The following is a 47045-nucleotide window of genomic DNA, read 5'->3' on the forward strand; positions in this document are numbered from 1 at the left end:
CTTGCTGCTGCGCGTACGGTTAAAATCTGCGCAAAGGAATCAGAGCGACCTACAGCAACTGCCGCAGTGACACCAATCGATCAGACAACCGTCAATGTCACCGCGTCAGATTCACCCCGGCCCGGGGACTAAACTGTTACAAAAGGGTCAAGCAAATCAAAAGGGTCAGGCCTCTTTGATTACGCATCGGAGTGCGTTAGAATGACGAGATTACCGACCTTGGGAGAACTCGTTTATGCCAAGACCACCACGAGCCGACGAAGCTGGTGGGCTGTATCATGCTTTGAACCGCGGCAACTTGCGTGCGGAAGTCTTTCATAAGGAAGAAGACTACGCGGCTTTCGAACGGATTCTGTTTGAAGCGTTGCAGATCCATCAGGTGGAACTTTTTAGTTACCAGTTGATGCCTAATCACTATCATGTGGTACTGCGTCCGCTGGTTGATGGCGAGATGAGCCGCTTTATGGGATGGGTCGGAGGGACGCATACGATGCGTTATCACGCCCACTATCACACCAGTGGAATGGGGCATGTTTACCAGCAGCGATACAAGAGCTTTCCGATTCAAGACGACGAGCACTTCTTGGTCGTGTGCCGGTACGTTGAGCGTAATGCGTTAAGGGCTGGTTTTGTTAAACGCGCCGAGCAATGGCGGTGGGGATCGTTGTGGCGCTGGCTTCGCAAACCAGAGCCAAATCCACCACTTCTTTCGTCCTGGCCGATGGCGAGACTGCCGGGCTGGGTCAAACGCGTCAATTCTCCTCTATCTGAAGCGGAACTAGCGGCAGTTCGCTTGTCTGCACAGCGGGGCAAACCACTGGGTGATGATGGATGGGTAGAATCGATTGCTCGTCGACTGAACCTCGAATCAACGATGCGTCCACGAGGACGGAAACGCGTGCGTTTCCCAGACCAAGAAAATAACAAAGAGGGCTAGTCCATTTGGTCATTCCCCTTGGTCGTTTAAACTGCTTGATACGATTGATTTTGACGACGATTGCCCCCAGCAAGAAGACGCTTCGGGTGGTGGCAACGGTCCTTGCCGAGCAGAGGATTGGGTCGAGCGGAGTTGCAAATGACCAGCGATTCGATCGATCACTCGACCGGGAGGTCGCCCAAGAAAAAGGTTACGAATCGAGGCTGTCCAAAATTCGCCAAAAATGACGGAGGCCTTTCTATTGCCGCGAAAATTCTTTGATGGGTACCTCGCTCTTGGGAAACGGATCATGGTATTTGGATAATCCACGATCTCCATACGTCTTCGCCAGTGCAATGAACAGTAAGTGATCTCTCACGAGCCCATTGGTCGACTGCCGATTTCACCTCGAAGTTTCCTGAGGGCAGTATGCCGTCCAAGTAATCGTGCCCCGCCAAGATTCCGCCCGGTCGAACCTTTTTGGACCAGATCTCTAAATGGTCCCAAACCGCTTGAAAGTAGTGCTGTTCGTCGATGTAAACTAAGCACAGGGATCTATCTGCATAATGGCTGGCAGCGTCGGCAGGGACTTCGCGACGGATATGGCAACGACTTGCAAAGCCACCCAGCCGTCGTCGAGTTTCATTATAAGCGTGATCGATCTTCCACTGCGGAAAGTTATTCTTATCGACGTGCAGCGGGTCATCGAGGCGGCACACCCAGGCGTCTATGCAGTCGAGCCGTCGGCACCGCCATCGGCGTAACAACGTCTCGGCAAAGTGGCCGTACTGATCGCCAATCACGACACCGTGGTCCAATAACCAAGCATCGTTTAGCCAATTTCCTAATTGATCACGTTCCGATATGACAGGCGGAGGAAATTCCCACTTTGGGTTGTTTACTGCTATGTTCGACCGCTGTGCTCCGTTGATTGTTAGCTTGCCACCTGCAGCGGTTCTCTCAGCCGGACAGGGATCGGGCAGCAATTTGTATAGATACTCTATCAGTACCGGACCAAACGCATCGTCGTCAAAGTTGAGAAAGGTCTTCTCGCGACACGCCGATTCCACATGCTCTTTTGTCGGCTGCTCTCCGTGGAACCCGACATATCGCCCTTCATCGCCACGATGGACCAGACCCATCCTGTCATGAAGAAAAGCATGGTTGAGCACCGCGGTTGGCCCCAACATCCCATACCACCGATCTTCGGTAATGAAATCACGAAAATCTTTAAAAGCATTTTGGATCCAATGCTTCCGATAATAGGTTGGCGTGTGCGTCTCGAAGTTGTAGGTCGGATAGCCAAGACGAACCAATAGGTCAAAAGTGCGCCACAAGGATTCTGCCCACAGTCCGGTTCCCCTATTTTTTACGTTTCTTAAGTCGTCAATGTATCTGGTTGACCGTGCTGATTCTGGGCTGAGTTCGTCCAAACAAATGAAATCGTCACAAAGCCATATATATTCATCATCAAGATCGGGGATCTGCGAAGAGGCCTCTAGCATGATGAAAAAGTTCGTCAGGGGCGTCCGATAGGGGCCGAGTTCGGCCATCGCCTCATGAGGGACATGCTCGGCAAATGTTTGGTTCTCGGCAAGAAAGCCGGGCCGATCGCCGAAAATCCAGATCTTGTTCAGCCAAGGCGCGTGCGCAGCCAGACTGCGGAGGGAAAATCGAAGTTCCAGGTCGTCGTGTTCGCTGTGACGATAAAAATAAAGTGCATCCACATGCAGCCCTCCAGGAAATTCCCGAACGATGTCGACGATCGGAAGCGAAGTTCAAGAACATTGGTGCTATCTTAACGAACCACAGACTCTATCACGACACGGCGATGTCCCGAGTATCGCTGATTTACAAGTTGTCCGTCGGCTTCCGTCAAGCTTCGCTAAAGAACGAAGATTTGCGTGGTTTGCGATGCGTAGGATTAACAGTCGTCTGTTGAGCTCGTGGGATTAGTGAGTTTGGGGACTCTAGCGTCCGCCCACGCGGTCAGTTCGGGCGTCTGGGACACGATCGACTACACATTGCTACTGATGCGGACGCACACCGCGTCGTGGACGTGGGTGGCGTCACGGGCGGCGTGCCTATTGCGATTGGTCATCGGCTCAAGGTCTGGTGCACTGCGTAGTTTCTGTCCGTGAACCTGACGCCGCCGTCGCCGCACATACCCGGTAGCCCATTGGACATCCAGCTACCTAATAACACGACGGCGGCGTCAGATCCACGCCCCACCTCGCAGCATCCGGTGGCTTAAGGTGCTGCATCAATGGGGTAAGCGGGCGTATCTACCGGCCAGCGTACCGGCTGCACATTGCATTGCAACGCACTGTGTCAGAGCCCGCACACTACCGCAACTAGCACCCGCGCCAACTCGCGTTTACGCTGTTGGGCTACAGGTTCGACGGGCCGGGGTGGGGTTGTGCTCCGTGATTCACGAGCCCAAAGATGACCGTAAAAACACAACCTCGTTCTGGTGCGTATTGGTCGGGATCGGGGCATACCGCTAGCCGGGTCAGTACATTCGTTTGATACACCGGCAGACCGGGCTAGCGTTTAGCTGTTGCAAGGTGCCCTAAAATGGACTGTCCACCGGGTCTCCTCCCTGCCTCCCCTTCACTACTAAGACTTCCACCACATCAGCAGATCACCAAACATCGCGATCAACCGCATACCACTACCAAATAGGTACGCCCTGCCATCTGACGGCGGCGGTGCGGGTGATGGAGTCGGCGTTGGCGGTTGCTTGTCGCACATATTGGGACGTCGTCCTCTTCCCTTTCCGTTCCTGCGCTTACTCATTTTCCACCTCCATTGATTCGGCGATGGCCTGCTCAATGCTAGCAATGACGTCTTCAGCTGCTTCCCGTACTTTTTCCTCGGCAGCCTTGGCGGCAGCAATCAGGTCGGGGATGTATGCACACAACTTGACCCGGGTGTTAGCGTCATACTTATCCAGCGTCTTGTATATGTACTTGTATTCTGCTTCTGGATTCTGGCTGTATTCGTTACATACCTGGATCTCGTTCTCATGGAACGTTAGATAGTAAGTATCACAGTAAATGGGGCATTCCTCATTTTGCAAAATGCAGTCAACGCTTACCATCGTTTCTGGCTCGCGTGCCCCCGGCAATTTTTTCAAATGCTTGGTGGCTGCTGCGATGGACTCGTCCAAGCGGGTCAGGACACTAATGGTATCGCTTGAAACACGACGCCCTTTTTGGGCGTTGGCATTCGCGGCAATCGCATCAGTTTTAGTGGCAATCACCTTGGTCTGAGTCTTTACAAGCTTGACCTGGGCTGTCCTGATGATATCCAAAACCGCAAGCGGCGCATCTTTGATAGTTCCGTCGTTTTTAAGCCACGTGTCCACCTGTTTTTGAGCGTGGGTAGTTAGCGTGGTTGCTTCGACAACGGCCTTCAATTCGTCTTGAAAGCTATCGTGACTTAGGGGGTTCCCATCAAATAATTTTCTGATCTGACGGGCCAATTCGTGGGGTAGGGACGTATCGTCCCCATCCGGTTTTTTCGGCATGTTTGCCACCAGGGTAAATAGGTATCGCGGTTAGGCTTCCTACAGAACACGTCGCTGCCAATCTTCAATACCTCGCACCGGTTAGGGCTGCGGGAAATCGGTTTGGTGGCCGTGGCCCGTTCGTTGCAGGCAGTAGGTTCCAACCTAAATATTCCAGTCTTTCCGCCAAAGTCAAGAAGTTTTTTTCGGATTGTAGGTTTTAGGCGGTCTGTCTGACGCGTGCTCGCCCTGGACCGATTTCACACCGACGACGGCCCCAAACGCAAAACGGTCCGCTCAGGTGCCGTCTTGACGTCCTGGCGGGCCGTCGTCGGTGACGGTGGCGGGGGTGTTTTTAATTGGCGGCCATCATTGCCTCGTCATAGACCCGCGCGACGTGCCATGCGTTGCGTAAACCAAACCGGGACTCACGCGGGCAGGGGGTTTTTATTCGCAGCATGCACTTCAGCAATCATCTCCTCGGTGACCCCGGCGGCTAACCCGTGCCGGGCAATGATCACACCGGGAAGGTAGGGGCTGGTCTCGGCTATGCTGACGCCCGTTAGGGCTGCGGGGTCGATGGCGGGTATCTCCGCTGCAGAGGCTGGAGCATTTACGGTTGGCTCACCGCCTTAGTGGAGGAACGGATTGCTCGTTGCTAATTGTCGATGCCAACACACGCTACGCGAAGCAAGCCTTCGCCGGCATCGTGCTGGTCAGCGACAACGAAAGCTGGATCACCTCGGGACGCCGATTCGCTTACGGCCAAAACGGTTCAACCGGAGTGATGACGCAATTGGAGAATTTCAAGAAGACCCAGCGTGGACTCGGCATTGTCGATCCAAAGCTAGTCTGCATCGACATCCAACCCTACGGAGCCAGCCAGGCACCCGAGCGAGATGACATCCTAAACATCGGCGGCTTCAGTGACGCCGTGTTCAACGTCGTCTCATCGTTCCTAGAAAACGACGCATCCCGCTTCGTCCGCGAAGTCGAATCCGTCGAACTGTAAGTCGAATCCGTCGAACTGTAAGTCGAATCCGTCGAACTGTAAGTCGAAAAACGAACAAAACCGAAACGCCCGCGGCGGAGAAATCCTCCGCAGGCGTTTTTTGCTTGGTTTCCGTCAGGTTCGGTCCAAACATGTTACGGAATAAGTAGTCGCGGTGACAGTGAGTGGGGGCCGAATCCGGGTGTGCTAAACTCCAGGACAGCCGTGCCGCCAAAGCTACTTGCGTTGTGGTAGTAGTGATGGTGCTTCCCGAGGCCATCGAGCGCAAAGCGATAGGCCAACTGGTGTGGTAGGTCAGCATACCCTTTCCCAAGCAAGTCGGCTGTCGGAAGCCAATCGTAGAGGTAACGGCATTCATCAAACGGGATCACGTCTAAGTACATTTCCTTTGTCTTCGCCGTGTACCGCCAACGGCGGGTCTGAGCGACGTTGTAGTGCATCGGATAGGCAACTTGATTCAGGAGCAGCTCAAAGCCTGTGTGCCGAGATACGGGATCGCAAAAATTGAACATCTTGCCGTAGCGTGTGAATCCTTTGAGAGCCTTCTTGAAGCCCTCCTTGTCAAAGCGGTCGTAGTCGCGAAGCAGTTCGATTACTTCTATCGCGTTTTCGACAGTATCCGCGTTAAAGCCACGGCCCGCGCTTTGCTGCTTCCATACCGACGCCCACTCTTGCCGCCATTCTTGAGCGTGTCCGCGTCGCCCATTCAAGAGCTGAAGCGTCCAGAACAACGGGTTGTTGTTCGGTTCCTCCAATCCTGGCATGGGATGATCAAGGTCGTCCTCAATTTCGTCGTCAAGGCCTGCAACTACGCTGTCCAACGATGCTTCCTTGAAGATGCTTAGTGCGGATCGAAAATCAGGGGAATTTCGGCCAGCAAAGAACTTCTCAAAGAATCCGCCACTGCAAAACCGATTCCAAGGAATGATTGAAACCGCAAGGTCGAAAATCTGTCGCGTGATATACTGACTGTAATACGAATCGAGATTCTGCTCGACCATATCTGAGAATGTTGTCTCCTCATCATCGTCTTGCTTGTCAAAGGCAAGTCCCTCCTGTGTCAATAACCGGATGTTCTCTGCTTCGGCCTCGCCGTCCCACTCAAGCCACGCCTTCGGATACAAATATGCGCTCACCAGAAACTTGAACCGTTGTCGAAGTTCGTGGTCGTCGGCGTCAGGAGCAGAAAAGTTTGTGATCAGAACTCCAGGCGAATTCAGGCGATGGTGTCTAAAAAGCGTTGACAATGTTTGCAGGGTTTTCTGGCCGTTGCTCGGTAGCGGCGCGCAAGCATCGAAATAGACGATGTCGAATTGCCTTGGAACGTCCTCAAAGAATTGTTCAATCTTCCCTTTTTGCACTTTCAAGTATGGAAAGCCGCTATTACGGACGGTCGAAATCGCTTCTTGGTAATGCCGGTTCTCTAACTCGAACGCCCAAATGTTTTGTGGTTGTACTCCGAGCCCTGTTAGTGTCTCAAGGTCACTTGTAGGATCTGGACCGCACAAATAGCAGACAGACAGATCACTCGCAGTCTTTCGCCCATTGACGGATCGGTGGAGTCGCGTCCAGCTCTCGATGGTATTGTCGTCGAGTTGTGATGCTAATGCCCTGTCGTGCCTATTCTCGCAGCGTAATAGCACCTCGCGAACCGCGGAGACATAGTTTTCAGGAACACAGCAGGCTTCATCCCTTCGTTGCGTCAACAAATCTACCGCATGAGACAGCGAAAGCCTTCGTGCCGTATTCTTGGTTGGTTGATCATAATTTGTCATCACTGCTCACACGATGAATTCACTTGAAATGTACGCCGCTCGCATCGGCCTGTAGTCCAGCATCAGCGAAATGACGAGAAACGGGACGCTTCGGTTCACTCCAATTCGCGGAGTGACAAATCTGAATTAGGCAACTGGCTTTGAGAGGATGTTCTCTAGCTGCTTCGTAGTTGCAACCACACTGATGTCCCTGTGGGGATCGGCTTTGTTGACAACGCTCTTGGCTCTATTCGCAAGATTCACAAGCCTTCGGTCATGCGACATGAATACATTCATCCGTGCCAGCATCACTGCATGATCACAATCGAAAGTAAGTCCCGCCGTTGGTACTTCACCCTGCCTAAGGCACATTTCTATTTCGCTGATTGCAACCAGGGATGGGATCCGCGAAATGAGAAGCATGTTTTGGCCAAAACGCTTGATCAATATTGCAAGTGCCATACTTACTACTTCTAAGTTTCCAACGCACTGATCGTCATCGTCTGGTCCAGGGAAGGGGACTGCGTTCGGCCCCGAGACTCGCATTATATCGGACCATTGATTCTTAATCTGAACAATGTCGAACGTCAGAAGCAATCGCCAAGGATCAGAGAATACGATCGATAAACATTGTCCCAGCTCAGCAGCGCCATACGACAATGCGATCATTTCTTTGTTCTTTTCAAGTCGTGTACGTTGAGTCTTATCCAAAGCACAACCTTCGTTGATGTTGGCTTCTATTTCCGTGTTAATTTGTTGGATCGACATCGCGTCGACATCAGCAAACACATCACTCGAAGTCACACGGAAGTTTTTCGCGCAATCAATTACATCTTGCAAGAAACTTACTGGTGCTCTGCAAAAACGAGAATGCAACAGCCTGCTCGTCAATTTTGTTCTCTGCAACTCCTCCAAACTCTCGGGCCGATCAAACATTCGATAGCCAGCAAGTATGCCGAGCACGCCCGTAAACAATTCTTGATTGTGCTTTTGCTCAAGATCAAAATATTCTTCTGTCTTAATCGATCCGGGCGCTATCCGTGCAAGAGCAGTCATGAAGTCCTTAACGACGATGAACTCGAAGCTCGGAGCCATTCTCTGTGCTCCAATCATTTCCAATGCATTCCTTGCTAGTTTTATTCGCAAATCTAGCTTTGGAGTGTCGATTATTTTTCCGCTGTCGTCGTAGTCAGCGCAGAGAAATGTCTCAAGAACCTGAGTTGGGCAAGTCCAAATTTCAGCTCGTCCATCATCAACAGCCGATTTGAGCAATTTACCTGCGCCGATCTCGTACCAAGGAGAATCACCCTGGACAAGGCTGCTGTGAACGCACTGATCCAAATACACTTTTCGTGTCATATATCTACCGAAGTCAGAGGTCGAAGAGTAACACAGGTCGTTCAAGGCTCTGTGATAGCGTTTTTTCTCAACTAATTCCGATTGCTTGCAAGTACGCCGCGGACTGGATGCGATCCAACAAGTGTTGCTGCAACACTTCTCGTTCTACCCAACGTGGCATAAGTGGTTGAAACTTAGTTAGACGGTAATTGGGAATGGCAGCGGTGATCGAGGTGTGGAGGGCTTCGTTTGACCAGAAGTCGTCGGTGGAGATCTGGGCGATCGCTTCGCCTAGCCACGCTGATGTTGGACTGCCGCCTCGGATCTTGATGGCGTAGTTGTCGGGGGTGAACGTCCAGGTTGGCTCTAGGAACGCCAGGGCGTAGCGAAGGGTCGAATTGATCCGGCCTCCCGCGAACGTCCACCAGCGAAGCTCGTGGGTGTCTCCATCGATGCCTCCACGCTTCGGCGTGAGGAAGCCACCTAGATTGCGACGCTCCTCGTGCAACACTTCACGTGATTCAGTTTCGAGATACGGATAGTCTTCGGTTGACGTGAGGACTTGCAGGACTTGTTGGCACAGATCGTAGCCGAGGAATTGTGGCAAGAAGCCGCCCCAAGAGGGTTGTCGTCCCATCGAGGTCGGGATGACGAAGATCCGGCGATCGTCATGGTTGATTTGGTGGACTGCCCACGCTCGCCCGCCAAGCAAAAAGCTGCTGACGTCTTCGACGAGTCGGTCGACGAAGTCTTGGGTGAGAGATCCAACAGGCTGTCCGGCGAGCGTCATCACGGCATAAGTTCTTGGTGTCGAGAATACCGCGAAGAGCTCCATAAAGTTACGACGTCCGAATCGTCGCTCGGCAGTCGGGCCGAGCGAGAGAAGGCCGCTGGAGAGGATCATCGAGCCGTCTTGGATCATCCAGGCGATAAGGCGGTCGAACTCTTCGCGATGGATGCCGCAGAAATTCGGCAATCGGGACAAGTGTTCCCATGCCTGCTCGGGACGCAGACCGCCGGTCGAAAGCGACATCGCGAGCAACTGGTGGATCAAAACCGGCCAACAACGGTCGTTCACTTCGATGCTTTCCACCCAGCCAGTTTTCGCAAGCTCAATGATCGCGATCGCTTGCAGAACGCCTTCGCTTGTCTCGCAATAGAACGTTGTATTAGCGGGCGTGTCGCCCCGGCGTCCTGTACGTCCCATCCGCTGCATGAAGGAGCTGACCGTGTCCGGTGCCTCGGATTGCAAAACGTAGTCTAAGTCGCCGACGTCGATGCCAAGTTCCAACGTCGAAGTACAGACGATGCAGGCGTCGCTGCCGCTATGGAACTGTTCTTCGGCGAATTGACGTTCTTCCCTGGAGACAGCACTGTGGTGCACGAAGACCTCTGTACCTTCACGTCGCATCTGTTCGGCGACCGCTTCGGACGTCGCACGCGATTGGCAGAAGAATAGGCTCTTGGAACCGCGAGCCTTCCGCGACGCTTCGTTTGCGATTGAAGCCAATCCATCGCGGTGGAAGATTTGCAACTGGCGTCTTGATGCCTTCTTGGGCGGATCCACAACGACGCCTTCTCGCTGTGAACTGCCCTTGAGCCATGTGAGGATCGCCTCGGGGTTACCGACTGTCGCACTGAGCCCGATGCGTTGCAAATCGTGTTTGGAGTGAATTGCGATTCGCTCGATCACGCTCATCAGGTGAGCGCCCCGATCGCTTCCGGCAATGGCGTGGATTTCGTCGATGATGACATAACGCAGTTCGCGAAAAAGAGTCTCTTCATCGACGCTCTGCGACACCAGCATCACTTCCAACGACTCGGGAGTCGTCATCAGCAACTCGGCCGGCTCTTTCTTGAACTTGTTGCGTTCGTTCGTCGGCGTATCACCGTGCCAGACGAAGCGGCGCAGGCCGACCATTTCGGTATACTGGTCCAAGCGATGGGACTGGTTGTTTAGCAGCGCCTTGATCGGAGCGATATAGATGGCGCCAACGCCATCGACCGGATCGTTGACCAGTCCCGATAGTGTTGGAAAGATCGAGGCCTCAGTCTTGCCGCCCGCCGTGGGAGCAAGCACAACCGCGTTCTTGCCAGCAAGGATCGCCTCGCCAGCCAGCTCTTGAACTGGTCGCAGGCTCGTGAATCCGAGACGTGAAACAATAGCCTCTTGCAAACGAGGGGCGAACTGAGAAAAGACGCTCACCAAATATCCTCAGCAACAGGCGGTTCGCCATTATCCTCGCCATTATCCTCTCCATCGCCCTGTGTGAGCGTTTTTCCACTGAGCGCCAATTGTTCTTCGGACGTCAGATCTTGCGGCTCGAATCCGTACTCCGTCATCGGATCGTAGTCCTCGTTCTCATCCACCAAATCTAACTGCGTCACAAACTGGCGAAGGAATTGTCGTGGTACAACACCAACGTCCCCCTTAAAGCCCTTCGTGACCTCGTCGACCAATCGGTCGATGAATTCGATGCTGACTTTGCTGTCGATACGAGATTGGTCGTTGGTCGGATAAAGTTCACGGAGTTTAACCGCGACGCTCCGCAAACGATCGGCGTCGAATGGAGTTAGCTCCAATTGAGCTTGCCGAAGGCTGGCAAACCGTCCTTGTTTCATGAATTGAATGCGGTCGTGCAGCGGCACGAGTCCAGCAACGCCCTGTCGCGAATCGAAGAAGTCCGGCGTTCCCGTGAATACCCATAGCAGTTTCGGGTAGGATCCCGCAGCATCGGCAATCTGCCGGATCCCATTGAGCGACTTGTGACGCGAGTCCTTACGCATGCGAAGGATGGTTTCCGCTTCATCAATCACGATCACCAAGCCTTTGTAGCCCGCCGCCTTAACGATCTCAAGCACACCACGAAGGTAGTCCAATGCGTCGCGACTGGTGATGTCACCCTTGATACCCGCGGCCTTCTTGGCCGACGCAGCCACGTTGCCGCTGCCACAGAGCCAAGAGATCAATGAGCCGGCTTCCGCGGCATTGCCCTGTTGTTTGAGATCAAAGATCGTTTGGATGACACGAATGAAATCTTGAGGCGCTTGTCCGCCTGTCATCGATGCCAGGTCATCGTCAAGTCGCTTGCGGACCTTGGCGTCGAAGTCATCCGCGTTTTCGTCTTCACCCGTCGCGATCAACGCATCTTCTACCTTGCCGATCCAGCGGTCCAGGATGTCGCCCATTGCACCGCGCGGACACACATTCGTGCCAAGTTCGATCATTACCTTTCTGTATACGTCATCGAAGCGATGGAAACGCAGATCATTATCGGATACGACAACAAAGCTGGTCGCAAAGCCATGACTCTGCGCATCCAAAAGGGACAGTCGAGCCATAAACGTTTTGCCGCAACCATAGCCGCCGCGCAGAAACTTGATCGTGCCCTCGCCGTCTCGCGCCAATTCCAGTTGGCGTTCCATCTCACCGCGAAGCTTCTCGATACCGACTGCAAACGCGTCGATGCCACGTTCGGGGACCAAGCCCTTGCGAAGCGACTCGAAAATATGCTGAATGTCCCGGTTGGTCATTGCCGTCATGATGCCTCTGTATCCTTTCTAATCTTGTACTCCGTTTCGTGTTCACGGACATATCGCTTGACGCCGCCGATCACATCAATGCGAGCGGAGAACGGAGCCTTTTCAGCGAAAGCTTCAAACTTCGATGAGAATCGGCGTGCCTGTCGCGTGCCACCCAGCAAAGACGCCGCTTCCTCCTCGGTCACTGTACCGTGCTTTTCGAGATGATTGAAGAACTGGCGAACCTCGTCGTTTTCCAACTCATAAAGCCACGAACTTGCCTCGATCTCGTCGACAATAGGCGTGGTCGGAGTTTTCTCGATCTCAGGTTCGGTCTTTGCCTCAACGCCGCCAACCACTGTCACCGTAAAGCGATCGGGTAGCGGCAATGGCGTGACATCCGCATCTGCCGCCGGGTGATACAACTCGACACGCACTCGACCGTCCACGTTACCTTTGAGTCGAAAGAATACCTCGAACGGCGAACCTGGAGTGGTGATGGCCACACCACCTTGCTTTTTGGCGTTCTCACCGCGGACCGACACCAATTCCAACGAGACACCATCGGCTTCCACCGGTCGCAACGACGCGGTCAACTTCAAACCTTCCACGAAACCCAGCGAAGCTTGCTCGCTGACGGGAGTCAATGTCGCGGTGACGCAATGCATATCGGCAACTGCCTCTTTTCGCATCACATCCGTGAACTCGTAACGTTCATTCTGTCCTCCGACGGCCACGCGGTGACTGATCGTGACAACCGGGATCAATCGTTCTTGCAACGAATTCCCCCCATGCAAATAGTTCAGCGACTTATTGCCAATATCAAACGCCGCAGTGCCCATTGGAAAGAATAAATGTTGGTCGCAGCCCTCGTAACCAAGATCGGAAAGAGGCACGCGAGCCTCGCCTTCGTGATCTGCCGATGGTGGACGCAGCACGTGCCGTCGTCTTGGGTCCACCTTTCGTCCGTGCGATTGAACTTCCGACAATCCGTCACGAAGCAGGAATCCATGATCGGCAGTCAAGACGAATTGTTTGACGCCCGCCTCACGCAACAATTGCCAAGCCGCACGGATACTTTGCATCGCATAGTCAAACACAACCGCCCCAAGATCCTTCTCGCCGGCATCGTCGATCTCTTGGCTATGCACATAGATCAGCTTGGCACCCGCGATCTTTCGACGAAGCTGCTTCTTATCCAGTCCACTGATCTCTTGCAAAGTCAGCATCGGGCATGTCCGCCCGCCGACCTTTTCGTGCATCGCCCGTTTTCGACTGGCAGGATCCTTCACTTGAAACTGACCGGAATGGAAACTTCGCACCGAACCGTTCTTCACGTCCGGCGTCATCTTTCCCTTGTGATTCACCGGGGCAAGTGCGTTCATGCCCACCGACGTCACCGTAGGCAGTTCCGCCAGTCGGCCGTTCAAATGGACCGTCGTTGCCTTGGCGGACTCAAACTCGTCCATTAATTCCGTCGCCATTTCGAAGCGAAACGCGTCAACTGCGAAGACCGCGACCGCATCCCCGTTTTTGCACAGGGGAACCACGATATCGTCGAAAAAGTCCCGCTGGCGATACTCCGGATCCGGCAAGAAACCGTAGGACTGACAGAATTGATTGAACTCGATCGCCCAGGCATCCGCCCAATCACGCCACAACGATCGCATTGCGTCGAGCGGCTGACGAACGTCGTAATAGCGAGGCAAACTCGGGAACAGCAAACTACGTCGTTGTTGTTCCATTTGGCGATGGGCTCGATCGACGGCCGCACCGTTTGCAATATAAATTTCGATCGCGTCGGTCAGACTATGGAACTCGCCAAGACTCGGTCCCGCCTTCTCGATCGCCGCACCCAACACCGCGGCTGACAGCAACAGGCGCCACGAGCTTTCACGCTGGGGATCTTCCTGCAGCCAGAACGACCGGCCATCCAACCGGCGATTCGCCCAGGTTTGAGCGAGATCCCATTTCTTTTCGTTGATCGCGGCGAGCGTGCCATTAAAGATCTCCTGTTCTTCAAACTCGAACGTATCCACCTGGCCCAGGTCTTCGGCGGTGGCCGATTGCTTTTCGACTTCTAAGAAATTCTCGGTCTCATTCGCTGTTCGCAAGTAAAACTTCACATGCTTCCCTCGCAGGTGGCTCGCCACCGAGCGACATGCCTGCTTCAACGCCGTACTCAATCCGGCAGCGCCCGCCAGCTTCGGATCCACCGGGTCTCGATCCAAGTCATCCACGTACTCAACCGCCATTGCCCACGCCGCAGCGGTGAAGGCGATATCCTTCGCGCCAATTTCGGTTTCGTTGCGTTGGCTTTCACGCAGTAAGTCCGAACGCCATTCTTCCGGTAGCCCCAGCGTCGCACCCAAGCGGTTCCAAACCGGTTTCAAATCCGTGCCATCATCGACACGATCTGCAACGGAGTCGGGCATAGGAGTAGCACTGAGCAAATCATCGAGCAATGATTCTGGGGACAAAGTGTGCAGTTGGGCTGCGATCGAGTTGCCGCCCGATCGCAACATATCGGCAAGCCACTCGTCTGCAGTGGCAATCGACGTCTCGCCATCGGAGAGGAACGCCTTGATCTGTTCCGGCGTCACGTTTCCCGTTGCGGCCTCTGTCACCAGCGTGGAGTATCGTTTTTCGAAACTGCGGCCGGCAAGATACAGTTCCAATATTGGCGTCTGCTTCACCGAGTCACGGTTGAAGCCCGGCATGTGAACGACCATCGGATGGCGGCTGGGCGAGCTGCTAACCATTCGCAGGTCAAACAGCAATTGCAGATGGCTGCCGCGAAACGCATGCACCGCATAGGGCAACTTGCCATCGGCGTGCATCAGAGCGAGCGAGTCGACAAAGTCGGTGTAGATGCTGCCGGCGTCCAACCAAATCACAATGTCATGTTGACCGATCAAATCGCGCAGTTCCAACTCCAGTGCCTTGGAGACGGGGCCGTGACGTCGGGCAGGTGTGATGGTGTCCGTCATGCTTCCTCGATCGCCTCCTGCCATCCGACCAAGTAGCCAGAGTCACCACCGCGGTTCTGCAGTAGCTTGTTGCGCCCCGTGGCTTTTTGAGGCGTGGCTTTGAGTAGTTTGGCGCGGGCGGGATCTTCGTCGGGGGCGATCAGGCGGAAGCCGAATTCTTGTTTGGTAATGATGCGAGTTTCCATTTCCCAACAGGCTTCGGGCTCGGCGGACCAGAGACCGGGCTCGAGGATCGTCAATTCGCGAAGGATTTTCCCTTCGGCGTCTTTTCGGCGGCGGTGGACTTCTTTCTCGATCGCCTCAATGGCCTCGAGCGGTTCGTCGCGGAGGTAGGCGGCGCGATGTTCGGTGTCGCCTCCGTCCAATTCGTTCCCTCTCCCCTCGGGGAGAGGGCTAGGGTGAGGGGGATATGGAGCCTCTTCAATGCGGAAGTCAGGTGCAATTTCATCTTGCAGGCGCAGTTCCCATGCCCAGGCTCGGGCCGGGTGGTATTTCCAGAAACACCCGTGGGCGACCCCCAAAGATGGATCCTCCTGGCATTTCGCGTCGACGCGAGTCGGCCAGTACCGCATCGCTAGGTGCGACCAGTCGTAATCCTTATTGCCCTTGGGGTTGGCCAGGGCGAGTTGTTTCCACCACTTCTTGGGATCTTTCCATTGTGGTTCGAGCAGCGGCCACAGGGCGGCGCTGTTGATCATCACGCCGTCGTCCAGGTCAGGATCGTAGCGGGCGTCGACTTCACGCTTCGGGCAATCTTGGTCGGTTGGTGGCGGACCTTTTTCGCTGCACTGATTCAGCATGGCGATGAACTCGTCCAGTTCCTCTTTCCAAGCTTTAACTTTCACGAACCGAGCGTCAGTATCCTTGTCACCGCGATTGTTCCGCAAGTCTTCCAATTCACCGTCAAGTCGCGGCAGCGCGCCGGTCTGCAAGTGATCGGCCAGCAAATGACGAAGCGTGTTAGCGTCCCAGCGATGGATGTTTATGAAGGCAACGAAGGTCTTATTCTTTGACGATATTGGCCAGTGGATCGGCCGCTTCTCGTACATGTCACTGTGAACGGACTTGAAAAAATCAAGCCTCAACCACTGACGTAAACTTCTACGCGTATTCAATTGCGGTCCTTGGTCCGCCCAAGCCGCATGCACTGGAGCGGCTGCCATGTGTCCAAGGCTGTCACGATCATCGTTTTCATCAAGAGAATCATCAAGAAAGAGAATGCCATGGGGCAAAGCGTGATCCAGAGAATTGTTTCGCGGATCAAGGATTCCCTCGCCATCGGTGCCAAACCGTCCCAATGCGACGCCAACAGCAAAACTTACGTGCGCGGTTGGCGACTCCATATCGCGTTGCTCGACGTAGTGGAGCAAGGAAGCATCGTCCGGGCGATCAACGGCACTTTGCGCCCACTCCTGGCACGCTCTCCAGGAAGTTCCTCCTATATCCTGGAATTCCACCGACGTTTCGCGGTGACGCTCATGAGACGAGAAGCCATTCTCCAATACAGCGAGAATCCTATCTGCATGCTCAATCTCGATAAGAGGCAATCGATTGACATCACCAACCTGGAAGTCCAGTCCAGGATTCAGTGACTCTAGGACATTGCGAGCGAAATTAGAATTCATGGCGCAAACAGTCGATGCCAAGTCGACTGGAAAAACTGAAGAGCCCTTCTTGCCCATGATCGCGGTGCGTCGGAACACCCTTGCGGAGAACCTAGTCCCAATTGGCGTGTACGCTACACCACGTCGAAAGTAAAAGTCTTCATTTTGAATAACTCGACTAAAACTACCGTAAAGAGACTCGTTTAAAACTTTCATTTCAAGGCCGTTAAACGACCACACGCAGCGCTCGTCACAAGGGTCAAACCATTCCATGCCCTGTGCGCCTGTGACGTAAGGCGACCAACGTTCCGATCTTGTGCTCAATTCCCAGTGGAGACGCAGAAACCTTGCATTATTGCTTGTGCAAAGGCCAGTGCGAACGGGCGCAACGTCGCCGAGTTTATCGTGCGACTGGTAGATTTCGTGAATATGTCTATCCCACCAATACACAAGTGGCCATTCGGGAACGGACCTCAACTCAACAGGATCAAAGGCAACTTTCCCAGTCTGACAGAGTGTCGCTGCTCGCTTGCGGTGAGTCCTAAGGTTATCGCGAGTGCGATCGTTTCTGGGCGTAGGACAAACTGCAATGCTCGTTGTAGTACTAGTTCGCTTCGCGAAGGAAGCGACGGCAACGCTAACAACTTCGTCGGGAACATCTTCAAATGCACCGCGATCAAAGTCCCCTATTGAACATAAGTCGCAGGTTTCCAATAGATGCTTACGCAGCCTAGAGTACTGCTTTATGAACATCCAGTTTCGCATAGTGAGCATCGACGAAACACCGTCGTCACGTGCGAGTTCCAAACCGCGAAGAAGGAACGCAGCAAATAAATCAGCCTTTCCAAGTGAATAGTTCTGGCCAATGTACTTTGACGCAGCGAGTTTACTTGTCCCTTGATACGGTGGATTTGCCACAACGAGATCGTAGAGGCCTTCTTTGACGATTCGCATAAATCGCACTCCAGCGGCTAGTTGCTCTCCATGTAAACGCAAGCCGAGTTCATCTGCCCCCGAATGCTTGTCCAAGAACGTCTCGATCGCGGCGAGCAAATCTCTCGTTGCTCGCTCTTTTGGAAACGGTAGGTTCTGCTGTTCCAGTCGTCCGTCGGGGAACATCTTGAGTTGCATCGCGTTCCCTTCCCAACCGATCTCGACTGAGTAGCTCTCAATCGCTTCGTCTATCGCTTTGTCGATCTTCAGCAAACTGCCCAAATGATCCGCCCCGCGAAGGGCTTCAATAATTTGGTTGGTTAGCTCAGCGGGAATACCCGTTTCTTTCTCGACGGTGTCGCGAAGTTCGACGAGCGCCGGGTCCTTTTCGGGTAATTGTGCGATGCCGAGGTTCGATGCGACGAGATTCAACCGAGATGGGTGAGCGCCGGCACATTTCGATTTGGCTTTGATCCACAACGCTGCTGCCGCGATTTGGACAGCTCGTGGATCGAGGTCAATGCCGTGCAGGTTGTTTTCAAGGATGGATTCGACGATGGCTCGTGACGACCATTTTTGTTGATCGCCTGATTCGCCGCGGTGGCTTGCTTCTTCCTCGTACAGTGCATATAGCAAGTCAAAGGCGACAATTAGAAAGTGCCCTGATCCAACGGCGGGATCCAGAATTTTCAACTCCCGAACCGACTCGGGAGCGTGCTCGACCGCATCACCGGGAATCTGCTGCGGAACGTAGTACGCCCAGCGATGTTCTAGTTCCGTTTCTAGCGGCATCAGGTCGGTCAACTCGACTTCACCGGCGTCGCGCCGAGATCGCCAATCGAGCCGTCGATTCTCCAACGCCGCGAGCGTTCCGGTTGATTCAGCCAGCGGTGTCCAGGCGTGCTTCTGGCACATCGCCAACCACATCGGGCCGAGGCTGTTTTGCAACAGCCAATCGACCATGTAACGCTCGGTGAACATCTGTGTCTTGCTGGCGATCTCGTAGGGTTCAATCTTGCCGCCGTCGTTGATTTTCTTATCCAGCTTCTCACGCTCGGGATCGTTCCAGTACTGATACACCCAACCGAGCGTCATGTCATCGGTCCAGCACGATTCCAGCTCAGCACCTGCAAACGCGTCGATCACGGCTCGCAGGGTTTGTGTCCGGATCGGAATGTACTCCGACATTCCGGCGTCGCCATACAAGCCGGGCATGTCGATCGCGAGATCGTCGAACACCATCCGAAGCCAGAACGATAGACCTTCGGTGTCGTCGTTCTCGACAATCTCTGCCGAGAAGTATCGAAGGTTGCCAAACACATCGCTCTGCCAGCCTTTGGCGACCAGATCGCCATTGTGCAGCCCACCGGCTTCCATCAGCCGCAGGATCAGCAATCGGTTCAGTAGTGTGTAGGCGGCCTGCTTCTCCAAGTCGCGGCGAAAGTCCTCGGCAGTACGCTTATTCTTCTTGCCAGCCTCTCCACGGACTTGCTCGGCTGTCCAAGCCTCAATCCGTCGCCGCCGCGTCGCATTGGCTTCGCTGAGTCGAGCTTGGTCGATGCGTCGGATGGAATACTTGTAGGTCGAGTCGTTGGCAGACTTGAAATCTTCCAGCAGTCGAGTACGAAGGGAGCGGATCGTTTTGGAAAGTTGGCCTTTGGCCTCGGGGGTCATCGTCATGGTGATTTTTCTCAAACAATCCTTACTTTCACACCGGCGTCTAGTTGTTCCATCAGCTCCTTGCGAATCTCCGAAAGCAACTTGTCGACATCGGTTTCATCATTGATTACGCGGTTGGAGAAATTGAGTGTGACAGGACGAAGGATCTTGTCGCTCGTCTCGCTGAGGATTTCATCGAGCTTGCGATTCGCAACTTCTTCACAGCGTCCCAGCCGTGCTTGGAACGAATCTCGCAAGTCAATCAACTTGGGCGAGACGGCGTCTTCGTCGGTATTCGTGACTGCCGAATCAAATTCACGTAGCACGATCGCGGAATGATCCGATGAAAGTGTGCTGAAGCCGATCCGCTTCTTCACTCGCCCACGTGCCGCGTCGGAGGAAACTTCCTGCGCACCAAGCAACTCGCGGCGCTGAGTCTTGTACGCCTCTCGCACCACCTCGACGTCGCTGTCCAACTCGCTGGCTTCCAGCCATGGGCGGTCCGTTTTGAGATGCGATCGGATTCGCTGGGCAGCTTCGGTTACATCTGCTTCGACGGAGCCTAGGTCTTCTAGCTGAGTAAATTGGTATTGCAACACCTCGCCCGCTTCGTTGATTTTGCCAATCAAATCATCTTGCAGTTCCGATCGGTACACATTGACCTTACGGATGCCTTCTCGGAGGGTGTCTAGGTTTTTTAGTAGCTGCTGAACGGTCGGCTTGGCATGACGTACCTTGGCAAGGCACTTTTCGATGGCCCGCTGAAGCGTTGCAAACTCCGGAGGAATCGGAACAGGGACGGAGAGTTTGTTCAGATCACCCACGACGTCGGTCAGCTTGCGATTGAGGGGATGGAATTGCGTCTCAACCGCGTCGGCGATCTCACCGATGTCACGCCCCAGCTTGAGGTTGAATTCATCGGTGAAGAATTTCCTGATCTTGTTCAGTTGGCCGGGATTGACGTCGCCCTCATCCGCAGGGAAGAAATCGGCGCGGCGGAATGCTCGGTCGGATGTGAATAGTTCCTTCATCCCGACATCACGCCACGAATTGATCTCGGCACCGCCATCGCTCAATTGAGCTTTGACCTTAGATCCACGGATCAGTCCGGCGACGCATGCTTTGATGAGTTCAGGCCGGTAACCGAACGGCGAACCGCCGAAATCATTTAGCAATGAAAGACCACTGATGCCGTTGTCGCGAGCGATCTTCTCGTGAATGCGAACGGGCACGACACCGGTACACGTGGCTTCGTAGCGTGATCCGTCAAGATCCAGGATCCCCAACTCGTCTCGCATGAATTTGGCCGAGACGCCAACGAGGTCGGGCTGGAGCAGTTGTTCGACTTCGGTGGGACTGACGATGGTGCCATCAAACATCCCGAAAAGATCTTTGATGATTCGGGTGGCACAGCGATTCGCCGCTGTTGAGAACGCTTCACCCTGAGAGCGAGCCTCGTATTTGTCGCCACGGAAATAGAACATGCCGGCACGATAACACTCCGCGACGGCTTCCTTGACCTTTCGAGTGCTATCTTCCAACTTTATCTCTTCTTCGTTCAGACACGTCCGTTTTTGAACGCTGAGGCTATCGCGGCGAATTTTGTATTTCTTCACCATCGCCTCGCTGCGAGCAAGTTCGCGGACTTCTTCACGCACCTTTTCGTTGTCACCACACACCCAAACGAGGCGGTTCTTCAGCGCCGCTTCGTCGCTTTGGCGGATCCAATCGGATTCCCCTCGGTCTTCGTTGGGCAGGTAACGGAAGTCGATCACTACGCAAGTCGGGTCGCGGGGATCGAAAATCTTAGTGTCCTCATGGAGGCGAGCGTTGTTGAACAGGCCTGAGACCGGAAAGGGGCGGTCGTTCAGCTTGGGTTTGTCGATCGTCGCTAATAGTTCCTTGAGGGCTGTCAAAACGTAGTCGCCGACTTTGTCGACACTCGCACCGCCATCGCGACGTTCACGTTCCCATTCTTCGCCTGCGGACGATTGGATTTTGTAACCCAGTTTGTCGGAATAGCCGAGCAAACCATGCGAACGGAGAAGCTCGAGTGCTTCTTTAACGTCGGAAACCTGATCGCCAACCCCAAGACGGTCGTAGAGACACTTCGCAACCATTTCGGGCGTGGTCGGTTCAGATTCTTGGATCAGCTCCAACAGCGAGACCGCTTTGGCGGCTCGAAGCGCTAAGTCGGCTTTGATCTCGACGCACTTGTTCATGATCCGTGACATGCTCGATTGGGTGTCCGAATCGAGAGCGGTCTTCTGGATCTCGTAGATCTGATCCAAGCTGACCACCTTGCCGAACTCGGCCTCAGCCAGCTGAAGGTCGCTAAATAAGTCGCCGAGCAATTGCAGCAAGCCCCGGATCGCGTGGTCGTCTCCCGGAGCCCGATTGGAACGCGTCCGTAACGCGGACGTAATTTGCAGCACGAGGTCGATTTGTCCGGGCAACATCGGGTAGATATCGACAAATTCGTCGGCAGTGACTTCGCTGCAACCGTAAGCGAACAGCTTCAACTCTGGTCGATGTTCCTCGAATGCGGTTTTGAGCATCGCGACGTGCTCGGTCTTCTTTTGGAGCAGCCGACGGTGGACGACATCACGAATGTTGGTGGCTGAAAGGTGGACACGCAGTTGCGGGGGGAAGCGATCTCGCGCCCAGACGAGGACATCTTCGCCCGCACCTTCGTCAAGCTTTTGCTGGCCAAGCGCGAGCATCCAGACTTTGCCTCGCAGCGTCGACCCGAGCGAAGTCGCGAACGCCCGTAGCTTGTCGGTACGGTCCTTGTTGAATTGGCTGTACTGAGAGACTTCGTCGATGACAAAGAACAGAGTGGCATCGCTGGCACGGAAACGCAGCATGTCGCCAATGTCGGCGGTTGCTTCTTCGGCCGATCGTCCGGGAGGTGCTTTGCCGGCGTAGGCCATCGACCAGGAAAGCGGGTCAACGTGCATTTTTTTGTCGAGTTGGTGCATGACCAGCGAAAATGATTGGTCGACCATCGAAGTATCTTTGACCTCCGACCATGGCTTGCCGAGCTGTGCCAGCGCAATTTCCTTGAACTGGTCGTACAGCCCGTCGCGTTCCAGCTTTAGCTCGAAGTCGGCGACGATCGGGTCTTTGCTTGCGTAGCCAAGACGCTCCTGCAACTGGCGAATGGCGACCGCGTGGACGTGTTCGTTATCCCGTGCCTTGGCGCCAACGTCGAACACGACCGAGATTGGATTGATCTTGGCGCGTAGCTCGCTCCAGGCGTCAACCATCTCTTGGCGACGCTGGGACTTATTTCTCGCAAGCCACGCTTCGGAAAGCGATGTTCCATCAGTAAGACTCTTTCCATCGAGCGACAGTCCGAGCAACTTTGCAAAACTCGATTTCCCCGATCCGTAGAATCCCGAGATCCACGCGTTGGGAAGGTCGGGGCCACCTGGCTTCTCTAGCTCGCGAGTGATTCCGCGCAGCAGCTTGACGTATTGTTCGTGAATACCGTCGGGGACGCGTTTGTAGTTGGGATGATCTTCGTTCCATCCGCCCGTGATGATGTATTCCCGGACTTCGGATTCGATGTGTTCCCGATCCTGCTGGTGGAAGTAGACAACCGGCGGAATGCTGCGAGTAACATCCTCGGCAAATAGCTCTTTGATCTTCATGTTGCTTGGCTAGGAGTAAATGCGAGGTCGATAGTCGCTGTCAGCGTTGAGTACGCCCATGAACGAAAGACCAGTCGGCCCATTTCGTACGCCGGGGTAGAGCAAAACAACTGGGATATTTTGCGTTTGTCCGTCGAGGTGTTTTAATAGAGCCGACGATCGGTAGAACGGGTAAAGAGAACCGGCGCGTCCGATCATGGCGACGGTATGATCTTTTTTGTCGGGGTTCTCTTGGATGAATTCATAGATGATGCGACTGCAATCCGCAGCGATACCCTCAGGACCTTCGATGAGTGGGCCGACTTGATCTTCGAGGTATTGCAGGCCTCGTTCCGGGTCGACTTTTTGAAGGGCCGTCTCCATCCGTATCATGGCTTCCGACCATTCCTCACCCTGGGCGGCGATTCGGTCCAAGAGCAACTTTTGCAGGTTGATGCTGAGGACGTACCAGCCGTGCTCTCGCAGTTCGTCGTTGAGCCTGACGACTTCCCGTCGCAGTTGGAATTCGTCCGCGGGATCGTAGCAGACGATGGCAAACCGATAATTACGCATAGTGCTGATACGAGGGCCGTCTTTTTGGATCAGGTCACTCTTCAGATCAGCCATCACATCGGAAAGCAATGAGTGCTGGAATAAGGGCATACTCATGTCGCGGACCTCAGGGCGGATTCAGACAAAATCCCCTCACTACGCGCCCATTCCATCATCGAGTTGTGCTTCCAGTCGAAGTGGATCAAGTCGCCTTGTCGTGAGAACCCGAGTTCTCGGATCGCCCGGAATCGCCGGATGGCTTCTTCTTGGTCCAGCCCAACGGATGTTAGGTACGGATTGGAAATCGCTGTGCCCTTGTATTCGATTTCACGCAGCAGATACATCAAGTAGGTGACTGCAAAGTCGCTGACGCGCGGGAAATGAATCGGGCGTGGATTGCGGTTCGATCCAATAATGCCTGCGGTTAGTGCGGACGTCAGCATTTTGCTGGCGATCTTGTTTCGTGTCGGAATCTGCCAACGATCAGGAACAGTCAATTCGATCCAGCGACTAACCATATCGTTATCAACGTTTCCGGCGGGGCCGTAGTATCGCTCGACTAAGTACTCGCCGGTGAATTTGCGATAGATCGGATCCGCGAGCTGAGTGTGCCAATGACAGATTAGTGCACGGTCACTGAGTTCTATCGGGCTGCACTTACCCAGCACCGCCAAAGCAAATGGGTAGGCGTCATAGCGGTGACGCATGTCGGCCAACAAACGCTGAACACGCAAGTAGGTCTTCGATCCAAAGACTGACTCTTCAAATGCCTTTTCATTTGTAACGCTACCGTCAACCGATCCACAAAGTTGCCAATAGGAGCGTGATGGCTCAATTTCGAGCGTACATTTCATCATTCGGGTGTGGGGCTGTGTTTCCTCCTTGCACGGCATCGCTACGTATTCCTCCTGAAGTGAGGCATCGGATACGTGCCAGATTCAGGCGAAAGGCCAGCCACCAAGCGAGACGTCAGCTCAGCAAGCTTCTCTGGCGGCTTCCCCTTCAACCGACGACCAGCCGGAACCTCAGTAAACGATTCCTTGCCGAACGAACTAGCCCAATGTTGAAATGCGTCGACGGACCAACCATCGGAAACCATCGTACCCAGCACAGGGAAAGCCTCGGCTGGATCAGTACCAGCGAGCTTTAGTTGGCGAAGCCTGTCTTCAACCTTCTCGTCGATCACAAACCCCTGTGAGAAGAGAGTCACCAGACGGTCAGGATCGTGATCCTTCGAACGAACGGCCGCGTCATGCAAACGAGCTGCTTCACGCACCGATTGGAACATGACCCACCGCCAAGTGTTGGGAAGCAACTCTTCCAATTCGTACTGGGCGCTTTCTCCGATCAGGTCCGTTCGCCACCATCCCATACGCTTCGTCGAGGGGTCATCATTCGAACCTGATTCACCCGCCCAAGCGACAATCAACTGCGTCGACAGTAGGGCGTCAATCTCAGACGCAAGCGGTGCGGACGCAATTACAGATGCTGTCGCCGCATTCGCGTCGCTCATCGCTGATTTCCTCTGAAAATATGTTAACCTCAAACTGACAGCAGCATACGCTTTGGCCTTACGCGATGCAATCAGGGGAGGCTGCAAACCACTCTGCAGCGAGCAATTAAGCAGTTCGTTGTAAGGGGGGCGAATCGATGCGATTGCGGCTTTAATTCATCCAGCATTATCCAGCCGATCGCATGCACGACAATGCATCTCGCATCAGCAAACTAGAGAACGACGATTTGGTCGTCGAAGAATACGGTCAATGCGAGGATGCGAGCCAAGCTTAAAGGGGGGCAAGGCAGTGATCGCGGTCGAATACAAAAAGGACGAAATACGGTTCGCCGACTTCAAATGGCGATTCCCAAACAAACAATTTGAGACCCAACCCCAGCTGGCTTTCGCAACAGTTGCATGACGCTATGTACGAGACAATTGATGCAGAGCCCATCTTGGCACCGCCGGGATGGTTAAAGCCGAACCCGCTCTTCGTTCAGTTGAGGCAAGTTTTCTCAGATACGCGTGTTTGTGATTTTGGCTCATCAACTATCACAACTGTCCGCGATTTGCAGCCATCGCTCCGAGAGAATTCCAGTCGGGATACTTCGCTTTGAGCAACGGCCACCAGCGTTACTGCTACTAATTGTTTCACATCCATTGCGTCAATCAATAGCACCGGCGAATTCGCATCATGTTCAGTCGGTAGCCGATGGTCGACCCGGCCTTCAATATAAATGGTGCCGACTGCCGCATTGGTAGTCGCAATTCGGTATTGCTTCTGCATCATGCTGGCAACCTAGATAACGTCGACGAATTCGTTGTGTCGCTTACGCTTGATGTTGTCCTCTAAGGATGAGAAGTACCAGTCCCGATCTTGGCTTCCTTCCAATCTATCCTGATGTTCGTCCTCGAAAACAGTGACGCCAGCATGAAGTGCTTGACCATATGGGAGATTGCCTATGCCGGACCGAAGATTCCCTACTTTTGCCACATAGTCTCCATTGCCTGCCCATTCGCTTAGGACACGGTCAAGTGCATCTCGATCGTCATCGTAAATCGTCCAACCCGCGATCAGCAAATCGTCGTCTCGCCCGCCATCGAGTCGATCGGCGCCGAGGCAACCAATGATAAGATCCAGTCCGCGATCTCCATTAATTCGATCGTTTCCGCCTCCTCCAACGAGGATATCGTCGCCGCGATCTCCGTCGATGTGATCGTCGCCTTCGCCGCCGAACACGAGGTCGTTTCCGCGGCCCGCCGAAACGTGATCGTTGCCTGCACCGAGCCACGCGACGTCTTCACCATCTCCCAAATCGACCCAATTGTTCCCGCCGGAGACAAGGATGACATCGTTACCGTTACCGCTCCATATCCTATCATCCCCTTCACCTGTTGTGATGCTGTCATCACCCGAACCGCTTCGGATCTCGTTGTCACCATCCATATCGACAATCGTGTCGTTGCCACTATCCGTCCAGATGGCGTCGTTGCCTTCGCCGCCATCGACGAAGTCATCCCCCGACGCCGTTGTGACTCGATCGCGCCCCGGCCCTGCGAATACGGTGGCAGTTCCGCTGTCGACATTAATCCGATCATCACCCGGTCCGGCATCTATCATCACTGGCCGGTCAACATGGCGTTTGACATCAATCCGATCGCGGTGACCGAGCGTTACGATTTCAATGGAATCCACATCAGATTTTGCGAATTCGCTTCTAACATGTTGCTGACCCAATCTCGCATCGACCTCGATTACTTTGAACCAGTTCGAGGGATACCACCACCAGCCTGAACCATCGTAGCGCCACGCGCGATCAATTTTGACATCGTCGCGACCGTCGGTGCCAATCACCCAAAGCTTGCCGTCAACCAGTCCAACTCCCTGGACCGCAGCTGTTGTGGTAGCAACCACTGTAGCGCCATCATCGTCCGCAAGGGTGACAGTGATGGGAAAGAACCCGCCCGACGCATACGTATGGCTTGCACCGAATGAATTTTCGAGCTGATCGACGATAATGCTCTCCGATTGCGTTCCGTCGCCCCAGTCCACCATTACCGCGTGTGTGTCCAGTAATCCCGAGTCCCCATATCTACCCGAGAGTTCAACAGTTCGATCCGGTGAAGGCGACCGGAGGCTGGGAGAATCCGTGGATAAAGACGTGAACTCAGGGCTATGATTCTCAACCACAAGCTCGAATGAATCCGTTGACTCTGTCCGACCATCCGATGCCGTGATGATTACCTGAGCACTATCAATCGGACCATCTTGCGTGTTCCAGCTCCAGGACCAACTTCCATCTTCATTGTCGATGACCGCACCGATCGACGCATGGAGTGACACGATATCACTTGCATCCAGGTCACTAAATAAACCTTGGTTTTCGGCAATTCGACCCTCCTGGACACTGACCGTTGCTTTGTCAACGATGATGGTTGGCCAGTCATTCATGCCACTGATTTCGATGGTCGCGGTGGCCAAGCTGGTTTCGCCACTCGGATCCGCGATCGTGTAAGAAAACGACTGAGACTCGGTTTCACCGGTGCCCAGCGGATCGAATTCATTATTTGGATCGAACGTGACAACGCCCGCATTGAGATGCAAAATGCCTTTCGTAATCGACGAATCATCAATGGCAACAATCGTAACGCTGTCTCCGTCTGGATCAGCATCGTTGCCCAGCAAGCCGAAGTCAGCGTCCCCCAAAATGCCCGTGATATCGACGAGTGAGTCGTCCTCATTGATGACCAGCAAATCATTATTCGCGACAGGCGGTTGGTTCAAAATAACGGACACTTCAAACGTATCACTAACGAAGTCGGAATCATCATCTTTCAACCGCACGGTGACGGTAAACTCGCCCTCACTGGTGTAAACATGGTTCAGGTCAAACGTCTTGCTGGCCGAATCAATAATCAATGGTTGCTCTGCCGTGCCATCGCCAAAGTTTACGGTGCCCGACCATTCATCCGCCCCAGGATCCGTGAAGGAAATACCGGTACGTTCGAAGTAACCTTCATCAACGGGGACCAAATACGCATTGCTGCCAGCGTCAAAGGAAACGGCAACGTTATTCACAGTGAATGTGAATTTAGTAGAGGCGCTGGCGACGCCATCGCTGGCCGTAATCGTCACCCATTGGATTTCATTGGTCGAGTCACTAGTACCTAGCGACCAATACCACGTTCCGCTGCTATCGCCGATTGTTGTGAGGGTACCGATCGAGGCCGATAGAGTGACGGTGTCAGTTGTTGAATCGGAAAACGTCCCAGTATTAGCGAGTGTTTCGCCTTCGTTCACGGCAATATCGGCTGCCTCAATGGCAATACTGGGAGGCAGATTGGTGATATCAAAATTAACGTTGCGGGATGCAACTTCATCATCGTCGACTCGCACGGAATATCTAAAGCTGGCAGCGCCAAGTTCAGAGGCGACGAAGCGGACTGTATGGTCGTCGCTGAGGATTGCAGCTTCACCGTTGACCGCGTCGGCGATTACAAATGTCGCATTGGCCAGTTTTAAATCGGCAACCAGCGACAGCAGGTCAAGGTCGCGGGTGCCGGCATCGAGGCTGTCAAAAACCGTGTCAGTCACGTAGGTGACCAATCCCGCATCGTGTCCGTCCAAATAGTCGGTAATTTCAGCTTCGATATCAAATTCCGAAACAATGGCGACTCCGTCGATCTGGAACGTGTTACCAATCGATGACAACGGATTCGGCCCAGCGTTGTCAATTAGATTGCCAGCGCCATGGATGATGAGCGTGTTGCCGCCGGGGGATTCGCTCGTGCCAAGATCCAGGGTTCCGCCGATTACTTGAATCGCCGGACGACTTGCCGTATTTGTTTCTTGAACAATCGCATCGCGAATGGTCAAACTGCCACCAACGACCAAAATCGTTGGCGCATCAGTATCGTTGGTAAAAGTGACGCCGCCTGTAATCAACACGTCGCCCGATGCAACAGTTAATGCTGGCGAAGCTCCTCGAAAGATAATCTGACCTCCGGTGCCGTTGATTACCAATTTATAGCCTGGAGGAACGTCGAACGTCACGCCCTTGTAAGGAACGCCCGACTCGACGTTCAATGTTACTGTGAAGACTTCGTTTGGACGAGGGAACTCGGGTAGCGCCGCAATTGCCTCCACCCATTCGTCGAAATCCTGCGCGTTGGCCTTTGTCTGCAACGTTGACTTATCACCAGGAACAGACTCGACGGCATTTTTCAGAGTGTTGGGAGTGATCTCTGTTTCAAGCGACAACAGATAGATAGCCCCTTTGCCGTTTGTTCCTGGGGCACCAACGGCCAGCTTCGCGAAACCGAGGTTGTCAATTCCGACAAACGCCAAGGATGCGCCGAATTGGTCGTTCGGGGAGAGCGATATTGAGTCTACCGCGTTGGAACCGATCCTGGCTGGACTCGGCTTGTATGTTCCGTCCTGATTCATCATCAACAAGTGCAATGCGCCCATCTTGTTGTACTTAGGCGAACCCACGGCCAGGTCAGTGACACCGTCGTCGTTCAGATCCCCAACGGCCGTAACCGATCCTCCAAAGCGAGTGTTTTTCTTGGGAGCTGTGATCTTCTTCGACGACGTGACATTCTGCGATTGGGTATCGAAATCTATCAGGTAGACCGCTCCGTCTCCTCCGGGCGCGCCGACGGCCAGCGTGTATTTGGAACCTGTCTTTCCAACCAAAGCAATTGACGAACCAAACTCAGCCTTGGCCGGCAAAGACCGCATGCCTGACGTGCCACTGCCAATATTCTTCACCCAAGTGATATTGCCTGTGAGTTTGCTTACCCTCCAAACCGACAACTCCCCTTTCAACGCGTTTGCTTTAGGGCTCCCCGTGGCGAAGATTATGTCGGAACCGGTTGTCCCCAGATAGGCGACAGCAGCACCAACGTGTTCGCCCTCGGTAATTCCTGTGTAGCCGTAAATAAATCCTTTCAAGGATCCGTTCGGATTCATGTCGAAGTACTTCGCCCGGCCAATATGCGTTGCGATAATATGGGAGGACTCTGTAAACTCATAACCACCGTCGCTTACCCCGACCAGCAAAGCTGTCGCGGGGCCATCGTTGGTGACGCCAAGGATCGCGATCGAACTGCCAAACGCTGAGTCTTTCAAGACAGCGTCGGCGAACAATCGATCAGTTGCGGTTGTCGTCGGACCATCAAACTTTGTGCGACGAATCGATCCGTAATACCCATCTGAATCGGGGTTGTTATCTCCCGGCGCTCCAATCCACAAGTAGGTTGCATTACCGACCTGTCGCTCGAATGCCAGCGACGCTCCGTATTGCGCTCCGCTGCTGTATTGACTACCAGCCAAATATTCTGTGCTCGCTCGCAGGACCGGCTCCTCTGTTGGGCCTGTCGACCCGTCAGCTGGAAGAGAGATCGTAGCGACATAGTCTTCCACTTCTCCATCCGAGTAATAGCCGGTTGGTCTTGGTTCACCGTCGGTTGTGAGTCTGAAACGCGCGTAGGTGGTGCCAACATTGTTGGGCACTTTGCCGAAGTCAAGTTCTACCGTAGATTCGCCGAAAGGAACCTCAACGGCAGCGAATTCGGTCGCATTGTCGAAGTGGCCATTTCTGTTGTAGTCGATCCAGCCGTATAGCCAAGCTGGATTGCCCGAATCACTAGCGACATTGCTTGTGACATTGACGTGAACCTTGGGGAATTTGCCGACGGTCAACTTTAGCTCGTTTACGGGATCGACCAGACCGTCCTCATCGTCAGGTGCCGAACCACTTTGGTCGTCGCCGTTGGCAGACAGTCGTGGAGTGCCGTCGGAGGGTGAACCGTACCCGAAATAGTACTGCAGGCTGTCGAGTTCGTTATCGACGTCGCTGCCAATGTGCAGGCCATCGACGATGTTGTGCGTCGGCCCCAGGTCGACATCACGAGTGTTGTAGTTGCCCGGATCTGTGCCTGAATCTATGTCAGGTGCATCTCCATAGTCCAGATTGACAATAGTGACGAGGTAGTCTTCCACTTCGCCGTCGGGAGCACCACCGGTTGGGTTTCTTGCCGCCTCCTGATCAGTACTTATACGAAAACGCGCATAGGTCTCACCGACATAGGTCGTTGTGACCGGATCGAACTCCAGCGGCAACGTCGTAGCGAAGTCGTGGTTGATTTCGATTTTCTGGGATTTTCGCTCCCAGTCCTCAAAGACTCCGTTCGCGTTTATATCGATCCAGCCGTACAACCAAGCGACCTTCCCGGTATCGTTCCTGACCTGCACCTCGACACGCGGCGCGATCCCGCGCGTTAGCCGCAGGTCCCTTTGTGGATTTATCAAACCGTCTTCATCGTCCAATCCAACGCTGTCATCACCAACTGCACCGTCGATCGGCGTCGCATCCTCTTCGACGTCGATTAACGCTCCAAGCGTGAGGTTTTGGTCGATAAGGTGGTAGGGTCCCAGATGGTCCCGCTCTGTGGAGTAGCTGCCGAAGACTTGGAAGAAGCCCTTGTCCGGCGCATCCCCGAAGTCGTAGCGAACCACCGTTGCAACGTAGTCTTCAACTTCACCCACGCCGCCCATTCCTGTCGGTCCGATTACCGGATCCGTCGTCAATCGAAATCGAGCGTATGTCTTTCCGTCTGCAATTTTTGGGACTTTCTTCGGGAAGTTCAAGATGACCGACGTTGTTCCGGGCCCGACCTCTTCCCACGTCATCTCCGATGAATCGAATGAGCCACTTTGATCCACATCGATCCACCCGTACAGGTAGGGTTTGCCTCCTTCTTCTGTGTTGTTAGTAACGTTTAATTCGACAGACGGAATGAGCCCCGGTACAAGCGTAAGGTCTCTTAGTGGGTTGACCAAACCGTCCTCGTCTGCTTCTCCAAACCGATCATCGCTGTTGGCATCTGGAGTCGGAAATCCGCTGAGTTCGCGATCGACAGTCGCTCCGATCGTCAATCCTTCAACGACTCGATGCGACGGAGGCTCGATGTTTTGTTCCGAGGTCAGGTTGAAGCTTGCGGGGGCATCTCCGTAATCGTTGGCGAGTATGGTGACGCGATAGTCTTCCACTTCGCCATCCGTCGCAGGCCCCGTTGGACCGGTGTTTGTACCATCGGTGCTCAATCGGAAGCGGGCGAACGTATGCCCAGCAGCGTACGCGGGAACCGCGGCGAACTGGAGTTCCACATTGCCTGCGAAGAAAGCCGGGATTACCAGTTGTTCTTTGACAACAGATCCATTCAGAAGCAGCCTGGTTGATTGCTCTGTCTCGGGGTCGTTTGCAAAAACACCATCGGAATTATAATCGATCCAACCATACAGCCGAGCATCATTCGCGGTGTTGTTTGTCACCTTTACACGAACCGATGGTTGCTGTCCCGGGATCAGCTTCAGATCGCTCGAGGGACTGATCAGGCCGTCATCCATGTCGGAACTGGCCGAGGCATTCGGCCGAGCTTCAAGTTCACGGTTGACGCCAGAGCCTAGGTAGATTAGCGGGTCAACAATATGTGATGGCCCATTATTGGTGGAAAGCGTGTTGTAGCTTCCAGTACTCGGTGATCCCCCTGAGTCCGGCGCATCTCCGTAGTCGGAATTCACAATTTGGATCGTCGTGCTGTAGTCTTCGATTTCACCATCAGCCGCTGGACCAGTGGGCTCTGCTGCAGCCGCGTCGCTGCTCAGTCGAAAACGCGCATAAGTTGTGCCCTCGACTACATTTACCGGAGCTGGGAACGTGATCGAAACCAATTCTCCAATTTTCCCGTTGGTTACACGGGCAAACCCGTATTCTTCCTCCGGGTCGAATACATGGTCTCCATCAAAGTCGATCCAGCCATGCAGTATGGCATCTGGCCCCGCCGCGTCGTCCTGGCCTTCGATCGTATTGGTAACCCGCATATCGACGACGACTGGTTCGCCGGGAATCAGCTGTGAAAGTTGTGTTGGATCCACCAATCCATCTTCATCGTTACGAAAACCCACAGTGTCATCGCCGGTTGCCGTCACGTCCGTGTTTCTTTTCGGTTCAGCGTCAACGATTGATCCGAGAAACAGATTGGCATCAAGTTTGTGTGTGGGAGCCCGCGAACCGGGTAGATTGCGAGTCAGGTGAAGCAAGTATTGGGTCGTTGATGCTCTCACAATTAGTTCGGGCAGGTCGTTGTCATTCACATCATCGATCACACCGATCGATAATCCAAACGATCCAGTATTGGCATCATTCGGCCCCCCGCCCGTGCGTGCAGCAATCTTAGAGACATCCTTGACTGACCCCTCGGAGTTCAAAAGAAGGACGTACACTGCCCCCTTATTTGACGCGCCCGTATCGTCCCGCTGCGCGCCCACTGCGATGTAAAAATTTCCATCGTCATCGACGTCGCCGATGGCCGCCACCGAAGAACCGAACCGGTCGTCTTTGGCCAGCGGAATACCGGTGCTTTGCGATATCCGTGCCGACGATTTACGTGTTCCGTCCGCGTTCATGAAGACAACGTAAGCAGCGCCGGAATACAAATTGTCCGATGTTTCGGTGTAGTAGGGCGCGCCAACCAGAAGGTCTGTCACGTCGTCGTCATCCAGGTCACCGAGATTTACGACCGAACTACCGAGACCGCCCTTAAACTCGTTTGTGTTGGCCCCAATTCGGTCGCCGATTCTGGTCCAGCTATCAACAACACCTTCATCGCCCATGAAAAGTACATAGATGCTGCCGCCACCAATTTCCTCAGCGCCAACGACAAGATCATCTCTACCATCATTATTAAGGTCACCAATTCCGGCCACGGATCGACCGAATCCATCATTGTCAGATATCGGCGGACCATTTCCCGTGTCACCGCCAATGATGGTTGAACCAATGGACCTCCCTTCTCGGTTCAAAAAAATGACATGCAAGCGACCCAGTGTCGAGCCTCTCTTGCCTTTATCGCCAACGACAACGTCAGGGACACCGTCACCGTTCAAATCGCCAGGTCCGGTGAACGAATCGCCGAATCGATAATCTCGAAAGTTGGTATCGATTGGCGTGAACTCCACCTGTTTTACCGTTCCGTCAGCGTTCATCAGGTGAACCGCTACTCCCGGCAGGTCGTTGAAAGCTAGGCCAACAGCCGAACTCGCCAGATCGTTAATACCATCTCCGTCGACGTCCCCAATGCTGTGAAAGAAGCCAAGGTTGTACCCTGGCAGGTCGAGGGACAATCGGGTGGTGTTTTCCGACGATATGGAGCCGTCATTGGCGATAGGAGCATCGCCGAAGTCAGGTAGGTCAATGACTGCCGAAGTGTCGAAGGTTACCCGGTAATCCTCGACCTCTCCATTACGGGCGACACCTGTTGGAGATGCAGCGGCCTCGTCACTGCTCAACCGAAAACGCGCATAGGTTGTGCCTGCTATACCGAGAGGCAATTCAGGGAAGACAAGCGTCACCGACTGATTAATTCCTGACGGTATATCCTCCTCGACAACCCGTTCACTGTCGTCAAAAACACCGTCGACGTTGACGTCAATCCATCCGTACAGTTTTGCGTCCAGGCCAAACTCATTGGTAACCATTAATTCAATAGTTGGCATACCGGTGATATGCAGATCACGTGCTGGATCGACCACACCGTCATCATCATCTGAGTCTGCAGCCGTCGAAAGATTGTCCGATTCATCAATGCTTACTGACGCACCGAGATAGAGTCCAGGAACTACCCCGTGCAGCGGACCGTCGTCCGTCAGCAACGTGTTGTAGTTCCACGGCCCTGTTCCCGGATCCGAGTCGGGTGCGTCGCCCCGATCACCAACTAAAGAGAACTGGGGACGAGGGTATTCGATTACTAGCTCCCTTACCCCGAAGTTTCCCACGCGACCGATTAGAATATCACCGGCACCATCATCGTTGAGATCGCCGATGGCAGTTGCAGAAAACTCGCGATCATCGTCCTCTACAATCTCCTGTTTGACGGTCCCATCTGTGTTAAACAAAATCGTTCGATTCAAGGATTTAGTGTATACCGTTAAATCCGGAACGCCATCTGCATCAATGTCACCACGTGGAACCAGAATCGAATCCTCGAACGATCCAACATAACTAATCTGAAGCCCAGTAATTATTTGATCGGAACTGAGTGATCCATTGGGGTTTAGCAACAGCAAGTGGATGCCATTATTGGTACCACTTCGTAGACCGTGTTCCAATACGGCGAGATCGGTTACACCGTCTTGATTGACATCTCCCACAGCAGCCAAAGCGGCTCCGAACCCCCACAGCTGGTCCGAGTGTTGCACTTCGAGAGTCCGACGGTCGATTATCGTCTCGCCATCGTCCTTGACTTTGCCATCGGGTTTCATGAGCAGGACATGCACTCCACCAAGCGATTGCGATTCGCCGGGTGCTCGGAAATCACGGCTCGGTGCTCCCAACGCAAGGTCGACTACTCCGTCACCGTCGATGTCTCCCAATCCAGTCACGGATTCGATCAGGCTATCACCAACTTCAATCTCGATGGTCGATTTCACCGATCCGTCGGCGTTGAGCAACAACACGTAAGCCGAACCACCTCCCGTGACAGCCAAGTCGGTAACTCCGTCGCCGTCGAGGTCGCCGATGTTTGCAACCGATGCTGCAAATGCATCATCGGGGCTGAATTGAATGTCGAGTCCGCCTCGATTGCGACTGCTAACTACTTCGCCTGTAATAAAATTTATCGTCATCTCACTGGATATCTCAGTGGCACGCTCAATATATGGAGTCAAGAAAGACGCGTCGCTTTGTCCCATGAACAATACATAAACCGCGTTCGTGCCAGGAGCGCCCATGGCAATATCGACGACTCCATTCCCGTCCAGGTCACCGAGGGACGTCATTGTGTATGCAAAATCTTCACCGGAAATCGAGCGAATTGGTGAGATGTCGCCTACGCCACGAATGCTTATGTAACGTCCGAGCGTATCGATCCGAAGCCTATCGGATGCTACGGCCAACTCAACAACTCCCTCGTCATCCGAGTCGTTCAGCAGAGTCAGCGACGAAACTACAGTTCCTGCGATCCGCTCTACCGGATTGTATTCATGTTGCCGCTCAATGGTTCCGTTGGCTTCTAGGAAAAAGACTCTCACCAAGTCTACTCCACCAACAGCGATTTCGGGAACTTCATCGCCGTCCAGATCTCCTAGTGATGTCACTGACGCGCCAAAGCCAAATCCCGAAGTGTTAGCGATGGATGCAACTGAATCAACGGTTGTGTAAGAATTCATGAACAGGATGTCGACAACACCGCGACCATCCGGTCCTGCGTCCGGGGCACCGACTGCAAGGTCCGGGATCTGATCGCCATTGATATCCCCAATCCCTGCCACCGAAGTGCCCCAACTGGCATGGGGCGTTCCAAACGGTCCAGGATCAATCCGCTGTAATGTGCCGCCGGAACGATCGCTGTTGAGTAGCAACAGATGAACCAAGTGGGCCGAGCCGTCGGCTGTGCGCGATGACACGACCAGATCGTCAATCTGATCGCCATTCATGTCCCCGACGACATCGATGGAGGTTCCGAATTCTCTCCCTGAGAACTGACTGAAGTCCACATCGAGTCGCATATAACTCTTCAACGAACGGTCAGGGTTTAGATTAAGCGCGTAGATTGCGCCCGTATTCTCATTGTCTCCTGGTGCACTTACGAACAAGTCTTCAGCGCCGTCGTTGTCCAGGTCACCTGCGGAAGCAACCGCAGCTCCAAAGCGGTCGTAATCATCCAGCAGTTCCATTCCGCCAATTCCAGAGGCAATGGTTTGTGTTCCCGTGACACCAACACCATTACTTCTGAATACCATGCGTACTGCGCCGCGATCGGCACCGCCCAAATCACTGTCCGAATCACCAATCGCCAGATTCGGACTTCGAATATCTTCCCGATCCATTAACGCAGCGACAGAATGGTTGGAATCCCCCCAGCTGAAAGGGAAGTCAACGAATTCTTGCCCGTCATCATTGCCGATGTCTTCGATGAGCAGTCTGCTGCTAAGGTGACCATTTCGGAACTGAAATACCTCGGTATACCCGTCTTCGTTGCGCTCCCCAGTAGACGCTGCAGCGATAACCACACCGTCCCCCACAGCGCCACCAGAAATGTGCTTTGCGTTACCGTCGGAATTCAATAATACCGCGCCCGCGAAGCCATCCCTCCCCACTAGCAAGTCTGGTATCGTATCGCCATCAAGATCTCCGATCGATGCCAAGGAAGCTCCGAAAGTGAAGCTGCTTGTACTGGGGTTATCAATTCGCGTGGATGTCCGAACAGTGCCATCCGGGTCCATGAAAAGTATGTCTACGGCGCCGCGACTTGAGTTGCTTTTGTCGCCCACTGCTAGGTCCGGAACGAGGTCTCCATCGATGTCTCCTACGCTCACGACGGTACTACCCCAGTGAAACGATGCATTAGGAATCACTCCACTACCTGGCTTAACCAGTTGTGTGCTTTGCACCGTGTTGTCTACGTTCATGAGCAGAACATGGATCGCACGCCCAGTACCGCCTGTCGCGACGACAAGGTCTGTCACATTGTCGCCGTTAATGTCGCCTGCAGCGCTAACTGCGGTTCCGAATTGTGAACCATCAGCAAGTGCACCGAATCCATTAATGTCCGAAGCAATCTTCACGCTGCTTTGCACGACGATGGAATCGTCATCCTGTACGTCCATATAAAGCAGGTAGATTGCGCCCCGCGAGGATCCTCCTGTAGCATCTCCCGGAGCACCTACGACCAGATCTGTCACACCGTTGCCATCGAGGTCGCCTATAGTAGCAACGGAGGTCCCAAAATGATCGCCGTCGTTCAGTTCCGTCAGGCCAGACATGCCTGACGCAATGTATTGAACCCTTTTCACCGACCCATCTGCGTTCCGCAACAACACATGAACCGCGCCTCGGTCGAGCCCTCCGGTATCATCCGCTGGGGCACCAACAGCTAAGTCGATTACGCCGTTATTATCGAGGTCGCCAATCGGTGCGATCGAGCTACCAAAATCGTTGTCTGCCAGAGACTTCGGAATTCCTGCGTCTCGTCTCGACCCAATAGAACCCAATAGGACGGGCACAGAGACATTGGCCAAATAGTCTTCGACTTCGCCGATGTCACCGGCGCCAAAAGCGAAACTTGCAGAATTTGTTTCATCATTTTCTGTTCCCGGACCAATTCGAAACCTGGCGTAGGTTTCGCCAGTATATCCGGTAAGCAATTTATCAAATTCCAAGGTGACCGCAGCATTCACCGCGTTCTCGATTGTCCTGGAGGCACGTTCCGTCGAATTGTCGAAATGTCCATCGCCATTGAAATCGACCCACCCATACAAAACCGCTGGCTGATGTGTAATATTGGTCACAAACACGGTCACAGCAGGGCTGCTTGTCACGTTAAAATCTAAATCGAGTGTCCCGCTACGGATTCCATCATCGACAACGTTGTTCGAACCTAGAAACAAACTCGAGCTGACTATATGGCTTGGGCCACCCCATTCCGGGCGAGTCTGGTAGTTGCCCGGACCGGTGCCGTTACCCAAATCCGGCGCGTCACCGAAATCCATTGCCAGCAAATGCCGGTCTTCCAGTCGCTCGATACCGACACGACGCTGGGTAGAAAGCAAGGCCGCTGACAATTGGCGGCGAGCGAGTTTGCGAGAACGCGTCCCGGCTTGTAAAAAGAATCGTGGTGACCATTTTGAGAACACGTTGGCTTCGCCTAAAAAGAGGAGACGCTTCGAACCGAGCCGGCAAACGCCACGGTCTTCCCGCTACCCTTATAGGCGGATTCCTCCGGCCAAACCGGAAAAAAAACTATAGCATTTGCTGGATGTGCCCATTCGCACTACAATGGCAGCACTGCCCCCCAGTGGACCACCACAAAGTTCCCGGAGGCGCAGATGTCGAAGCATCGGGAGGCGTTTGGCGGGATCCAATCGGCGAAAACCTGTAGAAACATGAAATGTCCAACATGACCTGCGACGCCAAATTGAACGAATGTTCGGCCGATAGCGGTCAAGTGTTTGATCTCCTGCTAATTGAACGGCTGCTCCCTCAATTAGAGTGGATTGCACAGAACTCGATTGCTCGCCAGTGGCAGTCCAAGGTGGGCGTGTCGGATATTATTCAGGACACGCTGATGGAAGCGACGCAAACGCTACCAACATTTTCGGGGGACACTATCGGTGAATTCAACCAGTGGCTGCGCGCGATCTTAACCAACAACTTGCGAGACGCACGACGTAAATATGTTGATGCTGAAAAGCGAACGGTTGACCGGGAAGAGTCGCTCAATTTTCTTCCGTCTCAATTACTGGAAGCCAAGGACCCATCACCCAGTCGCGCCGCGCAGTCAAATGAATTTGATCACGAATTGCACAAGGCGATCCAGACGATTATGCCCGTTGACCGCAAGATATTGATTTTGCGATATCGGGAACGGCTGACTTTCTTGGAAATTAGTAATCGTCTGAATATTAATGTGGACACTGTTAGGAAACGGTGGGGACGCATCCTAGCCATGCTCCAACTTCAGTTGCAAAGCTTTGACCCACGCAACACAACAAGACAGTCTTGATCAAAATGGGGACGCTTGCATCTTCGGCATGAGCACACTCATCTACCTAAAATGAGCCAATGCAAGAAACCGACGAGCCAGAACCAGATGCTATAAGCCAATGTGAAGATATTTCGCAGTTGGATGAAGCGTTCCAACTGCTGGCTCCGGGAGCTACTCCCGAAGAGCTGGAGGCGGTCGCAGGGATGATTTCAACAATCGCTCTGGAATCGGAAAGCGACGAACAAACCGGCGATGCTGCGGGTTTATTGTTACGGCTTGCTAAACACTTCTCGACGACCGATTCTGTTCCGGTAGCGGCGGCCGATGGCCATGCAATTCCTACAAAGGTGGGACGTTTCGACGTTGTCCGGGAAATTGGAAGCGGTGGGTTTGGAGTTGTCTATCTCGCACGTGACGAAATAATAGGTCGCGAGGTTGCAATCAAACTTCCGCGCAGAGACCTTAGTCGGGATACAGCTCGTCGCCAACAGATGTTGCACGAGGCAAGGGCCGCTGGTTTACTTGAACATCCTGGCATCATTCCAATCTACGAAACCGGATGGGACGGCGAGACGGTCTATATTGTTTCCTCTTATTGCAATGGTCCAGACTTAACGACTTGGCAGGGATTACAAACGAGATTACCAACGGCGGTCGAGGCGGCTTCGTTTGTGAGCAAACTCACGAACGCGGTGGCTTACGCGCATTCTCAGGGTGTCGTACATCGCGATATTAAACCGAGTAACGTTCTGCTATCGCGGGCCGGCGGGGAATCAAAGACCGACAGGCCAACTGAGCCCGGAGCGGCAATACAGTCCCTTCCATTGTCGGGCTATCAACCTCGTCTGACCGACTTCGGTTTGGCTAAGGTAGCGGACGAACCGCTCAATGATTCTCGCACTAGCCAGATTGTTGGTACCCCATTGTATATGGCGCCTGAGCAGTTGTTACCCGACTTGGGACCAGTCACTGTCCGAACCGACATCTACTCCCTCGGCGTTTTGTTGCTGGAATTGCTTACGGGAAAACCGTTATTGTTGGGTAAAACCTACATCGAAATCCTTTCAATTTTCAGCATGGAATCGCGGGTCATAGAACGAATGGTTGCAACGAATTTTCCTCGCGATTTACGCCAAATCATTCTCAAATGCCTTTCTCGAACGCCCGCCGACCGGTTTATATCGGCAATAGCCTTAGCGGAGGACCTGGAAGCTTTCGTTGACGGCCGTCCCGTTTCCGCTCGTACACCTACTTTAGTTGCTCGCGTTACAACTTGGTGTCGGGATCCAAGACGGACACGGGAAGCCTGTGTCTTTACCCTTGCCGCAATGATTTACATGTCAATATGGGTAGTGTACTCAATTGGGTTACTGTGGGGGCCATCGTCACCTGTTGAGAGTCCGTGGACGCCGACCCTACAAGCACTGGGCATCCTTGCCACGGTAAACGCTCCGATCGCAATATTCGGTTTTCTAGGACTCGGACGACGCATTTGGGCAATGATAACTGCAGCGATAATTCTAATAATTGGTTCCATTTTTGTGCCAGCACTTATCATTGCCGACGTGATTGGGTTGCTCGATCCTATCTATGGGCACTATCCCTATTTCAAAAAGAGTTTTCACTCGTTGGTGATGCTGATTGGCGTCGCACAACTGGTCTATCTTACCATTGGAATTTATGCTGATCATTGGCGTACGAAGCTGATGACTGCCGATATTGAACCAAACTGAAAATGCGAAATTCCAAGCGTGAATCTACAGTGGTTTCTACGCCGCAGTACAACAAATGCGACATGGAACCGCTGCAATTTTGGTATAGCTAGGCAACGTTGCGAATCCCAGGTTCCAATTGCGGATGAGGTGACGCCCAACTTCGGTCGCGGACAGTGTCCAGCAGTGATTCATCTCGTATGGCTTGGTAGTGGACTCGAATGTTGAAGATCGATCTTTTGTTAAGTGTTGTGGGATCTGCCTCGCAAGTGTCCAAGCCGTTAGTTGGTAGAGGACTGCCATCATCGCCAAACCCCGACGAGCTGCAGCAGCGACTGAAAGTCCTCGCCTATTCGCCAGCGCTTTGCCAATGGAAAATCCCAAGCTCCACCGTCCTCCCTCGCAGCGAGGCGATTGAATCTAAGCTCACTGAACTATTGGCAGTGCGTGCCATCCAGGGATTCACCGTTCATCTTCATCCGATTGATGATCGGGACTACCACCCCAGTTCATCCGACCGCGACAACAGCGAATCGTATGTCGAGCTCGATCGAATTGGCCAACGGCCCAGTCGCGAGCCTGATTGCAACCGCAACTTACGCCGAGAACTGAGAACGTTACGAGCAAAAAAAGTCAGCGAACAAAGGCATGAAGGGTCAAAGGAACGCGTTTAGAATCTAAACCTTCCTGAGTTCGCTATCCGGCATAGATCCAGTCCCTCACGTGGTTACAAACCTTGATGACGCGATGGCTATCGACTTCGTGCCGATACACCGCAGCCATAGACGTGTCCACGTGGCCCATCACGGTATTCACCGCGACTTGATCGCCAAGGTCACCCGCAATCGTTTCAAACGTGTGACGGAGCCAGTAGAACGACTCTCGCTTGAGCCCAGCTCGGCCAGCCGCAGACCGAAACGCTTTGCTAATCGGGTTGTCCGATCGATCGTAACTGCCGCCGTCGCGATGCACGAACAATAGATGCTCAAATCCCTTCTTGGGATCCGGTCGCCGTTGGATGCTTGCCTTGACCGCTTCGATCGTTTCAGGCCACAGATACGCCATCCTGTCGACTTCCGTCTTAGTCCGAGGATATTCTAACCATTCCCCATCGAAACGCTTCAGATCGAGCCGTGCACAATCCGTTGGGCCGTAAGCGCAGTTGGCAGCCAAGTGCACCATCGCACGCAGATGGACGCCACATTCGTCGACAATGTATCTCCAGTCGGAGTTGCTAATTGTCTTATTACCGACCGATCGACGATGACGGCGAACTTGAAGATCCGTCGGCTTGCGGAAGTCGGGACCGAATTCAACCTCCTCTATGTACTTCATTTTGAGAAGCCAACTAAAGCAAGCCTTCACTCGGACGGTTTCATTACCGAACGACACGATATTGCAAGTGCCGATCCTTGAGAGCTTGTATCTGGCGAAGTCGTCCGGCCCCAGAGACTCGATTGACCGTTCGCGACCGAACACCTCAAGGATCCGCTTACAGGTAGACTTGATATCCCGCAGATGATTGGCGGATATCTCTTTGGATGCGCGTCGCTTAAGCTCGCGATCAAGAAACAAGTTAACGCCATCAGCGACGCTGAGCGCCTTAACAACGATTTCCTCTTCACCGCAGAATGCTCGATACTCAGCGATGGCGCCGTCGTGATCATCCCAACGGCCGAAGTATTTGAGTTGGCCGTTTACCTTCTTCGCCCACTTGCCGGATGCGTGAGGAAACAGCGGTGAACCTGCTGGCTTGACGGGCTTTAAACCCTTCTTTACACCAGCTACACCTTGAGAATCGCTAGCTTGTACACCCACGGGTGTATCTCCTTTTGAAAAGTACACCCGACCTTTCAAAAAAGCCCGCGTTTTACAGTACACCCCAGAGGATTCGAACCTCTAACCTTCGGTTCCGTAGACCGATGCTCTATCCAATTGAGCTAGGGGTGCTCGCTGCTCCGATCAAGGACTTCCCGGCGGGTGTGTCCTCTTCAGATGACAGGGATTCTAGCAATCAGGTTCGCTGCCGCAAGCCCTATCTGAACTCAATTTTTTCTCATTCTTCTTCGAGCACCGCGTGCTCCTGCAATTCTTCGATTGAGGCAAACTCTAACGCGCTAATGTGACTCGCTTCGAGTACCACCGGCGGCGCTTTGCCTGCGTCATACGCCTCCTTCCATCTGGCGGCACACAAACACCAGCGATCGCCGGGACGTAAACCGGGAAAACGGAACATTGGATTGGGGGTGCTCAGGTCGTTGCCTCGCGATCGACTGAATTCTAAAAATTCAGCCGTCATTTTAGCGCAAATGACGTGTAAGCCCGAATCGGACGCTCCGGTGTTGCAACATCCATCGCGGTAGAACCCGGTCAAAGGATCGGTGCTGCAGCTGGCGAGTTCGCCGCCTAAAACGTTTTTTCCAGCCATTGATGCGTTTTTTCCCTTGCGTATCGTCGTCAAATTGCATCCCTACCGAATGCAGTCGGACTGTCCATTCTAACCATTTTATCCTACCAGATCTCCGTGGCGGGGGCTTGCCCCATGCTGGACGTCGCAATTGGCAATTGCCTCAAAATAAGCAATTGCCTCAAAATAAAAACCGGCCGCCCACTGGAAACCGCCCATTCTAAAATCAGTCGCCCACAAATCGAGACGCCTTCGTTCCCGGCTTTCCGGGTGGCATCCGCCGCGTACGCTTTCCTAACTTTCCGGCGGCATCCGCCGGGTACGTTGCAGCCCAGTCAAAACGAGGTGCGAGATCCCCGCTTCGGGGGTAAGAACGTGGGGTCACTAACGCTTATTTGCCGTAGTCGGTATCATGAGGCGTCAAAGGAAACGTGCCACCGTTTCTCTTCTCTGTTTTTTCCCCGCCGCTTCGGTCCCCGCTTTTCTACCGCGAGATTTCTGACATGGACGCCATCCTCAAAGGACTGACCGAGTCGCAAACCCAAGCGGTCACCCACATCGATGGACCGCTGCTGATTTTGGCCGGTCCCGGTTCGGGAAAGACTCGCGTGGTCACCCACCGGATCGCCTACATGATCTCGCAAGGGGTCTCGCCTTCGCAAATTGCGGCAGTCACGTTTACCAACAAAGCGGCGGACGAGATGCGGACTCGCGTCGGCCAGCTGGCGCCGGGCAAACCGGTTTGGATGGGAACGTTCCACCGTTTTTGTGCCCAATTGCTTCGCCGCTACGCGCCGCTGGTGGGGTTGTCCGAAAATTATTCGATCTATGACACCTCGGATTCAAAACAGGCGATGAAACGCGCGATCGCGGCCGCCAACGTTTCCACCAGCCATACGTCGCCCGAACAAATCACTTCGATCATCAGCAGTGCCAAAAACCGCTTGGTCACGCCCGAGATGATGTTATCCGCATCAAGTCGCACGGGCGACGCGGTCGCCGCAAAAGTCTATCCGGTTTACCAGCAGCAATTGTTGACCGCCAACGCAGTCGACTTCGATGACTTGTTGTTCCACGTCGCAATCATGCTGCGAAACAATCCCGAACTACGCCAAGACCTGGATTCACGTTTCCGCTACATCTTGGTGGATGAGTACCAAGACACGAACTTGGCCCAGTATGCGATCGTCCGAGGGTTGTCGATCAACAATGCGAATCTCGCGGTCACCGGCGATCCGGATCAATCAATCTACGGCTGGCGTGGCGCGGATTTGAACAACATCCTCGACTTCGAAAAGGATTATCCGGCGGTCAAAACGGTTCGCTTGGAGCAAAATTACCGCAGCACGCCCAACATCCTGCGTGTCGCCGACCAACTGATTCGCCATAACCAGAAGCGTAAGCAGAAAGATCTGTACACCCATAATCCCGAAGGCGATCCGGTCGTCTTGAGGATGTACGAAGACGGGTACCAAGAAGCCGACGGGATCGCGGACGAAATCGCCAACGCGATTCGTGTCGAAGGGATGCGGCCGCGTGATTTTGCGGTACTATGCCGAATGAACGCATTGACGCGGTCGCTGGAGCATTCGATGCGAAGCCGCGGTCTGCCCTACCAAATCATCAACGGCGTCGAGTTCTACCAGCGAAAAGAGATCAAAGATCTGTTGGCGTATCTGCATCTGATCAACAACCCCAACCATGACGTGGCGTTTCAACGCGTCGTCAATGTGCCAACACGTGGCATCGGCGCCAAAACGGTCGAGCGACTGCGTCGCTACGCGGATGTGAACCAGGTGCCGATGTTGCAAGCGGCACGCGACGTCTATCAAATCGAAGGAATCGCAAAACGTTCGGCGACCTTTGTGACACGATTCGTCGAACTGTACGATCGATTGAGCAAGAAAGCCTCGGCGACGCTCGAAGATTTGCTGCGTTACCTTGTCGACGAAACCAAATACGAAGCGTTCCTGGAAAAATCATCCGTCGATCAGCAAGACAGTAGTGCGATCGGAAACGTCGACGAATTCATTTCCGCCGCAGTCGAATTCGATCGCCAACATCCCGAAGACGGGACGCTCGAGGCATTTTTGGAACAGGTCGCATTGGTCGCGGACACGGACGCGTTCGAAGATTCCGATGACCGAGTGACGTTGATGACGTTGCACGCGGCCAAGGGACTGGAATTCCCCTGCATCTATATCGTCGGAGTGGAACAAGGTTTATTGCCACATTCGCGTTCGATGGATACCGACGCAGGGTTCGAAGAGGAGCGGCGTTTGTTATTCGTGGGTATCACGCGAGCGATGCAGCGGTTGCAGCTGAGTGTTTGTAAGCGGCGAACGGTACGAGGCGATACACGGCCTGCGGTGCCAAGTCCGTTTTTGAACGAACTTCCTCTTGATGAACTGAAGAAAGTCGAAAGCACCGTGGATCGCGATTGGTTTGACGACGATCCCGATGCTCACGGTGGCTATCCCGAGTCTTGGGATTTACCCGACGAAGGGGACGCGTCGTCCATCGACGACTCGGGGCCGACGGTGCATGAATCGGCTGCGACCGCTTACGACGAAGCATGCCAATTGCCCGAGACGGAATTGGCCGAAATGGCAGCGACAAAGAAACGCAAATCAGCACCGGTTTCAGGATTAAAGACTGCGGCCGAAATGCTCAACGGCGGTGTCACCCCGGTGACGGCCTACCGCGAAGGAACACAAGTGCGGCACACCGAATATGGCGAAGGCACGGTGGTCTCGATCACGGGACGTGGTCCAAAGCGAACCGCGACGGTGCGGTTCGATGATGGCGAACACAACTTCCGGCTGGCGTTCGCGAAATTGGAAGTGATCAACGACTAAGCAGGCCTCCCAAAGGTCGCCGAACGTGTGCGTCAGGTTTGGGTCGGTCGCACCAGTACGACGAAAGTCTTGACGGCTTCCGCTACGGGAGAGATTGTTCAGCGAGTAGCTGTGATCTGCCGGCAAAACCAACGTGGTGTGCGGACCGCGTTGATTTTTGTAAATTTGGCGAGCAATCGATCCCGCAGACCGCACCGCATTTTATGTCCTTCCCCCCTTAGAAGCGAAGTTTGTCATGAGTGAAAACGAATTTGGCCCTACCGACGCCTTGGTCGGCGTGATTATGGGCAGCCGCAATGATTGGGACACGATGCGAGCGGCTGCCGATATTTTGGACGAGTTGCAGATTCCCAATGAGCGTTTGGTAGTATCGGCGCATCGCACGCCCACGCGAATGGTGAACTATGCGACGGGTGCGAGCCACCGTGGATTGAAAGTCATTATCGCCGGAGCAGGGGGTGCCGCTCATCTGCCAGGCATGGTGGCGTCGGAAACCAATCTGCCGGTGATCGGAGTCCCCGTGCAAAGCCGAGCCCTGCAGGGACTCGATTCGTTGTTGTCGATCGTCCAGATGCCTGGCGGAATTCCGGTTGCGAC

23 protein-coding genes and 1 tRNA gene are annotated in these 47045 nt (G+C 53.8%); 6 read left to right on the forward strand and 18 right to left on the reverse strand.

Going from position 1 to position 47045, the window contains the following annotated elements; genetic code table 11:
* Positions 1-235: 235 nt before the first annotated feature.
* Positions 236-937 carry a transposase gene (locus tag ABX962_RS01810; protein WP_372716061.1) on the forward strand — a complete coding sequence of 234 codons (702 nt, stop codon included), beginning with the start codon at positions 236-238 and terminating at the stop codon, positions 935-937.
* Positions 938-1224: 287 nt separating this feature from the next.
* On the opposite strand, the gene ABX962_RS01815 is transcribed toward ABX962_RS01810, so the two are convergent.
* The 3 genes from ABX962_RS01815 to ABX962_RS01825 form a co-directional block, all read right to left on the reverse strand.
* Positions 1225-2469 (reverse strand): class I SAM-dependent methyltransferase, encoded by a 1245-nt coding sequence (locus ABX962_RS01815; RefSeq protein WP_372716063.1) that lies wholly within the window; start codon positions 2467-2469, stop codon positions 1225-1227.
* A 1066-nt stretch (positions 2470-3535) separates the two neighbouring features.
* Positions 3536-3715, reverse strand: a complete 180-nt coding sequence (locus ABX962_RS01820) for a hypothetical protein (RefSeq protein ID WP_372716065.1) — start codon at positions 3713-3715, stop codon at positions 3536-3538.
* Complete coding sequence (locus ABX962_RS01825) at positions 3708-4448, reverse strand: hypothetical protein (protein WP_372716067.1); 741 nt, start codon at positions 4446-4448, stop codon at positions 3708-3710. The genes ABX962_RS01820 and ABX962_RS01825 overlap by 8 nt, the downstream gene beginning before the upstream one ends.
* A gap of 634 nt (positions 4449-5082) precedes the next feature.
* On the opposite strand from ABX962_RS01825, the gene ABX962_RS01830 reads away from it, so the two are divergent.
* Positions 5083-5439: a hypothetical protein gene (locus ABX962_RS01830; protein WP_372716069.1), complete on the forward strand. Its 357-nt coding sequence runs from the start codon at positions 5083-5085 to the stop codon at positions 5437-5439.
* A gap of 134 nt (positions 5440-5573) precedes the next feature.
* Here ABX962_RS01830 and ABX962_RS01835 read toward each other — a convergent pair whose 3' ends face one another.
* The 12 genes from ABX962_RS01835 to ABX962_RS01890 form a co-directional block, all read right to left on the reverse strand.
* The gene (locus ABX962_RS01835; RefSeq protein ID WP_372716071.1) at positions 5574-7214 is read right to left on the reverse strand and encodes a hypothetical protein; all 1641 of its coding nucleotides are present in this window, start codon (positions 7212-7214) and stop codon (positions 5574-5576) included.
* Positions 7215-7340: 126 nt separating this feature from the next.
* Positions 7341-8552, reverse strand: coding sequence for a hypothetical protein (locus tag ABX962_RS01840; RefSeq protein ID WP_372716073.1), 1212 nt, complete (start codon positions 8550-8552; stop codon positions 7341-7343).
* A 67-nt stretch (positions 8553-8619) separates the two neighbouring features.
* The gene (locus tag ABX962_RS01845; protein ID WP_372716075.1) at positions 8620-10737 is read right to left on the reverse strand and encodes a DEAD/DEAH box helicase; all 2118 of its coding nucleotides are present in this window, start codon (positions 10735-10737) and stop codon (positions 8620-8622) included.
* Positions 10734-12074: a BREX system ATP-binding protein BrxD gene (gene brxD / locus ABX962_RS01850; RefSeq protein ID WP_372716077.1), complete on the reverse strand. Its 1341-nt coding sequence runs from the start codon at positions 12072-12074 to the stop codon at positions 10734-10736. The genes ABX962_RS01845 and brxD overlap by 4 nt, the downstream gene beginning before the upstream one ends.
* Positions 12071-15043 carry a BREX-6 system phosphatase PglZ gene (pglZ, locus tag ABX962_RS01855; RefSeq protein WP_372716079.1) on the reverse strand — a complete coding sequence of 991 codons (2973 nt, stop codon included), beginning with the start codon at positions 15041-15043 and terminating at the stop codon, positions 12071-12073. The genes brxD and pglZ overlap by 4 nt, the downstream gene beginning before the upstream one ends.
* Complete coding sequence (gene pglX / locus ABX962_RS01860) at positions 15040-19260, reverse strand: BREX-6 system adenine-specific DNA-methyltransferase PglX (RefSeq protein ID WP_372716081.1); 4221 nt, start codon at positions 19258-19260, stop codon at positions 15040-15042. Before pglX ends, pglZ begins: the two co-directional genes overlap by 4 nt.
* An 11-nt stretch (positions 19261-19271) precedes the next feature.
* Positions 19272-22895 (reverse strand): BREX system P-loop protein BrxC, encoded by a 3624-nt coding sequence (gene brxC, locus ABX962_RS01865; protein ID WP_372716083.1) that lies wholly within the window; start codon positions 22893-22895, stop codon positions 19272-19274.
* A gap of 9 nt (positions 22896-22904) precedes the next feature.
* Positions 22905-23501 (reverse strand): BREX protein BrxB domain-containing protein, encoded by a 597-nt coding sequence (locus ABX962_RS01870; protein WP_372716085.1) that lies wholly within the window; start codon positions 23499-23501, stop codon positions 22905-22907.
* A 38-nt stretch (positions 23502-23539) separates the two neighbouring features.
* Complete coding sequence (locus ABX962_RS01875) at positions 23540-24283, reverse strand: hypothetical protein (protein WP_372716086.1); 744 nt, start codon at positions 24281-24283, stop codon at positions 23540-23542.
* Positions 24284-24321: 38 nt separating this feature from the next.
* The gene (gene brxE, locus ABX962_RS01880; RefSeq protein WP_372716088.1) at positions 24322-24939 is read right to left on the reverse strand and encodes a BREX-6 system BrxE protein; all 618 of its coding nucleotides are present in this window, start codon (positions 24937-24939) and stop codon (positions 24322-24324) included.
* A 478-nt stretch (positions 24940-25417) separates the two neighbouring features.
* Positions 25418-25711, reverse strand: coding sequence for a hypothetical protein (locus ABX962_RS01885; protein WP_372716090.1), 294 nt, complete (start codon positions 25709-25711; stop codon positions 25418-25420).
* Positions 25712-25720: 9 nt separating this feature from the next.
* Positions 25721-38620: a GEVED domain-containing protein gene (locus ABX962_RS01890; RefSeq protein WP_372716092.1), complete on the reverse strand. Its 12900-nt coding sequence runs from the start codon at positions 38618-38620 to the stop codon at positions 25721-25723.
* A gap of 254 nt (positions 38621-38874) precedes the next feature.
* Between ABX962_RS01890 and ABX962_RS01895 the strand changes: the two genes are divergently transcribed.
* A complete protein-coding gene (locus ABX962_RS01895; protein ID WP_372716094.1) occupies positions 38875-39489 on the forward strand; it encodes an RNA polymerase sigma factor in 615 nt (204 codons plus the stop codon).
* 59 nt (positions 39490-39548) lie between these two features.
* Complete coding sequence (locus ABX962_RS01900) at positions 39549-41204, forward strand: serine/threonine-protein kinase (RefSeq protein WP_372716096.1); 1656 nt, start codon at positions 39549-39551, stop codon at positions 41202-41204.
* 675 nt (positions 41205-41879) lie between these two features.
* On the opposite strand, the gene ABX962_RS01905 is transcribed toward ABX962_RS01900, so the two are convergent.
* The 3 genes from ABX962_RS01905 to ABX962_RS01915 all read right to left on the reverse strand — a co-directional run bounded on the left by ABX962_RS01905 (position 41880) and on the right by ABX962_RS01915 (position 43611).
* Positions 41880-43064: a tyrosine-type recombinase/integrase gene (locus ABX962_RS01905; protein WP_372716098.1), complete on the reverse strand. Its 1185-nt coding sequence runs from the start codon at positions 43062-43064 to the stop codon at positions 41880-41882.
* Positions 43060-43133: transfer RNA gene (locus ABX962_RS01910), tRNA-Arg, on the reverse strand. Before ABX962_RS01910 ends, ABX962_RS01905 begins: the two co-directional genes overlap by 5 nt.
* Positions 43134-43239: 106 nt before the next feature.
* A complete protein-coding gene (locus ABX962_RS01915) occupies positions 43240-43611 on the reverse strand; it encodes a DUF2237 domain-containing protein (RefSeq protein ID WP_339946454.1) in 372 nt (123 codons plus the stop codon).
* A 482-nt stretch (positions 43612-44093) separates the two neighbouring features.
* On the opposite strand from ABX962_RS01915, the gene ABX962_RS01920 reads away from it, so the two are divergent.
* The gene (locus ABX962_RS01920; protein WP_372716100.1) at positions 44094-46448 is read left to right on the forward strand and encodes an ATP-dependent helicase; all 2355 of its coding nucleotides are present in this window, start codon (positions 44094-44096) and stop codon (positions 46446-46448) included.
* A 235-nt stretch (positions 46449-46683) separates the two neighbouring features.
* Positions 46684-47045: 5-(carboxyamino)imidazole ribonucleotide mutase (gene purE, locus ABX962_RS01925; RefSeq protein WP_372716102.1), on the forward strand; the 362-nt coding region annotated here is incomplete at its 3' end.

Origin of the sequence: Novipirellula sp., from assembly GCF_041583735.1 — a bacterium.
In the GTDB taxonomy this organism is placed as follows: domain Bacteria; phylum Planctomycetota; class Planctomycetia; order Pirellulales; family Pirellulaceae; genus Novipirellula.

Bases quoted from the DNA above. Each gene is read 5' to 3' on its own strand.
- brxD (WP_372716077.1), bottom strand. From the start codon at position 12,074: ATGACGGCAATGACCAACCGGGACATTCAGCATATTTTCGAGTCGCTT.
- ABX962_RS01810 (WP_372716061.1), top strand. From the start codon at position 236: ATGCCAAGACCACCACGAGCCGACGAAGCTGGTGGGCTGTATCATGCT.
- ABX962_RS01820 (WP_372716065.1), bottom strand. From the start codon at position 3,715: ATGAGTAAGCGCAGGAACGGAAAGGGAAGAGGACGACGTCCCAATATG.
- ABX962_RS01895 (WP_372716094.1), top strand. From the start codon at position 38,875: ATGTCCAACATGACCTGCGACGCCAAATTGAACGAATGTTCGGCCGAT.
- ABX962_RS01835 (WP_372716071.1), bottom strand. From the start codon at position 7,214: ATGACAAATTATGATCAACCAACCAAGAATACGGCACGAAGGCTTTCG.
- brxC (WP_372716083.1), bottom strand. From the start codon at position 22,895: ATGAAGATCAAAGAGCTATTTGCCGAGGATGTTACTCGCAGCATTCCG.
- ABX962_RS01815 (WP_372716063.1), bottom strand. From the start codon at position 2,469: ATGGCCGAACTCGGCCCCTATCGGACGCCCCTGACGAACTTTTTCATC.
- ABX962_RS01825 (WP_372716067.1), bottom strand. From the start codon at position 4,448: ATGCCGAAAAAACCGGATGGGGACGATACGTCCCTACCCCACGAATTG.
- ABX962_RS01920 (WP_372716100.1), top strand. From the start codon at position 44,094: ATGGACGCCATCCTCAAAGGACTGACCGAGTCGCAAACCCAAGCGGTC.
- ABX962_RS01870 (WP_372716085.1), bottom strand. From the start codon at position 23,501: ATGGCTGATCTGAAGAGTGACCTGATCCAAAAAGACGGCCCTCGTATC.
- pglX (WP_372716081.1), bottom strand. From the start codon at position 19,260: ATGACGATGACCCCCGAGGCCAAAGGCCAACTTTCCAAAACGATCCGC.
- ABX962_RS01915 (WP_339946454.1), bottom strand. From the start codon at position 43,611: ATGGCTGGAAAAAACGTTTTAGGCGGCGAACTCGCCAGCTGCAGCACC.
- ABX962_RS01885 (WP_372716090.1), bottom strand. From the start codon at position 25,711: ATGATGCAGAAGCAATACCGAATTGCGACTACCAATGCGGCAGTCGGC.
- brxE (WP_372716088.1), bottom strand. From the start codon at position 24,939: ATGAGCGACGCGAATGCGGCGACAGCATCTGTAATTGCGTCCGCACCG.
- ABX962_RS01875 (WP_372716086.1), bottom strand. From the start codon at position 24,283: ATGATGAAATGTACGCTCGAAATTGAGCCATCACGCTCCTATTGGCAA.
- ABX962_RS01840 (WP_372716073.1), bottom strand. From the start codon at position 8,552: ATGACACGAAAAGTGTATTTGGATCAGTGCGTTCACAGCAGCCTTGTC.
- ABX962_RS01900 (WP_372716096.1), top strand. From the start codon at position 39,549: ATGCAAGAAACCGACGAGCCAGAACCAGATGCTATAAGCCAATGTGAA.
- pglZ (WP_372716079.1), bottom strand. From the start codon at position 15,043: ATGACGGACACCATCACACCTGCCCGACGTCACGGCCCCGTCTCCAAG.